General features: G+C 68.2%; 58 protein-coding genes and 1 tRNA gene (1 of these 59 running past the window's edge). 25 read left to right on the plus strand and 34 right to left on the minus strand.

All coding sequences use genetic code 11. The features are described 5' to 3' along the window. Both ACFY2X_RS36695 and ACFY2X_RS36700 read left to right on the plus strand, forming a co-directional pair. Positions 1-535: sigma factor-like helix-turn-helix DNA-binding protein (locus ACFY2X_RS36695; RefSeq protein ID WP_389947678.1), on the plus strand; the 535-nt coding region annotated here is incomplete at its 5' end. A 115-nt stretch (positions 536-650) separates the two neighbouring features. Further along, on the plus strand, positions 651-956 hold the full coding sequence (locus ACFY2X_RS36700; protein WP_389947679.1) for a hypothetical protein: 306 nt from the start codon (positions 651-653) through the stop codon (positions 954-956). Between the two features lie 207 nt (positions 957-1163). Here ACFY2X_RS36700 and ACFY2X_RS36705 read toward each other — a convergent pair whose 3' ends face one another. Then, positions 1164-2255, minus strand: coding sequence for an RCC1 domain-containing protein (locus tag ACFY2X_RS36705; RefSeq protein ID WP_389947680.1), 1092 nt, complete (start codon positions 2253-2255; stop codon positions 1164-1166). Here ACFY2X_RS36705 and ACFY2X_RS36710 point away from each other — a divergent pair. From ACFY2X_RS36710 to ACFY2X_RS36720, 3 genes are all read left to right on the plus strand, one after another. Then, complete coding sequence (locus tag ACFY2X_RS36710; RefSeq protein ID WP_389947681.1) at positions 2254-2622, plus strand: hypothetical protein; 369 nt, start codon at positions 2254-2256, stop codon at positions 2620-2622. The genes ACFY2X_RS36705 and ACFY2X_RS36710 overlap by 2 nt on opposite strands. A gap of 702 nt (positions 2623-3324) precedes the next feature. Continuing rightward, the gene (locus tag ACFY2X_RS36715; protein WP_389947682.1) at positions 3325-4098 is read left to right on the plus strand and encodes an IPT/TIG domain-containing protein; all 774 of its coding nucleotides are present in this window, start codon (positions 3325-3327) and stop codon (positions 4096-4098) included. A 174-nt stretch (positions 4099-4272) separates the two neighbouring features. Next, entirely contained in the window at positions 4273-5292 is a 1020-nt protein-coding gene (locus ACFY2X_RS36720) for an IPT/TIG domain-containing protein (RefSeq protein ID WP_389947683.1), read from the plus strand. A gap of 39 nt (positions 5293-5331) precedes the next feature. Here ACFY2X_RS36720 and ACFY2X_RS36725 read toward each other — a convergent pair whose 3' ends face one another. Next, positions 5332-6243, minus strand: coding sequence for a class F sortase (locus tag ACFY2X_RS36725; protein WP_389947684.1), 912 nt, complete (start codon positions 6241-6243; stop codon positions 5332-5334). Positions 6244-6253: 10 nt separating this feature from the next. Then, positions 6254-7612: a hypothetical protein gene (locus ACFY2X_RS36730; RefSeq protein ID WP_389947685.1), complete on the minus strand. Its 1359-nt coding sequence runs from the start codon at positions 7610-7612 to the stop codon at positions 6254-6256. 236 nt (positions 7613-7848) lie between these two features. On the opposite strand from ACFY2X_RS36730, the gene ACFY2X_RS36735 reads away from it, so the two are divergent. Then, entirely contained in the window at positions 7849-8994 is a 1146-nt protein-coding gene (locus ACFY2X_RS36735) for an acyl-CoA dehydrogenase family protein (RefSeq protein WP_389947686.1), read from the plus strand. 254 nt (positions 8995-9248) lie between these two features. Here ACFY2X_RS36735 and ACFY2X_RS36740 read toward each other — a convergent pair whose 3' ends face one another. Further along, entirely contained in the window at positions 9249-9833 is a 585-nt protein-coding gene (locus ACFY2X_RS36740) for a TetR/AcrR family transcriptional regulator (RefSeq protein ID WP_389947687.1), read from the minus strand. A 104-nt stretch (positions 9834-9937) separates the two neighbouring features. Between ACFY2X_RS36740 and ACFY2X_RS36745 the strand changes: the two genes are divergently transcribed. Continuing rightward, the gene (locus ACFY2X_RS36745; protein WP_389947688.1) at positions 9938-10780 is read left to right on the plus strand and encodes an alpha/beta fold hydrolase; all 843 of its coding nucleotides are present in this window, start codon (positions 9938-9940) and stop codon (positions 10778-10780) included. 77 nt (positions 10781-10857) lie between these two features. Here the strand turns inward: ACFY2X_RS36745 and ACFY2X_RS36750 are convergent, their stop codons facing one another. Further along, complete coding sequence (locus tag ACFY2X_RS36750) at positions 10858-11379, minus strand: hypothetical protein (RefSeq protein ID WP_389947689.1); 522 nt, start codon at positions 11377-11379, stop codon at positions 10858-10860. Between the two features lie 175 nt (positions 11380-11554). Then, entirely contained in the window at positions 11555-12451 is an 897-nt protein-coding gene (locus ACFY2X_RS36755) for a helix-turn-helix transcriptional regulator (protein ID WP_389947690.1), read from the minus strand. A gap of 103 nt (positions 12452-12554) precedes the next feature. Here ACFY2X_RS36755 and ACFY2X_RS36760 point away from each other — a divergent pair, with 103 nt between their 5' ends. After that, positions 12555-13277, plus strand: a complete 723-nt coding sequence (locus ACFY2X_RS36760) for an aldo/keto reductase (protein WP_389947691.1) — start codon at positions 12555-12557, stop codon at positions 13275-13277. 48 nt (positions 13278-13325) lie between these two features. Here the strand turns inward: ACFY2X_RS36760 and ACFY2X_RS36765 are convergent, their stop codons facing one another. The 6 genes from ACFY2X_RS36765 to pdxH all read right to left on the minus strand — a co-directional run bounded on the left by ACFY2X_RS36765 (position 13326) and on the right by pdxH (position 20365). Next, complete coding sequence (locus ACFY2X_RS36765; RefSeq protein ID WP_389947692.1) at positions 13326-14102, minus strand: alpha/beta fold hydrolase; 777 nt, start codon at positions 14100-14102, stop codon at positions 13326-13328. Between the two features lie 188 nt (positions 14103-14290). Further along, positions 14291-14881 carry a TetR/AcrR family transcriptional regulator gene (locus ACFY2X_RS36770; RefSeq protein WP_389947693.1) on the minus strand — a complete coding sequence of 197 codons (591 nt, stop codon included), beginning with the start codon at positions 14879-14881 and terminating at the stop codon, positions 14291-14293. A gap of 318 nt (positions 14882-15199) precedes the next feature. Continuing rightward, entirely contained in the window at positions 15200-17422 is a 2223-nt protein-coding gene (locus ACFY2X_RS36775) for a SpoIIE family protein phosphatase (protein ID WP_389947694.1), read from the minus strand. A 120-nt stretch (positions 17423-17542) separates the two neighbouring features. Next, a complete protein-coding gene (locus ACFY2X_RS36780) occupies positions 17543-18247 on the minus strand; it encodes a metal-dependent transcriptional regulator (protein ID WP_389947695.1) in 705 nt (234 codons plus the stop codon). Positions 18248-18407: 160 nt separating this feature from the next. Continuing rightward, positions 18408-19655: an MFS transporter gene (locus ACFY2X_RS36785; RefSeq protein ID WP_389947696.1), complete on the minus strand. Its 1248-nt coding sequence runs from the start codon at positions 19653-19655 to the stop codon at positions 18408-18410. A gap of 56 nt (positions 19656-19711) precedes the next feature. Continuing rightward, positions 19712-20365, minus strand: coding sequence for a pyridoxamine 5'-phosphate oxidase (pdxH, locus tag ACFY2X_RS36790; protein ID WP_389947697.1), 654 nt, complete (start codon positions 20363-20365; stop codon positions 19712-19714). 169 nt (positions 20366-20534) lie between these two features. On the opposite strand from pdxH, the gene ACFY2X_RS36795 reads away from it, so the two are divergent. From ACFY2X_RS36795 to ACFY2X_RS36805, 3 genes are all read left to right on the plus strand, one after another. Then, complete coding sequence (locus ACFY2X_RS36795) at positions 20535-21641, plus strand: citrate synthase 2 (protein ID WP_389947698.1); 1107 nt, start codon at positions 20535-20537, stop codon at positions 21639-21641. A gap of 123 nt (positions 21642-21764) precedes the next feature. Further along, positions 21765-22874, plus strand: coding sequence for a phosphoserine transaminase (gene serC, locus ACFY2X_RS36800; protein ID WP_389947699.1), 1110 nt, complete (start codon positions 21765-21767; stop codon positions 22872-22874). Positions 22875-23094: 220 nt separating this feature from the next. Next, positions 23095-23658: a TIGR00645 family protein gene (locus ACFY2X_RS36805; RefSeq protein WP_389947700.1), complete on the plus strand. Its 564-nt coding sequence runs from the start codon at positions 23095-23097 to the stop codon at positions 23656-23658. 65 nt (positions 23659-23723) lie between these two features. On the opposite strand, the gene ACFY2X_RS36810 is transcribed toward ACFY2X_RS36805, so the two are convergent. The 11 genes from ACFY2X_RS36810 to ACFY2X_RS36860 all read right to left on the minus strand — a co-directional run bounded on the left by ACFY2X_RS36810 (position 23724) and on the right by ACFY2X_RS36860 (position 37253). After that, the gene (locus tag ACFY2X_RS36810) at positions 23724-24536 is read right to left on the minus strand and encodes a UTRA domain-containing protein (protein ID WP_389947701.1); all 813 of its coding nucleotides are present in this window, start codon (positions 24534-24536) and stop codon (positions 23724-23726) included. A 144-nt stretch (positions 24537-24680) separates the two neighbouring features. Beyond that, entirely contained in the window at positions 24681-25325 is a 645-nt protein-coding gene (locus tag ACFY2X_RS36815) for a rhomboid family intramembrane serine protease (protein WP_389947702.1), read from the minus strand. Between the two features lie 269 nt (positions 25326-25594). Continuing rightward, on the minus strand, positions 25595-26359 hold the full coding sequence (locus ACFY2X_RS36820) for a crotonase/enoyl-CoA hydratase family protein (protein WP_389947703.1): 765 nt from the start codon (positions 26357-26359) through the stop codon (positions 25595-25597). Positions 26360-26368: 9 nt separating this feature from the next. After that, positions 26369-27142 (minus strand): SDR family oxidoreductase, encoded by a 774-nt coding sequence (locus tag ACFY2X_RS36825; RefSeq protein ID WP_389947704.1) that lies wholly within the window; start codon positions 27140-27142, stop codon positions 26369-26371. A gap of 47 nt (positions 27143-27189) precedes the next feature. After that, positions 27190-27528, minus strand: coding sequence for an STAS domain-containing protein (locus ACFY2X_RS36830; RefSeq protein WP_389947705.1), 339 nt, complete (start codon positions 27526-27528; stop codon positions 27190-27192). Positions 27529-27709: 181 nt separating this feature from the next. Beyond that, positions 27710-28441 (minus strand): energy-coupling factor ABC transporter ATP-binding protein, encoded by a 732-nt coding sequence (locus ACFY2X_RS36835; protein ID WP_389947706.1) that lies wholly within the window; start codon positions 28439-28441, stop codon positions 27710-27712. After that, a complete protein-coding gene (gene cbiQ, locus ACFY2X_RS36840) occupies positions 28438-29202 on the minus strand; it encodes a cobalt ECF transporter T component CbiQ (RefSeq protein ID WP_389947707.1) in 765 nt (254 codons plus the stop codon). Before cbiQ ends, ACFY2X_RS36835 begins: the two co-directional genes overlap by 4 nt. After that, entirely contained in the window at positions 29202-30215 is a 1014-nt protein-coding gene (locus ACFY2X_RS36845; RefSeq protein WP_389947708.1) for an energy-coupling factor ABC transporter permease, read from the minus strand. Before ACFY2X_RS36845 ends, cbiQ begins: the two co-directional genes overlap by 1 nt. Before the next feature lie 69 nt (positions 30216-30284). Continuing rightward, positions 30285-32180, minus strand: coding sequence for a glycosyltransferase family 2 protein (locus ACFY2X_RS36850; RefSeq protein WP_389947709.1), 1896 nt, complete (start codon positions 32178-32180; stop codon positions 30285-30287). An 18-nt stretch (positions 32181-32198) separates the two neighbouring features. Then, a complete protein-coding gene (locus ACFY2X_RS36855) occupies positions 32199-33761 on the minus strand; it encodes a glycosyltransferase (protein ID WP_389947710.1) in 1563 nt (520 codons plus the stop codon). A 138-nt stretch (positions 33762-33899) separates the two neighbouring features. Next, positions 33900-37253 (minus strand): S8 family serine peptidase, encoded by a 3354-nt coding sequence (locus ACFY2X_RS36860; RefSeq protein ID WP_389947711.1) that lies wholly within the window; start codon positions 37251-37253, stop codon positions 33900-33902. Positions 37254-37554: 301 nt separating this feature from the next. On the opposite strand from ACFY2X_RS36860, the gene ACFY2X_RS36865 reads away from it, so the two are divergent. Together ACFY2X_RS36865 and ACFY2X_RS36870 are read left to right on the plus strand one after the other, a co-directional pair. Beyond that, positions 37555-38160 (plus strand): RNA polymerase sigma factor, encoded by a 606-nt coding sequence (locus ACFY2X_RS36865; protein ID WP_389947712.1) that lies wholly within the window; start codon positions 37555-37557, stop codon positions 38158-38160. Beyond that, on the plus strand, positions 38153-39403 hold the full coding sequence (locus ACFY2X_RS36870) for a CU044_5270 family protein (protein WP_389947713.1): 1251 nt from the start codon (positions 38153-38155) through the stop codon (positions 39401-39403). The genes ACFY2X_RS36865 and ACFY2X_RS36870 overlap by 8 nt, the downstream gene beginning before the upstream one ends. 104 nt (positions 39404-39507) lie before the next feature. Here ACFY2X_RS36870 and ACFY2X_RS36875 read toward each other — a convergent pair whose 3' ends face one another. Beyond that, positions 39508-39666: a hypothetical protein gene (locus ACFY2X_RS36875; RefSeq protein WP_389947714.1), complete on the minus strand. Its 159-nt coding sequence runs from the start codon at positions 39664-39666 to the stop codon at positions 39508-39510. Positions 39667-39741: 75 nt separating this feature from the next. Between ACFY2X_RS36875 and ACFY2X_RS36880 the strand changes: the two genes are divergently transcribed. Continuing rightward, the gene (locus ACFY2X_RS36880; RefSeq protein WP_389947715.1) at positions 39742-40803 is read left to right on the plus strand and encodes a leucine-rich repeat domain-containing protein; all 1062 of its coding nucleotides are present in this window, start codon (positions 39742-39744) and stop codon (positions 40801-40803) included. A 261-nt stretch (positions 40804-41064) separates the two neighbouring features. Next, positions 41065-41604: an NUDIX hydrolase gene (locus ACFY2X_RS36885; protein WP_389947716.1), complete on the plus strand. Its 540-nt coding sequence runs from the start codon at positions 41065-41067 to the stop codon at positions 41602-41604. A 24-nt stretch (positions 41605-41628) separates the two neighbouring features. Here the strand turns inward: ACFY2X_RS36885 and ACFY2X_RS36890 are convergent, their stop codons facing one another. Then, positions 41629-41967 carry a glyoxalase superfamily protein gene (locus ACFY2X_RS36890; RefSeq protein ID WP_389947717.1) on the minus strand — a complete coding sequence of 113 codons (339 nt, stop codon included), beginning with the start codon at positions 41965-41967 and terminating at the stop codon, positions 41629-41631. A gap of 213 nt (positions 41968-42180) precedes the next feature. Between ACFY2X_RS36890 and ACFY2X_RS36895 the strand changes: the two genes are divergently transcribed. Then, the gene (locus ACFY2X_RS36895; RefSeq protein WP_389947718.1) at positions 42181-42663 is read left to right on the plus strand and encodes a Clp protease N-terminal domain-containing protein; all 483 of its coding nucleotides are present in this window, start codon (positions 42181-42183) and stop codon (positions 42661-42663) included. A gap of 384 nt (positions 42664-43047) precedes the next feature. Next, positions 43048-44982: a sensor histidine kinase gene (locus ACFY2X_RS36900; protein WP_389947719.1), complete on the plus strand. Its 1935-nt coding sequence runs from the start codon at positions 43048-43050 to the stop codon at positions 44980-44982. Between the two features lie 66 nt (positions 44983-45048). Here the strand turns inward: ACFY2X_RS36900 and ACFY2X_RS36905 are convergent, their stop codons facing one another. After that, a complete protein-coding gene (locus ACFY2X_RS36905; protein ID WP_389947720.1) occupies positions 45049-45645 on the minus strand; it encodes an RDD family protein in 597 nt (198 codons plus the stop codon). A 313-nt stretch (positions 45646-45958) separates the two neighbouring features. Here ACFY2X_RS36905 and ACFY2X_RS36910 point away from each other — a divergent pair, with 313 nt between their 5' ends. The 3 genes from ACFY2X_RS36910 (at position 45959) to ACFY2X_RS36920 (ending at position 47340) form a co-directional block, all read left to right on the plus strand. Next, a complete protein-coding gene (locus ACFY2X_RS36910; protein ID WP_389947721.1) occupies positions 45959-46267 on the plus strand; it encodes a hypothetical protein in 309 nt (102 codons plus the stop codon). A 329-nt stretch (positions 46268-46596) separates the two neighbouring features. Further along, positions 46597-46932 (plus strand): PadR family transcriptional regulator, encoded by a 336-nt coding sequence (locus ACFY2X_RS36915; RefSeq protein WP_344933091.1) that lies wholly within the window; start codon positions 46597-46599, stop codon positions 46930-46932. A 30-nt stretch (positions 46933-46962) separates the two neighbouring features. Next, positions 46963-47340, plus strand: a complete 378-nt coding sequence (locus ACFY2X_RS36920) for an HAAS signaling domain-containing protein (RefSeq protein ID WP_389947722.1) — start codon at positions 46963-46965, stop codon at positions 47338-47340. A 144-nt stretch (positions 47341-47484) separates the two neighbouring features. Here ACFY2X_RS36920 and ACFY2X_RS36925 read toward each other — a convergent pair whose 3' ends face one another. Together ACFY2X_RS36925 and ACFY2X_RS36930 are read right to left on the minus strand one after the other, a co-directional pair. Next, positions 47485-48300 (minus strand): inositol monophosphatase family protein, encoded by an 816-nt coding sequence (locus ACFY2X_RS36925; protein WP_389947723.1) that lies wholly within the window; start codon positions 48298-48300, stop codon positions 47485-47487. After that, a complete protein-coding gene (locus ACFY2X_RS36930) occupies positions 48297-48824 on the minus strand; it encodes a DUF5919 domain-containing protein (RefSeq protein ID WP_389947724.1) in 528 nt (175 codons plus the stop codon). The genes ACFY2X_RS36925 and ACFY2X_RS36930 overlap by 4 nt, the downstream gene beginning before the upstream one ends. A gap of 735 nt (positions 48825-49559) precedes the next feature. Here ACFY2X_RS36930 and ACFY2X_RS36935 point away from each other — a divergent pair. Together ACFY2X_RS36935 and ACFY2X_RS36940 are read left to right on the plus strand one after the other, a co-directional pair. Next, on the plus strand, positions 49560-49961 hold the full coding sequence (locus ACFY2X_RS36935) for a YkvA family protein (protein ID WP_389947725.1): 402 nt from the start codon (positions 49560-49562) through the stop codon (positions 49959-49961). 152 nt (positions 49962-50113) lie between these two features. Beyond that, positions 50114-50464, plus strand: a complete 351-nt coding sequence (locus ACFY2X_RS36940; RefSeq protein WP_389947803.1) for a tyrosine-type recombinase/integrase — start codon at positions 50114-50116, stop codon at positions 50462-50464. An 84-nt stretch (positions 50465-50548) separates the two neighbouring features. Here ACFY2X_RS36940 and ACFY2X_RS36945 read toward each other — a convergent pair. The 3 genes from ACFY2X_RS36945 to ACFY2X_RS36955 form a co-directional block, all read right to left on the minus strand. After that, a tRNA-Thr gene (locus ACFY2X_RS36945) sits at positions 50549-50621 on the minus strand. 189 nt (positions 50622-50810) lie between these two features. Next, entirely contained in the window at positions 50811-50921 is a 111-nt protein-coding gene (locus ACFY2X_RS36950; RefSeq protein ID WP_389947726.1) for a BBE domain-containing protein, read from the minus strand. Positions 50922-50986: 65 nt separating this feature from the next. Next, positions 50987-51439, minus strand: coding sequence for a hypothetical protein (locus ACFY2X_RS36955; RefSeq protein WP_389947727.1), 453 nt, complete (start codon positions 51437-51439; stop codon positions 50987-50989). Between ACFY2X_RS36955 and ACFY2X_RS36960 the strand changes: the two genes are divergently transcribed. Beyond that, on the plus strand, positions 51426-51638 hold the full coding sequence (locus ACFY2X_RS36960; RefSeq protein WP_389947728.1) for a hypothetical protein: 213 nt from the start codon (positions 51426-51428) through the stop codon (positions 51636-51638). The genes ACFY2X_RS36955 and ACFY2X_RS36960 overlap by 14 nt on opposite strands. Here the strand turns inward: ACFY2X_RS36960 and rlmB are convergent. From rlmB to ACFY2X_RS36975, 3 genes are all read right to left on the minus strand, one after another. Next, positions 51611-52576, minus strand: coding sequence for a 23S rRNA (guanosine(2251)-2'-O)-methyltransferase RlmB (gene rlmB / locus ACFY2X_RS36965; RefSeq protein WP_389947729.1), 966 nt, complete (start codon positions 52574-52576; stop codon positions 51611-51613). The two genes, ACFY2X_RS36960 and rlmB, sit on opposite strands and share 28 nt — an antisense overlap. 23 nt (positions 52577-52599) lie before the next feature. Beyond that, positions 52600-53997, minus strand: coding sequence for a cysteine--tRNA ligase (gene cysS, locus ACFY2X_RS36970; RefSeq protein ID WP_389947730.1), 1398 nt, complete (start codon positions 53995-53997; stop codon positions 52600-52602). Between the two features lie 115 nt (positions 53998-54112). Further along, positions 54113-54502: a PPOX class F420-dependent oxidoreductase gene (locus ACFY2X_RS36975; RefSeq protein WP_389947731.1), complete on the minus strand. Its 390-nt coding sequence runs from the start codon at positions 54500-54502 to the stop codon at positions 54113-54115. A 75-nt stretch (positions 54503-54577) separates the two neighbouring features. Between ACFY2X_RS36975 and ACFY2X_RS36980 the strand changes: the two genes are divergently transcribed. After that, positions 54578-55879 (plus strand): hypothetical protein, encoded by a 1302-nt coding sequence (locus ACFY2X_RS36980; RefSeq protein ID WP_389947732.1) that lies wholly within the window; start codon positions 54578-54580, stop codon positions 55877-55879. A 53-nt stretch (positions 55880-55932) separates the two neighbouring features. Further along, on the plus strand, positions 55933-56060 hold the 5' end (the start) of the coding sequence (gene fahA, locus ACFY2X_RS36985; protein WP_389947733.1) for a fumarylacetoacetase. 1081 nt of this gene lie beyond the right edge of the window; 128 of the gene's 1209 nt are visible here — the first part of the coding sequence; its start codon is at positions 55933-55935; the stop codon falls past the right edge of the window.

Below are 56060 nucleotides of genomic sequence, written 5' to 3' on the forward strand. Positions count from 1 at the left end.
ATCGATGACCCCGGCCGAGCGCGTCGCCTTCATCCTGCACGACGTCTTCCGGTATTCCTTCGCCGAGGTCGCCGAGATCGTCGGCCGGACCCCGGTGGCCTGCCGCCAGCTGGCCTCCTCGGCCCGCCGCCGCATCGACGCGTCGCGGGCTCCCGCGGCCCCGGCGGCCCGGCAGGCCGGCCTCGTCAGGGACTTCAAGCAGGCCTGGGAGGCCAAGGACATCGCCGCCCTCATCGGCCTCCTCGACCCCGACGCCACGGGGATCGCCGACGGCGGCGGCGTGGTCAGCGCGGCGCTCCACCCCATCGAAGGCGGCGAGCAGATCGCCCGCTACATCATCGCCATCGCCGACAGGGCACCCGACCTGACGATCCTGGAGCGTATGGTCAACGGTCAGCCCGGCCTGGTGGCCCAGCAAGATGGCGTCACCGTGGTGGTGGCGGCGTTCGACGTCGCAGACGACCGGATCAAGCGCATTTGGGCGGTACGCAACCCCGAGAAGCTCCGGCCCTGGGCGGTGGGGCCACAGCGCTAGGACCAGCCCAGACGTGCAGCCGTCGAGGCCCCCCCCCGCCCGCGATCAGTCTGCCCAGCCCTGCTCCCTTCCGGGCCGAGGGTGCCGGGCACCGTCCTTCGCCCGCGTGGGCCGCATGACCGTCGAACCCTTCAGCCGCCGGGCGGTCCAGTCTCCGGACCGCCGGATCGCCGGGTTCCTGTGCTGCCTGGCAGCGAGGTTTCCAGGCCGTCCGGACGTCCAGCTCTTGTGCCGTTTGGCGGCCCACCTCGGCCGCACGATCGACCGGCTGTCGGATTGTCTGAAGGCCGAGCCCCCGCCAGGCCGCTTGACCGCCCAGCTCGCGGATTTGCCGGCGGTCGGCTTCGAGTGCTGGATCGCGCCGATCGCCGCCATCCCTATGAGCACGGCCACCGCACCGGCCCGCACAATGCTCACCTGAGTACACCCCCCGTTCTCTGATCTTTCGGGGGGCACTCCTGTTACAGATAGCTCCTTACCCGAATCGAGCAGGCGACTAACGGTCCGACGGCAAGCATCCGCCCAGGTCACGGTGTACGGCGTGGCGCGAACGGCCTCGCCGGGCGGGCGGGCCGCAGCCGGGAGGATCGCCCGGTCGCGGAGAACCGCCCGGCCCCGGGGAAGAGTCTCAAGCCGCGATGCTGTGGTTGCTGCCCGCGGAGATGGACACGAGTCCGCTGACCCCGGTCCGTATAGAGACGGGGGTGTCGCTGTCGTTGGGCGCGTTGCCATCACCGAGCTGACCCGCACCGTTTTCCCCCCAGGCCTTGACGGGCTGGTTGGACGCCAAGGCCAAACTGTGGAGGCCGCCCGCGGCGATGGCGAAGACACCGTTCAGGCCGACGACGGTGACGGGGGTGTCGCTGTCGTTGGGCTTGTCGCCGTTGCCGAGCTGACCCGAGGAGTTGTCTCCCCAGGCCCTGACCGTGCCGTCGGACAGCAACGCCAGACTGTGGAGGCCGCCCGCGGCGATACGCCGAACACCGCCCAGGACACCGGCACCACCCGGACCGACGACAGTGACGGGAGTGAGAGCGTCGTTGACCGTGCCGTCGCCGAGCTGACCGTCGAAGTTCTCTCCCCAGGCCCTGACCGTGCCGTCGGACAGCAACGCCAGACTGTGGAAGCTGCCCGCGGCGATACGCCGAACACCGCCCAGGACACCGGCACCACCCGGACCGACGACAGTGACGGGAGTGCCACTGACGTTGACCGTGCCGTCGCCGAGCTCACCGTCGTTGTTGAACCCCCAGGCCCTGACCGTGCCGTCGGACAGCAACGCCAGGCTGTGCAGGTCACCCGCGACGATGGCCCGCACGCCGGTCAGGCCGGGCACCGGGACGGGGCGTGGCTCGACCCCGCCGACGGTGCCGATGCCGAGTTGGCCGACGGTGTTGTCTCCCCACGCCATGACCGTGCCGTCGGACAGCAACGCCAGGCTGTGGGCGAGACCGGTGGAGACGGCCTCGACGCCGGCCAGATCGGCCACGGTGCCCGGTGTGAGGTTGTCGGTGCCGATCTCACCGTCACCGAGTTGGCCTCGGGTGTTGTCGCCCCAGGCCTCGACGGTGCCGTTGGACAGCAATGCCAGATTGTGAGCGCTACCCGCGGCGACGGAGGCGACTCCGGCAGTGGTCACCCCAGCCGCCGTCACCGGAGTGTGCCGTTCGACTGTCGTGCCGTCGCCGAGCTGGCCGTCACTGTTGAACCCCCAGGTCATGACCCGTTCCGTGGCCGATGCCGACGCGGGCGCCCCCGCCGCCGTCAGCACCGCCAGCACCACCCCCAGCGTGGCGGCCGCCACGCTTCTCGTCCGTCTCGCGAAAGAACCGGAAACTGATTCCACAACAATTCCCCCGAACAGGGTCAATAAGATGCCGCCTGCGGCTTATTTCCCGCCGCGCACGCCGAATTCAACAACAATCCGGACGCTATCACTGCACGCCCGCCAGACCGGCGAACCGATCACTTCCCGGACGGTCGAGCCGCACAGCCGGAAGAAATACCGACATATCACCCTCGCCCGGATCGCCGTAAAACACAAGATCATCTCAAGAAAAACACGCCTTGACCAAGGCGGAAATTAAAGCAAATAGCGAGATAGGTGAAATATCGGCAATTAGTCTCTCAATACGGCCGCCCGCCCGGACCGGACGACCGCACGGCCCCGACCACCAGGGCCATCTTCCACAATGAGCGGCCCAGCCATCCCGAAAGCATCTCCCGACCGCTCCGGCACAGCGGCGGACACGGCAGATCAATGAGCGCCCGATCGCAACTTCCGGCCATTCACCTGCCCCACACCAGATGTGATCTTTTTCCTTACCAGATGATTATTTAAGCGAACTCATCTCGAATAAACCCTTTACATTTCCCAGTCGATCAGATTCAATCGATCCAGATGGCAAGACGTCTTTGATCAGATTTAAGGCCAAGACGTCTCGGTCTTTTCGAGGCGATATGCCCTAACTTGAGCGGACGGTCGGCCACCTTCAGCGAGCCGTCAGGGCGACACGATCTTCTTCGCCCCACGGGCCGAATATTTCCGCTTATAACCGGAGACATCATGAGTCTCATCCACCATGCACCGAAAAAAGCCGCCGCGGCCAAACCCACCGTCATGGTTCCCACGGGAATCTCCTGGACGGCCGCGGTCAAACAGCGGTGACCGCCGCGCCGTACGGCCCAGCACGACCGGCCGGAGGCACCGGAATCACGCGCACCTCGGCACCACCGCTCGATCACCCCCGAGAGAGCGTTCCAAGAAACTCCAGAAAAGGAGAATCACGATGGCCCCCGTCATCACCTCGCTCAGCGCGGCTCCGCAGGGAACCAACCAAGGGAGCTACGGTCAGACCCTCACCATCAACGGCACCGGCCTGACGGGCACCACCAGCGCCAAGATCGGCTCCAGAACGGTCAGCGCCACCGTCAACGGCGCCGGAACGGTCGTGACCTGCACCGTTCCGTCCGGCTGCGGGGTGGCGAGCGTCACCGTCACCACCGCCGGAGTCACCAGCAACGCGCTGTCGTTCTACTACATCGACTCCCCGTTCGTCTCCAGCCTCAACCCGGCCGACGGGTCGGCGGCGACGCCTCCCTCGGTCACGATCGCCGGCGAGATCCTGCTGACCACCAACCGGGTGCAGGTCGGCGGCGTCACCGCGACCCTGACCACTCCCACCAGTGACGCCCAGGTCTCGGCGACACCCGCCAGCGTCACCCCGGTCGGAGCCAGCCCCTGGACCCAAACCCAGAGTGTCGCCGTCCGCACCGCCGGCGGCACCGCCACCCTCGCCAACTCCTTCACCTTCTACGACACACCGACCATCACCACCTTGAGCCCCGACAACGGCGCCGCGGACACCGAGGTGATCATCACGGGCACCGCCTTCGTGGGTTCGGCCATCAGCGTCACCTTCGACGGAGTCGATGCCGACTTCTCCGTCAACTCCGACACGCAGATCCTCGCCATCGCTCCCGCCGGCCCGACCGGTGCGATCGACGTCGTCGTCACCACGCGCGGCGGGAGCAGCGCCGCGGCCACCTTCACCTACCCCTGAGCCCTCGTGAAACGCGGGTCGGGGGCGACGATCCGGCCTCTCCGGACCGGCCGGTGGACCAACCCCATGTCAACCCCGTGGCCGCGCTCGTGCCCACTCCCGTGAAACCCGTGCCCTGGCCGAGCCGGAGCCGGCCGGGGCACCCGGCGAGGAAAGAGAGAGGAGTGAGGGCTCATGCCCCCAGTGGTCAGCGGTGTGTCGCCCCAGCAGGGGTCCAACGCGGGTGGCACCCCGGTGACCATCACCGGCAGCGGATTCACCGGGGTCACCTCGGCGAAGTTCGGCACCAACATGGCCACCAACATGGGGGTGGTCTCCGACACGCAGATCAACGCGACCACCCCTCCGGGACAGGGATCGGTCAACGTGACGGTCTCCGGCCCCAGCGGCACCAGCAGCCAATTCGTCTTCTACACCTACGTGGCCGTCGCCGCTCCGGTGATCTCCAGCCTGAATCCGAACGGGGGTCCGGTGGCGGGTGGCACCCCGGTGACCATCACCGGCACCGGATTCACCGGGGCCACCTCGGTGAAGTTCGGATCCACCTCGGCGGCGTTCTCCGTTGTCTCCAGCACGCAGATCACCGCCACGTCCCCTCCGTCACCCGGCCCCGGCCCCTGCGCCAACGTCACGGTCAGCGGGCCCGGAGGCGTCAGCAACGCGGTGCCGTACTCCTACTCGACCTCGGCCCTGACTCCCATCGTCACGAGCCTGGCGCCCGACCAGGGCCCCGTCACGGGCGGAAACACCGTCGCCGTCAACGGCGCGCACCTGAGCCTGGCGAGCTCCGTGCTCTTCGGGGGAGTCCCGGCCACGCCCATCTCGGTCGTCAACGACAACCAGCTCCTCGTCCCGGCACCGGGCGGCTCGGGATCCGTCCAGGTCACCGTCACCACACCAGGAGGGACCAGCGCGCCGAACGCGGGCAGCGTCTACACCTACGTCGCCGTTCCGATCGTCACGGGCCTGAATCCGAACCAGGGGCCGTCCGCGGGCGGCAGCCGCGTCACCATCAGCGGATCCCGCTTCACCTACGCCATCGACGTGCTCTTCGGCACCGTCCCGGCTTCCTTCTCGGTCGTCTCCGACAACCACATCGTCGCCGTGGCACCCGCGGGCACGGGTTCGGTCAACGTCACCGTCGCCTCAGTCGCCGGAACCAGCTCTCCCGGTCTCCCCTACACCTATCTGTGAGACTCCACGGGCGGACCGCTCACACGGGAGCGTCCCCGATCAGGCGCGACGGGTTTTCGACAGGGTCGCGTAGATGATGATGTTGTCGGTGTAGTGGTGGGTCTGGCGGTTGTAGACACCGCCACAGGTGATCAGCCGCAGGGTGGCCTCACCGGTGTTGCCGTAGACCCGCTTCGACGGGAACGCCTTCTTGCTGACCTGCTCCACACCGTCGACCGTGAACTCCACGATCGTCCGGTCCGACCGGGACACCTTGATCTTGTCCCCGCGTCTGACCTCCTTCAGGCGGTTGAAGACGGCGGGACCGCTGCGGGTGTTCACATGCCCGAGCACCACCGAGGGCCCCTGCTGGCCGGGAACCGGCCCGTGCCTGTACCACCCCGCCTGGTTCGGCTTGCTCAGCGGAGGAGTCTGGACCTCCTTCTTGGCGTCCACGCCGAGCGCCATCAGCGGAGCCAGTAGACCGATCTTCGGAATGGCGATCCTGTACGGCTTCACGCCCACACTCTTGAGCGGCTCCGGAGGCTTGACCACCGGCAACGGCGGCGGCGCCGTGGCGGCGGCGGCCGTCAGCGGCGCGTCCGGCCCGCCCGGCCCCACCGACGTGGGCGACACTCCCCCGGTGTCCTGCTGCCCTGGTTGTTGCTGCCCTGGCTGTTGCTGCTCCGGCGGCTGCTGTTGCTGCGGCTGCTGCTCCGATGCTCCCTGCTCGCCCGGCTGCGGGACGTCCTGCACCTCGATGGTGCTCCCGGCCTGCGGCGCCGGAGGTCCGTAGATCTCCTCCTCAGCCGTGGGCGACAGATAGGTGAGCAGTCCCGCCATGATCGCGCCGATCCCGCCCAGCGACCCGGCCACGAGAAGCGCGGGCAGCAGCATGCCCCCCTTGCTCCTGGGAGCACGGCCACCGCCGTAGTGGGGATCGGGACCGCCCTGCGAAGGCTCTGGATGCATCGGGCGCCCCCTACTTGTCCCGACCACGCGCATGCGTCGCCCGCCGCCGCTTCAGGGCTACCCCACCCAGCGCGCTCCCCAGCACCATGGCGGTTCCAGCCCCGATCAGCCCCGCCCCCGAAGGCCCGTTCTCCTCGGGAGCCTCACCGGTCTGGGCGCCACCCGTGGGAGTCACGGTGACCTGCGGCCTGGTGGGCGTGGCCCGGGTGGGCGTGACGGTCGTCGTCACGGTCAGGGTCGGCCTGGGCGTCGAGGTGGTCGCCCGGGTCGGGGTGGCGGTGACCGTCACGGTGCGACTCGGCGTCGGAGTGGGAGTCGGCGTCGTGGTAGTGGGAGTAGGCGTCGGCGTCCTGTCGACCTTGACTGTCACTATCTCCGCGTTCTGAGGAGGGGTGCAGGTCGTATCAAACTCCGCTGGAGGCGTTGCAGGCTTTTTAGCAATCAAGTTGAAGGCATCCACAATCATGTATGCACCATCAACTTTCCGGAGCCTGACCGTATGCTCACCAGCCGTCAGATCCTTACGCGACCAAAGCACCTGCTGTCCAAGCTTGTCTTTCTGCGTGCCAGGGGGCATTGAAGTACCGTCGGACTTTTTCGAGGCATCCACGACAGTTTTAGTCGCCTCACTGTCCACTGAGATTTCCACTCTGCCCATGTCATCGTCACGTTCAGTGATGTATTCGATGCCCGTGCCAGTGAATTTTATCTCTGCGAAGTCATCATTCGTTGTCGTGTAGTGGACGTCATCCAAGTAGTCGCCTGGATCGTTAGGCGCAAACATGTCGGGATTCTGCACCTTGCGCCTGTCAGAGTACCCCCAGCCGCTCGAATAATTGATTCGATGCCGATCGGAGGTGTCGTTGACTTTTACAACCGACTCAGGTGGAGTGAAGGAGAACCTCAGGACTCCCGGTTTAACTTTGACATCACCCAACTTGGCGGTGGCGGCAGACCCAACCGCTATGGCAGGAAATTCCAGCTTGTCATCTTTTTTAAGGGCGGCAAGATCTTTGACCCCTGAGGAGTTCAGCGTGCCATCCCAAAGGCCGGAGATTCCCACCGTTCCCGTAGCAGCAAGAGTGGCCCCTGCCCCATAATCGCCAGGCGACACCAGAGGCGACTCAGAAAGCGCCCAGCCAACCTCAAGCGGATTACCAAGCTGAATGCTCTGCGGGATGGACAGTTTAACCTTGACAACCTTGTTGGTACCGGAAGCAAGCCCGCCAGTGCAGGTGTAGTCGTAATAGTAGTTGTTAGTCGTTTCAGCAAAGCCTTGCGAGCTGGACAGGACGACCAGGGAGCCGACGGTCAGGCTCAGGGCCGAGGCAGCGACTGTTCTCCGGAGGCCAGCTCCCCACCGAAACACCGCAACACTCCGATCATCGGAATCTGGTCGCAAAACTGGTCATCTAATCACAACTCGGTCCGGATCGTACTGCCCAACGACGGCACCCCGCAGGAGGTTGACAAGACCCCCGGACGACTGTGGCGGACTTGTGATCTGGCCGGCTCTCGGGCGAGAGCCGTACAAGGCTCGCCAACTGGGTGTACCTAAAAGTAACAGAATCGTATTCTGTTCCCCGGAACCCTAGGAGGCAGTCAATGCAGCGAGACCTCTTCGAAGAGGAGCACCAGCTCTTCCGTGAGACCGTGCGTGAGTTCCTGGCCCGCGAGGTCGCACCCCACCATGCCCAGTGGGAGAAGGACGGCATCGTTCCCCGCGACGTGTGGAAGAAGGCCGGAGAGATCGGGATGTTCGGTTTCGGGGTGCCGGAGGAGTACGGCGGGGCGGGGATCACGGACTTCCGCTACAACGCCGTGATCGTCGAGGAGGTCATCAGGATCGGCGCGTCCGGCCTGGGATACTCGCTGCACAACGACGTGATGGCACCGTACTTCGTGGACCTCACCAACGACGAGCAGAAGACCCGGTGGCTGCCCGGGTTCGCCAGTGGCGAGCTGATCACGGCCGTCGCGATGACCGAACCCGGAGCGGGCAGCGACCTGCAGGGCATCCGGACGACCGCCGTGCGCGAAGGCGACCACTACGTCGTCAACGGCCAGAAGACCTTCATCACCAACGGCATCAACTCCGACCTGGTCGTCGTGGTCGCCAAGACCGACCCGGACGCGGGCGCCCGCGGCACCTCGCTGCTCGTCGTCGAGCGGGGCATGGAGGGCTTCAACCGGGGGCGCAACCTCGAAAAGATCGGCATGCACGCCCAGGACACCGCGGAGCTGTTCTTCGAGAACGTCCGGGTTCCCGCGGCCAACCTGCTGGGTGCGGAGGAGGGCCAGGGCTTCTTCCAGCTCATGGGCAATCTGCCGCAGGAACGGCTGTCGATCGCCGTGATGGCCGTGGCCGCCGCCGAAACCGTCCTGCAGGCGACCATCGAATACTGCAAGACCCGCAAGGCCTTCGGCCGCACCATCGGCAGCTTCCAGAACACCCGGTTCGTCCTGGCCGAGCTGGACACCGAGGTCGAGATCGCCCGTCACTACGTGGACAAGTGCATCCTGGCCCTCAACGCCAAGCAGCTCAGTGCCATCGACGCCGCCAAGGCCAAGTGGTGGACCACCGAGTTGCAGACCAAGGTCATCGACCGCTGCCTCCAATTGCACGGCGGCTACGGCTACATGATGGAGTATCCCGTCGCCAAGGCCTGGATCGACAGCCGCGTCCAGACCATCTACGGCGGCACGACCGAGATCATGAAGGAGATCATCGGTCGCTCCTTCGGCTTCTGAGACTCCCCCGGAGCACACCGGCGGAACCGCTGCACCAATCGTGGGCCGCGGCGGTTCCGCTTTCCGTCCGCCACTCGAACAATCGCGCCACCACCTCACCGCCTCCGCCGGTGCCCTCGGAAACTTCACAACCGGCGAGCCCTGGGGCGACGGGTGCCTGAATCAGGCCGGCCCGGCGCGAGCCGTATCCAGAGGCACGCGCCAGTGCACCGTTGTCCCTCAACCCCGGATCGGCTCTCCGCGGCCGTGGGATGTCACCCGGCGGGCGTTTTCTCGGGGTCTCCGAGCGCGCACCGGATGAGGGTGTCGGCCGCGGCGCGGGCATGCGCCGCCGTGTCGGGGTCCCGCGAGATGGCGGCCGTGGTCTGGGCGCCTTCGGAGAGAAGGACCAGTTGCGGGGCGAGGTGGCCGGGGCAACCGGCCTCGCGGACCAGTTCGGCGACGCGGCGCTGGAAGGACGCCTTCTGCTCGCGTACGGCCTCGGCGACCCTGTCGCTGCCGCCTCCCAACTCGCCGAAGACGTTGATGAAGGCGCAGCCGCGGAAGCCGTCTTCGCGGAACCAGTCAGCCAGGAAGTCGAAGATGGCCAACACCTTGTCGCGTGGCGTTCGGGCGACGGCGACGGCGCCGGCGATGCCGGTGTTCCACTGATTCGTCCGGTGCCGGAGCACGGCGAGGACCAGGTCGTCCTTGGAGGGGAACAGCGCGTAGATGCGCTTCAGCGAGACGCCGGACTCGGTGCGGACGGTGTCCATGCCGACGGCCTGGACCCCATAGGCGTAGAACAGCCGGTCGGCGGTAGACACGACCTGTTCATGCGCCGTCTTCTCATCGATCACGAGAACTCCTCTTGCACAGAGAACTTGCACAGAGAACCAGCGTTCTCTATTGTAGGGGACACAGCCGGAGAACGATCGTTCTCCGACTTGGAAAGGGGAATTTCATGGGCCACATCACGGTCGGTACCGAAAACAGCACCAGCATCGAGCTGTACTACGAGGACCAGGGATCCGGTCAGCCGGTCGTCCTCATCCACGGCTATCCCTTGAACGGGCACAGCTGGGAGCTCCAGACCCGCGAGCTCCTCACCGCCGGCTACCGGGTCATCACCTACGACCGCCGCGGCTTCGGCCAGTCCAGCAAGGTCGGCAGCGGCTATGACTACGACACCTTCGCCGCCGACCTGAACACCCTCCTGGAGACGCTGGATCTGCGCGACGTCATCCTCGTCGGGTTCTCCATGGGCACCGGCGAACTCGCCCGCTACGTCAAGAACCACGGCCACGAGCGGGTCGCCAAGCTGGCGTTCCTGGCGTCGCTGGAGCCGTTCCTGCTGGCGGCCGACGACAACCCCACCGGAGTGCCGCAGTCGGTGTTCGACGGCATCGTCGACGCGGCCCGGGCCGACCGCTATGCCTGGTTCACCCAGTTCTACAAGAACTTCTACAACCTGGATGAGAACCTCGGCAGCAGGATCAGCCAGGAAGTCGTCACCGCCAACTGGAACACCGCCACCACCTCCGCTCCGGTCGCCGCCTACGCGGTGGTGCCCGCTTGGATCGAGGACTTCCGCGAGGACGTCGCCGCGGTGCGTGCCGCCGGCAAGCCGTCACTGATCCTGCACGGGACCAAGGACAACATCCTCCCGGTCGACTCCACCGGACGCCCCTTCCACAAGGCGTTCCCGGAGGCGGACTACGTCGAGATCGAGGGCGCGCCGCACGGCCTGCTGTGGACGCACGCCGCCGAGGTCAACGAAGCGCTGCTGGCCTTCGTCGGCAAGTGACCTGGACGGGCCTCAAGCGCCGCCCCCGCTGAACAGGTGAGCGAACAGCGTCCTGGGGCAGGGGCGCGCCGGGGTCGTCACTCCGGGACGATCTCTTCGATCCGCGTGGCGCCCCCGTCCTTCACCGTCACCTTGGCGTAGAGGGACGCACCCCCCTTGAGCGCCTTCACCAGCTGCTCCACGGTGCACTTGTGCGGGAGCTTGCCCTGGTCGCAGATGGCTCCCTGCACGTCGAGCACCACCGTGAACGGCGTGAGCTGTACCTTCCGCGCCTTCTCGCCGCTGGGTGCCACCGTGATCGAGTCCGCACCCTGTAGCTGGACGTCTCCCAGCAGTACGGCGTCGGTCCCCCTGATCCCAAGCCCGTTGCCCTCACTCGGCGAGTCGGAGGGCGAGGGTGAGGCTGAGGGCGGCGGCGAGACCGAGGCCAGGGCCTCGGGCGTCCCGGACGCGGCGACGGACACGGACGGAGACGCGGAGGTCGCGGTGACGGGCGGTTCCGAGGGGACGGGCGCCTTGTCCTCCCCCGAGCAGGCGGAAAGACCGGCGACGAAGGCGGCCACCAGCAGAACGCGCGTTACCTTCAAGGATCTGTTCACAAACCGCAACGATGCCACGAAGTTCGGCATCGTGTTACTCGTCGCAAGATCGGCGCAGCGGACGCATACTGGTCAGCGACGGCTTCCCGAGGCGGTGGTGATGAACAGCGGACTGATCCTGTTGATCTTCCTGGCGCTCCTGTTCGCCTGGGGTCTCAACCGGATACGCCGAGCCCTACGGCTCGGCCCGGTCGCCTACGCGGGCGTCATGATCGTGTTCATCCTCGTGATGCTCGCCATGTGGGGACAGACGTTCCGATAAGGTCCAGCTCGCCAGCAGCCGCAGCGCGGCCTCCGACTCCGACCCCGGTTCGGCGGCATAGGCGACCAGTGCCTGGTCGGGCGCGTCGACCACCCTGAGCGTCTGGAAGTGCAGGGTCAGCTCGCCCACGAGCGGGTGGCGGAACCGTTTGGTCCCGTGGGTCTTCTCCCGCACGTTGTGATCGGCCCACCAGCAACGGAACAGCTCGCTCTTGACCGACAGCTCGCCGACCAGCGCCGTGAGCACGGGGTCGTCGGAGTGCCTGGCCGCGTTGAGCCGCAGGTAGGCGACCGTCGCTCTGGCCTTCTGCTCCCAGTCGGGGAAGATCTCCCTGGTCCGCTCGTCCAGGAAGCACAGGCGCCCCCAGTCGCGCCGCTCTTCGGGAACGGCTCCGAAGTCGAGCATCAGCGCCGAGGCCAGCCGGTTCCAGGCCAGCACACGCGTCCGGTGATCGATCACGTAGGCGGGGGCGCCCTCCATCGCCTCCAGCAGGAATCGCAGCTGCGGCCCCACCTGGAGCCTGGCCCGCCCCCTCCGCTGGGTGGGGCGGGCCAGGCTGGACAGGTAGGCCCGCTCGTCGTCGTCCAGCCGCAGAACCCTGGCGATCGAGGCGAGCACCTCCTCGGACACCCCTCTGCCCCGCCCCTGTTCCAGGCGCATGTAGTAGTCGGCGCTCATGCCCGCGAGCTGGGCGAGTTCCTCTCTGCGCAGTCCGGGAACCCGGCGGCGCCCGCCGTACGTCCGCAGACCCACGTCCTCGGGCCGCATCCGGGCCCGTCGGGATTTCAGAAAGTCACCCAGTTCGTTCACCTCTTGACTATCCGCCCCCCGGCACCGCCCAACCTGGTCCTGCCGGTCCTAGGGAACGGCACGGCACTGGGTACGGCTCGCGCCCGCTTCCAGACTCGACGCCATGAACACCACGAACACGAACGACACGACCATGACCATCGCCGACATGAGCGTCAGCAGGCTCGGTTTCGGAGCCTGGGTCATCGGCGGCGCCGGCTGGCGTTTCACCTGGGGCGCCACCGACGACGGCGGACCCTCGCTCAACGCCACCCCGCTGGAGGAATACTGGCAGGTCATGGCCGACCTCAAGCGCGAGGGCAAGATCCGGGCGATCGGCCTGTCCAACCACGACACCGCTCAGCTGGAGATCGCCGAGAGCGTGGCGCACGTCGACGCGATCCAGCCCCCGTTCTCGGCGATCAGCCGCTCAGCGGCACCCGAGATCGCCTGGGCCAGGGCGAACGGCACCGCGGTGATCGTCTACTCGCCCATGCAGTCCGGTCTGCTGACCGGGACGTTCTCCCAGGAGCGGATGGCCTCGCTGCCCGAGGACGACTGGCGTCGCGGCCACCCTGACTTCACCACAAACCTGGACGCCAACCTGGCGGTCGCCGACACCTTGAAGACCGTGGCGAAGCGTCACGGCGTCACGGCGGCCTCAGTGGCGATCGCCTGGACCCTCGCCTGGCCGGGCGTCACCGGCGCCATCGTGGGTGCCCGCATGCCGGCCCAGGTCGACGGGTGGGCCGACGCGGACAGCCTTCGCCTCACCTCGGAGGATCTCGCCGACATCGCCGCCTCGCTCATCCGCACCGGAGCGGGCGAAGGCCCCGTCGAGCCTTAGGACGCCTCAGGACGCCTCAGGGCGCCTCAAGGCGACGGGCCGGCGGGCTCAGCCGGCCGAGGCCTCAAGAAGCACCCGGGCGACCAACTCGGGGTCGTCGCTCATCGGCAGGTGCCCGCAGCCCCTGAGCAGCTTCACCCGCTGGCCCGACCACCTGGCCGCCCGTACGGCCTGCCGCCGGAGCAGCAGCCGGTCGTGCTCGCCCCAGGCGATCGTGACCGGTGCCTTCGGCGGCGCCGGAGGCATCATCCACACGAACGATTCGAGGGTGTCGTCGAACCCAGGAGCGTTGCCGAGCGCCTGGGCGCCCGCGACCATCGCCTCGGCGGAGATCCTGGACGGGTGGGCCACCATCACCCCCGCCGAGATCATCCGGCCCAGCCGTTTCTCCGCGGTGGCCAGGGCTCGCTCCGGCGACGTGGCGCGGGCCGAAGCCCTGGCGACCCGGAGCACGGTCCTCGCGTAGAGGAGCTCGCTCCTGCTCCAGAATCCGGCCGGGGAGAGCGCGACAGCCGTACGGACCGCACCTCGCGAGGCCAGCTCAAGCGCGACATAACCCCCCAGAGAGCTACCCGCCACATGGGGTTCGCGCAGCCCGAGCATCGCGCAGAACGACTCGATCGCATCGGCGAGGCTCTCCGCCGTGTACGGCGTGCCGGGCGGCAGCGGCGGGGAGACCCCGAAGCCCGGGAAGTCCACGGCGATCACGTCTCGCTCGGCGGCGAGCCGGTCGAGCACCGGCAGCCATGCCTGCCAGTGATGCCCGATGCCGTGCAGCAGGATCAGAGGCGGTCCAGCGCCACGCCGTTCGAAGGCCAGCTCCATGCCCCCGAGTCAAGCACCGATCGGCGTCACCTCATAGCGACACTTCGAAACCGCGAGCCATCAAGACCGGCGCCCAATCCCTATCGGCCGGTCCAGGGCCGGGAACGCGATCGCCACGCCTCCGATCCTGTCAGCGTCGGTGCGGCGGGTCCCAGGACGTGTGATCGGTGCGGGTCACGGCGCGATGGTCAGGTGTCATCGGCGGGCCGGCGCGAGAAGCGGCTGATCAGGAGGCTCAGCCGCCGGTCGTGGCCCTCCCGCGGGAGCCTGCCGCCACGCATGAGCGTCACCAGTCCGTGCAGGCCGCTCCAGAAGGTCTCGGTGAGCAGGCCCAGGTCGTCGTCACCGGCCTGTGGCCGTACGGCCTCGCTCAGCTCGCCGAAGGCCGCGTGCAGGGCGGTCGGCGCTTCGGGGGTGGCGAACGGCAGGTCGACGGTCTGGCCGAACATGGCGTCGTACAGCGCGGGCCTTTGCTCGGCGAACGCGGCGTAGGCGGCGCTGACGTCGGCGAGGGCCTGTTGAGGGTCGGCCGCCGACGTACGGGCCGCGCGCAGATCGGCGGCGAGATCGGCGAAGCCCTCCACCGCGACCGCCGCCATGATGGCGTCCTTGCCCTTGAAGTGGCTGTAGAGCACCGGCTGGCTGTATTCGACCCGTTCGGCGAGGCGCCGGGTCGTCACCGCCTCCCAGCCTTCGGCCTCGGCCAGTTCCCGGGCGGCTGTGATGATCAACCGCTCTCGCTCTGCCCGCTCGCGCTCCCGGCGCGCCTGAATCGACATGTTCGCAACTCTAGCATCGCTAGTGCTTCTATCGAAGCTATGTTAATGTCGCTCTTGTTTCTAGCACCGCTAGCCGAAGAGAAAAATCATGATCACCCCCATCGCCTACGGTCTCGCCATCGTGCTCAGTCGAACGATTCGAGTACTTCCGCCACCTGGAGCGCATCGCCTACGGCAAGGTGCCGCCGGAGAGCCTGCTGGAGGTCCAGGAGCTCTACGACACCTACTTCCGCACCAGCACGACCTGGAACCACGCCAGATCCTGAGGCCGCCGCCGAACGAATTCGGCCGCTCCCGCCATGCCCGGCCGCACCGCGCTCAGCGGGCCTTGGTGGGGATCTCGAACCAGACGGCCTTGCCCTCCTTGGTCGGGCGCGAACCCCAGCGCTTGGCGAGCTGGTCGACGAGATAGAGGCCTCGTCCGCCCTCGTCGTTCTCCCCGGCGCTGCGGATGCGGGGAAGCCGCAGGTCCTGGTCGAAGACCTCCACCCAGACGGATTCGCCACCCCTGCGGAGGCGGAGGGTGAACTCCTTCTCGTTGACGATCTCGTCTTCGAAGCCCGGGAAGTCCCAGGACTCGTCGAACGGCGCCGCCGAGGCGTCGACCACCAGCTCCCGGCGCGGGATGCTGGCGCTGGCGGCATGCAGCACGACGTTCGTCACCACTTCGGAGACCAGCAGGCAGGCGAGTTCGGCGCGCTCCTCGGGGACGTTCCAGCCGGTGAACGCCTCCGCCGCCATCCGGCGGGCCTCGCCGACCATGATCGGCTGGGCCGGGAAGGTGCGCTCCTCGACCTCAAGGTCGTCGGGAGCGGCTCTGACCACCAGGATGGCCATGTCGTCGTCGATCTCACCGGGCACCGCCACCGTCGCGACGTCCGCGATGCGCTCCACCGGGGCGTCGGAGACCTCGACGAGCTTCTCGCTGAGCACCCCGAGGGTCTCCTCGTCGCTGGGCGGCTTGCCGTCGGCGCGCCCGGGACGGCGATCCACGAGACCGTCGGTGTAGAGCAGCAGCACGGCCCCGGGGGGCAGCGTCCGCGTCTCCTCCTTGTAGACCAGGTCGGCGTGAAGGCCCTTGGCCCGGACGCCGAGCGGCTGGCCGACCTCCTGGATGTCGAGCTCGGTGCAGATCCCGTCGTGCAGCAGCAGCGGCGGCGCGTGGCCGGCGTTGGCGAACGACAGCTGCCGCGACCAGGCGTCGTAGACGAGGTACTGGCACGTGACGATGGGAGGGATGCTGACGTCGGTGCCGCTGTCGTCCTGCTCGGGGGTGGCGATGATGCGCGTCCACTCGTCGAGCCGGGCGAGGATCTCCGCGGGCGGCTTGTCGTCCTGGGCGAAGGCCCGCAGCGCGGCCCGCAGCTGGCCCATGATGGCGGCGGCCTTGGCGCCCCGGCCCTCGACATCGCCGATGACGATGCCGACCCGGCCCGCCGACAGCGGGATGACGTCGTACCAGTCACCGCCGACCTGGGTCTGGATGCCCTGCCCGTGGCTGGCCAGGGGCGCGGCCGGGTAGTAGCGGACCGCGATCTCCAGCCCGTCGAGCTGGGGCAGCGCGCGGGGCAGCAGGTGCTTCTGGAAGGACTCGGCGGTGTGCCGCTCCTCCTCGAACAGCAGCGCGTTGTCCACGGCCAGGGCGACCCGGGTGGCGATGGCCCCGACGAAGTCGCGGTCGAAGGCGTCGTAGTGCGGGCTGCGCCGGTCGGTCAGGTTCGACAGTCCCAGATACATCAGCCCGAGGGTCTCGCCGCGCACGCACAGCGGCGCCACGATGGCCGAGGTCATCCCGATCTCGGCCGCCAGGCGGGTGTTGGCCTCGCCGGGGCTCGGATAGTTGGTCTGGGAGAAGTCTTCGACCAGGATCGTCTCCTGGCGACGCAGCGCGATGTCCGCATAGTGCCCCGCGGGGTAGCGGATCTCGGCGCCGAGCGGCGCCCAGGTGTTGGGCGGCGGGCTCCAGCCCTGGACGTGGGTGGAGACCCTGCGGGTCAGCCGCTCGCCCTCCATCAGCTCGATGAAGCAGTGGTCGGCGAACTGCGGGACGAGCATCTCGGCGACGCGCTTGAGCGTCTCCTCGACGTAGAGCGAGCCGGCGAGCCGCTCGCCTATCCGCTCCAGCAGGCCGAAGCGGTCTTTCTCCCGCTCGTTGCTGCGCATCGCCTCGCGGGCGGTGATGACGATGCCCGTCACCGCGCCCGACGAGTGCCGCAGCGGCACGGCCTGCGCGCGGACGTAGATCATCGTCCCGTCTCCGCGCCTGACGTCGAACGTGCCTTCCCAGACGCCGCCCTTGAGCACGTGTTTGGCGAGCTCGACGGCGAGTGGGTGGTCCTTCTCCATGATGCCCAGAGAGAGCGACTGGTCTCGGATCCCCTGGGTTCCGGGACGCCCGAACAGTTTCTCGGCGAACGGGTTCCAGTAGAGAAGGTTGCTGAAACGGTCGGTGACGACCACCGCCATCTCAGCATGATCAAGGACAGAACCAGCCGAAAGGTGGTCGGCGGTGTCTTGCGAAAGATCCCCCCACCGCTTCATCCAGTGACCACCCCTCGGGGACGGGTATGCGCAAAGCGAACCACGGTTGCTCCTGCTGCAGTCTCGGCCGGGGAGTGGAGGGTCTCCCGAGGGGGATTCAACCAAGCAGAGGGGCCCTGGTCAGCGTGTGGAGACGAAAACGTGCGCGGCAACGTCTCGCGGAAGGTCCGCTGGAGAGTTTTCCGCCTCGTTGTCACCTGTCACCCGCACACCGTCGTCGCTCGCCGCGAGCGTTACCTCGCGTCCGGGTTGTATCCCAACTTGCTTGAGTTTAAGCATCACAGCCGGATCGCTTTGCACTTGTTCGCTAATTCGGCGGACGACAACGGGTATATCTCTGGGTCCGGCCACGGCCGCCATGGACGGCAGAGACTCCCCCTCGCCCTTCGAGGCGCCCTCGACCCCGAGCTCGTCGAGACCGGGGATGGGGTTGCCGTGCGGATCTTCGGTGGGGTTGTTCAGCAGGCTGACCAGCCGGGTCTCCACCGACTCGGACATGACGTGCTCCCAGCGGCACGCCTCGATGTGCACCTCTTCCCAGGGAAGACCGATCACCTGGGTGAGCAGGCATTCGGCCAGGCGGTGCTTACGCATGACCCGCGTCGCGAGCGTGCGGCCCAGGTCGGTCATGGTCAGGTGCCGGTCACCCTCGACCCTGACCAGGCCGTCCCGCTCCATGCGGGCGACCGTCTGACTGACGGTCGGACCACTCTGCTGCAGCCGCTCGGCGATTCGCGCACGCAGAGGGACGATCCCCTCTTCTTCCAACTCGAAGATCGTACGGAGATACATCTCCGTGGTGTCGATCAGGCCGTGTGCGGTCAAGGCTCCTCCCGTCCTATCTCGTTCCGTGTCCATCGCGCGACGTCCTCCTTGAAGGGCTTGCGCGGGACTGGAAGCCTCAGACACCGAACCCTATTGGGAGATCTGCCCATGATGACAAAGGACGGCAACACCCGGCCGCGCTGAAACCTTCCCGACCGGCTCAAACAGCCGGTACGGCGGGCCGATACCTCCTGAACGCGGGTACGGCGAGCCCCACCGCCAGCACCGTGACCGCGCACGCGATCCCGCCGCCGACCCACGCCCCGGTGGCACCGAACCAGCTCGCCGTGGCCCCGGCCCGCAGGTCCCCCAGCCGGGGACCGCCGGCGACCACCACCATGAACACGCCCTGCATCCGCCCGCGCATGTCGTCGGGTGCGTGGGTCTGCAGGATCGTCTGCCGCCACACGGCGGAGACCAGGTCGGCGGCTCCGCCGAGCGCGATCAGCGCGACCATCGGCCACAGCTGGTCCACGAGCCCGGCCCCGGCGACGCTGAGCCCCCAGACCGCGATCACGAACGTCAGCGCCAGGCCCTGGCGCTGGACCCGGCCCACCCAGCCCGACAGCAGCCCGGCGAGCACCGAGCCTAGGGCGATGCTCGCCGACAGCCAGCCGAACGCAACCGGGGAGCCGCCGAACCGCTCGGCCACGATCTCCGGGAACAGCGCCCTGGGCAGGGCGAACGCCATGGCGATGATGTCCACGACGAACGACATCATCACGACCGGATGCCCGCTCACGTAGCGCAGGCCGTCCACGACCGACCGGAGGCCGGGGCGGGCCACCTCGCCGACCGGCTTGAGCTGCGGCAGCCGTACCGCGGCGTAGAAACCCGCGCCGAACAGCAGCGCGTCGATCAGGTAGGCGGCGGCGAACCCGGCCTGGGCGAGCACGACGCCGCCGATCAGCGGGCCGATGACGGTGCCGAGGCCGCTCACCAGGAAGTTGAGCGTGTTGGCCGCCGGGACCAGCTCGGCCGGGACCAGCCTGGGGATGATCGCGCCCCTGGTCGGCCCGGTGATGGCGAACCCGGTGGCGTGCACGGCCACGGTCGCCAGCATCAGGCCGATGTTCCTGGTCCCCAGGACGGCCTGGAGCAGCAGCGCGAGGGTCGCGGTCCAGGCGACCAGCGCACCGATCATGAGCAGCCTGCGCCGGTCCACCGCGTCGGCGACCGCCCCGCCCCACAGCCCGAAGACCACCAGGGGGATCAGGTTGGCCGGGCCGAGCATGCCGACCCAGAACGAGGATTGGGTGATGTCGTAGATCTGGGCGCTGACCGCCACCGACGTGAGCTGGAACCCGATGAACGACACACCCTGGCCTATCCAGAGCCGCCGGTAGGCCGGAACACCCAGAGGACGCGTGTCCATCGCGAGCCGCCGAACGAAGTCCCCGAATGCCACGCCGCCCCCTAGATCACTGACATATGTGGATATATCAGTAAATGACGGGTGACCGGTCAGGGAGCCAGGCGTTCGATGGCCCAGGAGTCGCCCGAACGGCGGTAGCGGAGGCGGTCGTGCATTCGGTCGAGCTGGCCCTGCCAGAACTCCACCTCCGCGGGCACGACCCGGAACCCGCCCCAGAAGTCGGGCACCGGCGGATCCTCCGGCCAGCGCGCCGACAGCTCCGCGTAGCGGGCGTCCAGCTCCTCCCTGGAGTGCACGACGGCGGATTGCCGCGACGCCCAGGCTCCGATCCGTGAACCGTACGGGCGGGACCTGAAGTAGGCGGCCGAGTCCTCGCGCGACAGCCGTACCACCGAACCCTCCACCCGCACCTGCCGGCGGATGGAGTGCCAGGGGAACAGCAGGCTGGCCCGCGGGTTCTCGGCGAGGTCGCGGCCCTTGCGCGACTCGTAGTTCGTGTAGAACACGAACCCGTTCTCGTCGTACCCCTTGAGCAGCACGATTCTGGCCGTCGGCAGGCCGCCCGCGGAGCTGGTCGCGACCACCATCGCGTTCGGCTCCGGAAGCTCGGCCTCGACGGCGTCGCCGAACCAGACGGCGAACTGCGAAATGGGATCGGGAGCGAGGTCGGCCTCCATCAACGGCAGGCCCTCATACGTACGGCGAAGCCCCGCGAGCGACGGCGGGCGCGATGTGGCATCCACGGGAAGGTATTCTCCCGTGCTTGACGGAGAGCATACGCGCCGCCCCCCACCTGGGACGATCGCGTTCCGGCGGGTCCGGCGGCACACCGCCGCCCTACGCAGGGTTGAATATGACCCGCCGGTATCTCGACATCAAGGCTTTGACTTCAAGAAAGGGAGGCGGCCGAGAATGTCCGACTTCAAACCCGGGCTCGAAGGCGTAGTAGCTTTCGAGACGGAGATCGCGGAACCGGACAAAGAAGGGGGCGCCCTTCGGTATCGGGGCGTAGACATCGAAGAGCTGGTCGGCCGCGTTTCCTTCGGAAACGTGTGGGGCCTGCTCGTCGACAACAAGTTCCAGCCGGGCCTGCCTCCGGCCGAGCCGTACCCCATTCCTGTCCATTCCGGTGACATCCGCGTCGACGTGCAGAGCGCGCTGGCCATGCTGGCCCCCGCGTACGGCTTCCGCCAGCTGCTCGACATCGACGAGGACCAGGCGCGTTCCGATCTCGCGCGCGCGAGTGTGACCGCCCTCAGCTTCGTCGCCCAGTCCGCGCGCGGCCTCGGTCTGCCGATGGTCCCGCAGAGCCAGGTCGACAAGGCCGAGACCATCGTCGAGCGGTTCATGATCCGCTGGCGGGGCGAGCCCGACCCCAAGCACGTCAAGGCCATCGACGCCTACTGGACGTCCGCGGCCGAGCACGGCATGAACGCCTCCACCTTCACCGCCCGGGTCATCGCCTCCACCGGCGCCGACGTCGCCGCGGCGCTGAGCGGTGCGATCGGCGCCATGTCCGGACCGCTGCACGGGGGTGCCCCCGCGCGCGTGCTGCACATGATCGAGGGCGTCGAGAAGCTGGGTGACGCCAAGAAGTACGTCCAGCAGGAGCTGGATCGGGGCCAGCGCCTCATGGGCTTCGGTCACCGCGTCTACCGTGCCGAGGACCCCCGGGCACGCGTGCTTCGCCGTACCGCCAAGGAGCTCGACGCGCCGCGTTACGAGGTCGCCGCGGCGCTGGAGCAGGCCGCCCTGGAAGAGCTGCACGCCCGCAAGCCCGACCGGGTGCTCGCCACCAACGTCGAGTACTGGGCCGCGGTCATCCTGGACTTCGCCCAGGTTCCCTCGCACATGTTCACCTCCATGTTCACCTGCGCCCGCACCGCGGGCTGGGCCGCCCACATCCTGGAGCAGAAGCGCACGGGCAGGCTGGTCCGCCCCAGCGCCAACTATGTGGGCCCGCCGCAGCGCTCGGTCAACGACGTTCCCGGCGCCGCCGAGGTTCTCGGTTCCTTCTGATCGATGTCCTGTACGGCTGTCGCGCGACCTTCTCGCGCGGCAGCCGTGTCGCGTTCCGGACATCTTCATCTCAAGATACGGACTTCGGCCTGGGTCGGGCGGCGGGCTCAGTAGGCTGGTCAGGTGGCTGACATCGTGATTCCTTCTGACCTCAAGCCCGCCGACGGCCGTTTCGGCTGCGGGCCCTCAAAGGTGCGCCCCGAGCAGCTCTCGGCTCTCGCCTCCTCAGGAGCCGCCGTCCTGGGCACCTCCCACCGCCAGAAGCCGGTCAAGTCGCTCGTCGGGCGGGTCCGCGCGGGTCTGTCGGAGCTGTTCTCCCTTCCCGAGGGCTACGAGGTCGTCCTCGGCAACGGAGGCACCACCGCGTTCTGGGACATCGCCGCCTTCGGGCTCGTCCGCGAGAAGTCGCAGCACTTGAGCTTCGGCGAGTTCTCCTCCAAGTTCGCCTCCGTCGTGGCGAAGGCCCCGTGGCTGGGCGACCCGAGCGTGATCAAGTCCGAGGTCGGCACGCACCCCCAGGCCCAGCTGGAAGAGGGCGTCGACGTCTACGCGCTCACCCACAACGAGACCTCGACCGGTGTCGCGATGCCGATCAGGCGCGTGGGCGAGGACGGCTCGCTCGTGCTCGTGGACGCCACGTCCGGCGCCGGCGGCCTGCCCGTCGACATCAGCGAGACCGACGTCTACTACTTCGCCCCGCAGAAGAGCTTCGCCTCCGACGGAGGCCTGTGGATCGCCCTGATGTCCCCGGCCGCGCTGGCCAGGGTCGAGGAGATCGCCGGGAGCGGCCGATACGTCCCCGAGTTCTTCAGCCTGCCGGTGGCGATCGACAACTCCTCCAAGGACCAGACCTACAACACGCCGTCGGTCTCCACGCTGTTCCTGCTCGCCGACCAGATCGAGTGGATGAACGCCAACGGCGGCCTGGCCTGGACCACCGCCCGCACCGCCGACTCGGCCCGGCGGCTCTACACGTGGGCGGAGAAGACCTCCTACACCACGCCGTTCGCCGCCCCCGAGTTCCGCTCCAACGTGGTCGGCACCATCGACTTCAGCGACGACGTGGACGCCGCACAGGTCGCCAAGGTCCTGCGCGCCAACGGCATCGTGGACACCGAGCCCTACCGCAAGCTCGGCCGCAACCAGCTCCGCATCGCGATGTTCCCGGCCATCGACCCGGACGACGTCGAGGCCCTGACGAACTGCATCGACCACGTGGTCGAGCGGCTCTGACCTTTCCTTCCGAGCTTTCGTCCGGGCTTTCGTTCGAGCTTTCCGTTCGGGCTTCCGTCGAGCCCGGGGGTGCGGCGTCCGGCCGTGCCCCCGGGCATCGGGACGGGAGGCGGCAGGGGTGACGGGCGGGCAATACGGTCTTCCGAATATCCCGATTCGGCCCTAAGTGTTCCCGTCCGTAGAGTTGTCCCCCACACGATCGTCAAGGGGAGTTCTACGCGTGAGTTCGACCTCGGAGGCCACCTCGCCCCGGGCCGGGGGCCTGGGCTATCTGATGTTCGCCAGCCGGTGGCTGCAGGTCCCGCTGTATCTGGGCCTGATCGTGGCGCAGGGCGTCTACGTCTACCAGTTCATGGTGGAGCTCTGGCACCTGATCTCCGACGTTGTGCACGGGCCGTTTCCCACCGGCTACAAGCCCGAGGTCGCCGTGATGCTGGCCATACTCGGGCTCATCGACGTGGTGATGATCTCCAACCTGCTGATCATGGTGATCATCGGCGGTTACGAGACCTTCGTCTCCCGCATCAACCTCAACGACCACCCCGACGAGCCCGAGTGGCTCTCCCACGTCAACGCGAACGTGCTCAAGGTCAAGCTGGCCACCGCGATCGTCGGCATCTCCTCGGTCCACCTGCTGCAGACCTTCATCAAGGTCAGGGAGACCCCCAACGACAAGATCCTCTGGCAGACCCTGATCCACCTGGCCTTCGTCGCCTCCGCCATCGGCCTGGCCTTCATCGACCGCCTGCTGCGGACCTCCCCCGCCGAGCGCACCCACGCCTGACGCCGTCCCGGCCCGATCTTCGCTTCCGTACGGTTTCCGTTCCCGTACGGAAGCCGTACGGCCGGTCAGAACTCGTCCGCGCCGGCGACCTGGCCGATGGGGAAGACATGACGGGAGGCCGCGCAGACCGTCTCCAGGACGTGAACCGGCGTGCCGTCGTCGCCATAGCTGGCACGCAGGATCCGCACGATCCACTCACCGGGTTCGAGCCGCAGGTTCTCCGCCTCGAACCCGGTGGGCGGGCGGGCGACGAGATGCTCCTCCGCGTGGCCGAAACGGTGGCCGAGGGCCTCGATCCCGGCCTGCAGGCTCGGCCTGACGAAGCCCGGAGCGCAGATCGGGGTACCGCCGAAGACGTCGAGGCGGAAATAGCTGGTGGCGATCCGCACGGGCACGTCGTCGGCGAGCAGCATCTTCCGGCGGGCCAGGATCTCGGTCCCGGGCTCGACGCACAGGGCGGCGGCGACGTCGTCACCGGCCGGCTCGGGACCGACGTAGAGCATGCGGCGATCCGCGCGGATGCCCTGCTCACAGGCCTCCGTCACGAAGAGCGACGCCGAACCGCGTACGGCGGGCGCGGTGGGGAGCGCACGCCGGACCACCACTCGGGACCCCCGGCGTGGTTCCGAGGATGCGCCTGCGGCGCCCCTGACGCCCGCTGGTGGCATTTGGGACGCCTGGCCGGGGATGACGCCGAGCTGCCGCGCGATCGCCTCCTGGCTCGCCCCAGCGGCCTCGGCCTCGGCGAAGGCCTCGCGGCGGAGCCGGGCGAACTCGGCGATCAGAGCCTGCTGCTCGGCCATGGCGCGGCTGAGCGCCCGGGCTCGCTCGATCGGGTCGCCGATCGCGGCGAAGTCGGCTGGGGTCCTGTCGTCCACAAGCGTCTCTGATTTTCCTGGCGGGCGGGTGGTCCAGGCCGACTTTAGCTCCCCGGAGCCCATCAGCCGAGGTCAGGTCCCGGCGAAGGCGCCGCAGGAGATGGACGAGGAGCCTCGCGGGGCGGCGGGGAAGCCTCGGGGCGATCAGTAGGCCGGGACGGCCTGGCGCCTGCGGCGCAGGACCCACGCCGCCACGATCCCGCCGGCCAGCCCGAACAGGTGCCCCTGCCAGGAGATGCCGGGATCGCCCGGGAGCACGCCCCAGATGATCGAGTAGTAGGCCGCCGCGACGCCGAGGCCGATGACGATGTCCAGGACGCGGCGGTCGAACAGGCCCCGGGCGACGACGAAGCCGAAGTAACCGAAGACCAGGCCGCTCGCGCCGACCGTGACGATGGCGGGTGAGCTGGTGAACCAGACGCCCAGACCGCTGACGACGATGATGATCAGGCTGGCCGCCAGGAAACGGCCGAGCCCGCGCAGCGCGGCGAGGAAGCCGAGGACCAGCAGGGGCAGGGAGTTGGCCATCAGATGGCCGAAGCCCGCGTGCAGGAACGGGGCGAGGAAGATGCCCGTCAGGCCATCCGGGCTCCAGGACCTGATGCCGTAGGCGTCGAGGTTGACGGGCAGCACATAGTCGATCACCTCGATCGCCCACATACCCGCGACCAGGACGATGACGAGCATCGCGGCACCGGCGGCGCCCGCGGCCAGGGTGCCTGCCTTTCGCTTGAGGCGCTCCCCTGAGGACGAGCCGGTCGGGGTGATCCCGGACACGTGATCGTTCATGCACTCTCCTGGCCTTCGGAGCGGTCGCGTGGATGTCAAGTGCCCCCGCCGCACTCGACCACACCTTTACCGTACGCACTGCCGACCACGAACGCGCCGGGATACCGTACGCACTTTCGACCGCGAGCGCGCCGGGCGTGACCGCGTGGACCACGCCCGGCTCCGATCACGCCAGGCTTCGACCGCCCGGCCGCCGGACCATCTGGCCGCTGACGACCACTGACGACCGCCGCCGGCCGTTCGTCAGCCGGCGGCGGCCGGCGGGAAGGCTATTCGCCCTTCCACTGGGGGGCACGCTTCTCGGCGAAGGCCGCCGCGCCCTCCATCGCGTCCTTGGAACCGAACACCGGGTTGATGATCGCGCCCTGCTTCTCGAACATCTCGTCGATGCTCCAGTCGGCGGACTCGACGATCACCCGCTTGGTCGCGGCGAGCGCCAGCGGGGCGTTCGCCGCGATCTTCTTGGCCAGTTCGAGCGCCCTGGCCAGCGCCTCGCCCGCGGGCGTGACGTGGTTGACCAGGCCGACCTCGTGCAGCCGGGAGGCCGGGAAGTGCTCGCCCGTCAGGGCGATCTCCATCGCGATGTGGTACGGAATGCGCCGCGGCAGCCGCATGATGCCGCCCGCGCCCGCGACCAGGCCACGCTTGGGCTCCGGCAGCCCGAACTTGGCCTCCTCGGAGGCGATGATGATGTCGCAGGCCAGCGCCAGCTCACAACCACCGGCCAGAGCGTAGCCCTCGATCGCGGCGATGATCGGCTTCTTCGGCGGCGCCTCGACGATCCCGCCGAAGCCCCGGCCCTCCACCACCGGGAAGTCACCGGTCAGGAAGCCCTTCAGGTCCATGCCCGCGCAGAACGTGCCACCCGCGCCGGTCAGGACGTAGACGGCGACGTCTTTGCGCTCCTCCAGCGCGTCCAGCGCCGCGGCGATCCCCCGGGCCACCGCGCCGTTGACGGCGTTCCTGGCCTGGGGGCGGTTGATCGTGATGACGGCGACGCCGGCGTCGACTTCGACCAGAACCTCGTCAGACACCGATGCCTCCTACTTGGGCTGGAAGCGGATGCCGCCGTCGAACCGGACGACCTCGGCGTTCATGTAGTCGTTCTCGATCAGCGCGCGCACCAGGTGCGCGAACTCCGAAGGCCGGCCCATGCGCTTGGGGAAGACCACCGGCGCCACGAGCTTGGCCTTGAACTCCTCGGCGTTGGCCGCGAAGCCGTAGATCGGGGTGTCGATGATGCCCGGGCAGACCGTGTTGACGCGGACGCCGATGGCGGCCAGGTCACGTGCGGCCGGAACGGTCATGCCGACGATGCCGCCCTTGGACGCCGAGTAGGCCACCTGGCCCGTCTGGCCCTCCAGCGCCGCCACCGAGGCGGTGTTGATCACCACGCCGCGCTGGCCGTCCTCGTCGACCGGCTCGGTCTTGGCGATGGCCGCGGCGCCGATGCGCATGAGGTTGAAGGTGCCGATCAGGTTGACGTCGATGACCTTGCGGTAGGAGGCCAGGTCGTGCGGCGAACCGTCACGGTTCACCGTCCGGGTGGCCCAGCCGATGCCCGCGCTGTTGACCACGACACGCAGCGGCTTGCCCGTCGCCACGGCCGCGTCCACCGCCGCCTGCACCTGCTCCTCGTCGGACACGTCGGTCTTGACGAAGACCCCGCCGAGCTCGTCGGCGAGTGACTTGCCACGCTCCTCGTTGAGGTCGGCGATGACCACGGTGGCACCGTGCGCGGCGAGGTCGCGGGCCGTGGCCTCGCCAAGACCGCTGGCACCGCCCGAGATGATTGCTGCTGCTCCGTTCAGGTCCATGAGCGGACTTTAACGCGGAGACCGAATGAAGTTCTACTCGGGGTGGGCTAAATCTCTCCGACGGCGCTGCCGACGTCGGGATAGACCTTTATCCGCCGGTCGAGCCCCGTCGTTCGCAGGATCCGCGCCACCGGCGCCTGGGGTGCGGCCAGGCAGACCCCGCCGCCCTCTCCCGTGGCCAGCCGCCATGCCTCGATCAGCACGGACAGGCCGCTGGAGTCCATGAACGACAGCGCGGTGAGATCGAGGACCAGCCGGGGGCTGTCGAGCTTGATGGCGTCACGGACCTCATCCCGTAGGAAGGGGGCGGTGAACAGATCGAGTTCGCCCTCGACGGCCACCACCACGGCGTCGCCAACGGCGCGGCGGGCCAACCGCAACTTCATCAGTCCTCCTCGCGCCCATGAGGCAGACCCACTTTACTTTGCCATCACCGCGTGGGAGGTCTTGCGACTCCACGATCATTCAACTGGATCAGGAGATAGCGACACAAACATCACATATCACCGGCATCCATTTCAAGATCGAACGTGCGCCCACGCGCGCGCACTCCTAACAGCTGCCCAATTAAGGGGGCGCGAAGCCGTACGGCAGCTCAAGCCGGTGGGCGGCGAGCAGCTCCGCGTCGGCGAGGATCTCCCGGGTCGGCCCGTCGGCGGCGATGACGCCTCCGGAGAGGATCAGTGCCCGGTCACACAGCTCCAGCGCGTAGGGCAGATCGTGGGTGACCATCAACACGGTCACGTCGAGGCTCCTCAGGATCTCGGCGAGCTCACGGCGGGAGGCCGGGTCCAGGTTCGACGACGGTTCGTCCAGCACCAGGATCTCCGGCTCCATGGCCAGCACTGTCGCCACCGCGACCCGGCGGCGCTGGCCGAAGGACAGGTGGTGCGGCGGCCGGTCGATCGCCTCCAGCATGCCCACGCGGTCCAGCGCGTCCTTGACCCGGCGCTCCAGCTCCTCGCCCCGGATCCCGAGGTTGGCCGGGCCGAAGGCCACGTCCTCCCGGACCGTCGGCATGAAGAGCTGGTCGTCGGGGTCCTGGAAGACGAGCCCGACCCGCCGCCGGATCTCCTTGAGCGAGTCTTTCGCCACCGGCAGTCCGGCCACGGTCACCGTGCCGTGCCCGGCGGTCAGGATGCCGTTGAGATGCATCACCAGCGTGGTCTTGCCCGCGCCGTTCGGCCCGAGCAGCGCGACCCGCTCCCCGCGCCCGATTTCGAAGTTCACGCCGAACAGCGCCTGCGTGCCGTCCGGATAGGCGTACGCGAGACGGCTCACCTCAAGCGACGGCGTCATGCCAACCCCCATGTCCCGAGCAGCGCCACCAGCGCCGCGCCCGGCAGCACACTCGCGACCAGCCATTGCCGCGACGACGCGGACAGGTCCTGGATGATCGGCATCGAGCCGGTGTATCCGCGGCTGAGCATCGCCAGATGCACCCGTTCTCCTCTCTCGTAGGAGCGAATGAACAGCGCTCCCGCCGACCGGGCGATCACCGGGATGTGCCGCACGTCCTTGGCCACGAAGCCCCGTGACTCCCTGGCCACGCGCATCCGGCGCATCTCGTCCAGGATCACGTCCATGTAGCGGAGCATGAACGTGGCGATCTGCACCAGCAGCGGGGGAAGCCTGAGCCGCTGCGCGCCCAGCAGCATCAGCCGGGGCTCGGTCGTGGCCGCCAGCAGGATGCTCGCGACCACTCCGAGGGTGGCCTTGGCCAGGATGTTCCACCCGGCCCACAGACCCGCCACGCTGAGCGACACCCCCATGAAGGACACCCGCTCGCCGAACCCGATGAACGGGATCACCAGCGCGAACAGCACGAACGGCAGCTCGATCACCATCCGCCGCAGCACGAAGGCGAGCGGGAGCCGCGCGGCCAGAGCCACGGCGACCAGGATCAGGGCGTAGAGGGCGAACGCCGCGAACCATTCGCGCGGGGTGGCCACCACCACCAGGGCGAAGCAGGCCACCGCCACCAGCTTGCACTGGGGAGGCAGCCGGTGGACGGGCGTGTCGCCCGGCCGGTAGAGCTGATGGTGATGACCCGCTCCCATCAGGCCGGGACTTCCCGCCTGGTACGGCGGCGCACGGCGAAGAACAGGCCGCCGCCGACCGTGAGGGTCACGCCGACGCCGACCAGACCCGCCACTCCGACCGGGATGCCGCCCGCGTCACCGTAGTCGGCCAGCGGCTGCCCGCCCAGCGCGTGGTCGGTGGCCTGGCCGATGAAGCCCTTGTCCTCGGCGACCCGCTCCAGGCCGTCGGGCGAGGAGGAGGCGTAGAAGCTGACGAACCCCGCCAGCAGCGCCGCCACCGCGATGCCCGTCGGCAGGAACCAGCCCAGGCGCCTCGGGGCGGCCGGGGCCGGCACCTCCTGCGGGACGAGGGAGTCACCGGCGGCGTCGCGCAGGATCAGCGGGGCGGCCAGCCCCCGCGCGCCGTACACCAGGTCGGGCCGGACCGCCAGCACGGTGCTGACCGTGACCGCGGTGATCAGTCCCTCGCCGATGCCGATGAGCGTGTGCACGCCACCCATGGCCGCGGCGACCGTGCCGACCTCGATGGGCGCGGTGCCTCCGATCCAGAACAGCAGGGCGAAGGCCAGCGCCGCGGCGGGCACCGAGACCAGCGCGGCGACGAACGAGGCCGCGGCGACGGCGGCCCTGTTCCGCACGCTCCGGGTGATCAGGCGGAAGACCGTCCAGCCGATCACGACGGCGACGATGCCCATGAGCGTGATGTTGATGCCCAGCGCGGTCAGGCCGCCGTCGGCGAAGAAGAACCCCTGCACGAGCAGGACCACGGCCATGCACAACACGGCCGTATAGGGTCCGACGAGGACCGCCGCCAGAGTGCCACCGAGAAGGTGGCCGCTCGTGCCCGCGGCGACCGGGAAGTTGAGCATCTGGACGGCGAATATGAAGGCTGCCACCAGACCCGCCATGGGGGCGGCCCGGTCGTCGAGCTCGCGGCGGGCGCCGCGCAGGCAGACCGCCACCCCTGAGGCCGCGACGACCCCGGCTGAGAGCGACACGGCTACGTTGAAAAAGCCATCGGGTACGTGCACGACAAGCCTCCGGAATGCGGAATCGCCCTTTACTTTAGGCCATGGGCTTGTAGTTGCAAATAAGTGGCATTAACGCAGGAGCCGCTGGAGGAAGGCCCGGGGAGTGAAGGTGCGCACGACCGCGCTGAGCCGCCCCTTCCCCGCCGTGGCGTAGGGCCGAACGCTCCGCCGGACCAGGCCCCGCCACCACGTGCGCGGCGGCACGATGCTCTCCGCCGACGCCTCGATCCGGAAACGCGTGGGCGGGCCTCCCAGGTCCAGCTCCAGGTAGGCGTCCCAGGTGCCCGGTCCCAGCCGTCCCACCGCCTGCCGGGAGGCGAACGCGCCGCCGTCCCTGACCGCGACCGGTTCACGCCGCTCCCGCCCCGACCACCGTTCTCGCCACACCAGATGCCGTACGGCATGCCTGCCCGGCGTGGCCGTGCCCACGACGACCTCGCCGTCGAGCGCCAGCCGGTGCCCGAGCATCCAGCGGGTCCGCGTCAGCCGCACGCTGCCGGGCACGCTGACCACGTGCCCGCCGATGTCGAGGCTGAGGTTGCCGTGCGGCCGGGTGAAGTAGGGCAGGACGACGACGCCGTCGACCACGCGGGGCACCGGCTGGGCTATCCGCTCGTCCCGGTCGGAACCGAGCCGCGCGAGACGCGTGACCCCCTCACACTCGACGTTCACGTAGACGTCCCAGACGCCCGAGGGCAGACCGGCGACGTCGATCAGAGCGGTGAACCCCTCGCCGTCGCCGGTCACGGGGAGCGCGAGCTCGGCGGGCGGCTCGGGGGCGTCGCTCCGCAGCCGCAGCACCAGTCCGACGCGGCCCACGGCGAGCTCCGGGCGGTCGCCCCGCTCCAGCGCGCTCAGCGAGACCCGGCCGGAGACGAGCAGCCGCCCCTCCTGGCCCCAGCGGAGTTCGGTGAGCTCCCGGCGGACCACGGCTGATTCGACGTGCGCCAGCCGTACCAGGCGGTCGATGTCCTGGAGCGCGGCGATCCGGCTCCGGTCGATGGCGGGCAGCCGGTCACGGACCCCTTCGGTCAGCCACCGCTCGCACATGTCGGCCACCTCGGCGGCGATCTCCTTGCGCTGCGCCTCCCCCGCCTCCAGAAAAGGCCTGCCCAGGTTGCTGAAGGCGTCCATCCGGAAGTGACGCCGGAGGAGGTGGTCACGGAGCGAGCCGGGCCGTACATGGCAGACCATCAGCTCGATCGGCCGCTTGATCATCCGCAGCCAGGAGACCGGGTCACGGCTCCCCGGCTGCTGCATGATGCTGGTGCCGTCGGAACGGGCCACCAGGTGGTAGCAGTCGTAGTCGGCGACCACCGAGATCACGTCGGCATGACAGTAGGCGTGGGTGGTGAAGATCACATCCTCCCCCACCAGCAGGGTCTCGTCGAAGCGGATGGTGTGCCGCTCCAGCATCTCCCGGCGGAACAGCTTGAAGCAGCTCAGGCTGTTGTAGACGGCGCTGTCCCCGAGCGGCGCCCGATCGGCGTTCTCATGGAACATCGAGGCCGGCGCCCTGCGGTCGTGCCCGACGATCTTCCCGAGGACCACGTCCGAGTTGTTGCGGTCCGCCATCGCGAGCATCCGCTCCAGCGCTTCGGGACCGAGATAGTCGTCCGCGTCGCAGAAGAACACGTATCTGCCGCGGGCGTGGGAGAGCCCGACGTTACGGGGACGGCCCGCGCCGCCGGAATGCTCCTGCCGGACGACCCGTATGACGCCGCGGTGATGGGAGGCGTAGAGGTCGAGCAGCTCGGCGCTGCCGTCGGTGGAACCGTCGTCCACGACGACGATCTCCCTGCTGACCCGCTGGACCAGCAGGGAGGTCAGACACCTGTCCAGATAGGGGCGGCAGTTGTGAACGGGAACGATCACACTGACGTCTACGTCGGAACGGCTCGCGTCCTGCGCCGTGGCCACACCGTCATATCCCGTGCGGACTCGCTCAAGGATCGTCCCCGCCACCGCCGCGCCCCTCACCGGTCACTTTCCGATTGCATGGCGCTTCAGTATGTGACGAAGAGCCGTCCGTGCGCGGCCGATCCACGGTGTTGGTTCCCCCACCTGCACGCTGAGGTTGCCGTACCTGGTGAAAAGCAACTGGTTCGTCCTGCTTGCGCCCTTGAACCTCGGCGCTCCGTGCTGTTCGGCGTTGAGCCGTATCTCGCGTACCAGCCCCTGGTTCCACACCCGCACGTGCACGTCCCATATGCCCAGCGGCACCTTGTCCGCCACGCATTCGAACCTTCCGCTCTCCTCACCCTGAGGGCCGGTCTCCTCCTGAGAGCCGGCCTCGCCCTGGGATCCGGCCTCGCCCCGGGATCCGGGCGGGAGCACGAGCTCTATGAGGTCGTCACGCCGTCGCAGGACCAGTTCCGCGCTGCTCGGCAGCCCGGCCGGCTCCAGGCACGCCACCCCACCGAACGTGACGGTCCCGCGGTCGAGACGGGCCTCCTCCAGCCGGACCACCGGCCTGACCCTGTCGGTGATCTCAAACAGCTCGTCGGGGATGGCGGCCTCGTCGCGGAAATGCGGATACCCGGCGAACACCCGGTCTCCGTCGAACACGGCCTCGCGGTGCGCCCGCACGGCCGTGTAAGTCGCGATGTCGTCCAGTTCCCGGCGCAGGCCGTGCCGGAGGCAGTAGGCGCGCAGGGCCTCCCATGGCGGCAGCCGCTTCATGATCCATTCGGTCATCCAGCGATCGACCAGCGGCTTCGCCAGGTCGAAGACTTGGTCGCGGGTCTTCTGGTCGAACCCACGCCATCGCGGGCCGAACCGGCTGAGCACCTCGTTCTTGAAGTGCCTGATCATCAGCCGGTCCCGGTTCAGTCCGTGCGGGGCATGCCATCCGACGAGCTCCATCATCTCCCCGACCTGCGGCAGCCTCTCCAAAGGATGCACGCCCGACCTGGTCACGTTGTTCACGCCCTCGCGCCAGGTCAGGTAATAGCAGTTGTAGTCGGCGACCACCGAGATCACGTCGGCGTTGAAGTAGGCGCGCGCGGTGAACGGCTGATCCTCACCCGACCGGATGTGCTCCGGGAACCGGAGCGCGTGTTTCTCGATCAGCGCGCGGCGGAACAGCTTCTGCGCCGAGAGCGTGTAGTAGATGTGGTCCCGGTAGAGGTCGGCCCGATCCCGGTTCTGGGTGAACATCGACCGCGGCACCACGCGCCCGTCGACCCCGACCATCTTCCCGAGCACGATGTCCGAACCGTTCCGGTCGCCCATGGTCACCAAACGCTCCAGCGCCTCCGGGCCCAGGTAGTCGTCGGAGTCGAGGAAGAAGACGTATCGCCCGGTCGCCAGATCGAGGCCGGTGTTCCGCGGCTTGCCCGGCCCGCCGGAGTGCGCCTGGTGCACCACCTTTATCTCCGGATATTTCATGGCATATTCGTCGAGTATCCTCCCGCTCTGATCCGTCGACCCGTCGTCGACCGCGATCACCTCCAGTGCATCCATCTCGATGCTCTGCCACACCACCGAGTCGAGACACTCAGCCAGATACGCCTCGACGTTATAGACAGCGATGATCACTGACACCGCAGGAACTTTCACGGCAACCCCCCTCATGTGGGGATTCCCCTCTATCAGGCCGCCACTCCCAGGAACACCTGCGGTAACGCACGCCCCATGAATTGACGGCTCCCCCCTGTGACGGCCCGACATGAGGGAAAAGGTTCAGCGGGCGATCCGGTAGGCGCGGATGATCATCTGGTCGACGGTGTTGCCCGAGATGTCGGTGGATCTGGCGCGCAGCGACACGAACCCGTCCGCCGCCGGATGCCGCAGGATGAGCGTGCCCTTCCCGCCGAACCGCAGCACCTTCGCCGCCTGCCAGGTCGCGCCGTCGTCGTAGGAGACGTCGACGGACAGGTTCCGGACCGCGCCTGCCGAAGAGCCCGGCTGTGTCCGCACGGTCAGCGGTACGTTGAACACCTTTCCGGCCGGTGCGATGTTGTGCTGGTCCAGCTGCGGGGAGAATCCGATCACGGACAGCGGCAGCGCCACCCTCGTGCCGTCCTGGCCCATGGCGGAGCGGAACGTCCAGACGACAGACATGCGGGTGGACAGTGCGGACGCGGGTCCTCGCTCGGCCTCGGCCACGAGGCGGTAGCCCGCGTCGCCGGACGGCACTTCGAACCGCGCGAACGAGTTCGGCTCATCGGCCACGAGCCGCCCGTCACGGTAGAGGGCGATGTGCTGCTTCGTCGTCTGCGAGTATCCGCTGCGCCCGGCTCCATCGCCGAAAAGCGGCGGCTGAGTGGTGATCACGTTGTCGGTGCGGGTGACGACAGGCTCGTCGATGCCATTGATGAGGGATGGCCCGAAAACACCGCGGTTCCACTTCTCGGTGTAGACACGCCTCGCGTCGTACCGGATCGGAGGCGAGGTCATGTCCCCGCCATCGGTGTAGTCGGATGCGAACTCCACGAAAAGGTGCTTCCAGCGGATCCCGCCGTCGGTGTTGACGTACTCCGTGTGAGTGAAGGGCGTGGAAAACTCCGTCACGAACAGGATGTTGAAGAACTGGCCCTCGGCAGGCCAGGCGCCGCTCCCGGCCTGGGCGAGCGCGCCGGTCCGCTGCACGCCGTAGTCCCTGCGGATCGTCGCCAGGTCCTTCTGCTCGACCTGCCTGCTGAAGCCCGTGGGCACCTTGCCTCGCAGGAACCACGCCAGCCGGTAGACGGAAGGGCTGTTCTCCGTGCCACCGCCGGGATCCGGCGTGGCCCAGGACCCGGCGACTTTGGTGAGCAGGTCGTACGTGCGGTCGGGGCCGAGCTGCGCGGTGAACATCCGGTCGAACGAACCACCGGTGAAGCCCATGTAGTACGGCCTGCCGTCGAGGGTCTCACCGGAGTACGTCACCTCGCCGAGCAGGGGGGTGGCCGCCGTGTCCGGCACGCCGACGGAGATCGGGCGGCCGAGGCGCTGGTCCAGCACCAGAGTCTGCGCGGCGTCCACTCGCAGGCCCGGATGGACGAGCATGGTGACGCCCTTGTCGTCGACGGTCCTGCTGTCGACGATGTAGGTGCCCTTGGGAAGCCTGAGGGTGATCGTGTCGTCTCCTTGCCCGATCTGCACGGGAGTCCAGTCCTCTGTCTTGACGTCGGTCCTGTAGACGGACGTCAGGGCGTTCCCGGAGGGCCGGCCCTCGCGGTCGAGGCGCCGCAGTGTCAGGTCGTAGCTCTCGACCTCCTTGACGACGGCGACAGGCGTGCTGACCGATATCCCACTCTCCGCGGTCGCCTCGAGATAGCCACCGAGGAATCCGTCCGCCACGTCGCCGCGCGTGTCCGCGGTGACGGACGCCTCCGCCTCACCTCCCGCCGGCACGGTGACCGTGCCGGGACTCACCGTGAAGAGCGACGCGGGCAGGGGCTTGCCGCTCTTGTCGATCGCGCGCGTCGCGAGCCGCAGCGTCACCGGTGCGGAGCCGGTGTTGCGGTAGGTCACCTTCCTGGTGACCGGCTGGTCGTCTCCGTGCGGCCACGCCTGCAGGCCGAAGCTCAGAGAGCCGGGTGCGGCCGTCACCGACTGGGACGTCACACGGGCCACGTCGACTCGTCCGGCGCCCTGGGAGAAGACTCCGGTGTCCGGCTGCGGGCGGGCGCTCGCCATCAGTGCCGCCTTCAGCGTCTCCGGCGTCCAGTCGGGATGCCGGCCCGCCAGGATCGCGACCGACCCGGCGACGTGCGGGGTGGCCATCGAGGTACCGGACATGACCGTGTACGAGCCCTCGCCCGGGGAGTCCTTGCTCCGCGCCGCCTGGATGGAGACCCCCGGCGCGGTGATGTCGGGTTTCAGCGCCGAGTCCCCGGCGCGGGGGCCCCGGCTGGAGAACCTCGCGAGCCGGTCGGACTTGTCGACCGCCCCGACGGTGAGCGCCGCGTCGGCGCTGCCCGGGGAGGTGACGGTGCCGTCCCCGCCGAAGTTGCCGGCCGCCATCACGAAGAGGATGCCGTACCGCTCGGTCAGCGTCTGGACGGCCTCCTCCAGCGGGTCGAGCCCTGGAGCGTCCGGGAGGCCGAGGCTGACGTTCGCGACCCTGGCACCCTGCTCCGCGGCCCACTGCATGCCCGCCAGAATCGCCGACTCGTCGCAGAACTCCGTGGCGCACACTTTGGCGTCCAGCAGCGTGGCGCCGGGTGCGACCCCGCGATACACCCCGCCGGAGGCCGCGCCGCTACCGGCGATCGTCGAGGCGACGTGGGTGCCGTGCCCGATGAGATCGCGATCGTCGGAGTCTCCGGAGAAGTTCTCCCGCGCCGCCACCTTGCCGGCCAGGTCGGGATGGGCGGCGTCGATGCCGGTGTCCAGGACCGCGACCTTCACCCCGATTCCGGTGTATCCCTTCTCCCAGGCGGCGGGTGCGCCGATCTGCTTGACGCTGACGTCCAGCGGCAGTCTCGCCTTGCCGTCCAGCCAGATCTTGGCCGTCGGCGCGGACAAGGCGCGGGAGGCGGAGCCGCCGGTCAGGTCCTTCCAGAAGCGGGCGCCATCCGCCTTGCTCTGCCGTACGGCGATGCCGTTCACGGCGGGCAGGTCGCGCGTCACCGTGGCGCCCTGCGCGGCCAGGTGCGGTCGCAGACCGCTCTTCGCCGCCGTACCGGAGCCCGCGACGATGAGCGGCAGGTCGGCTCTGCGGTCGTCGTAGCCGAACTCCAGCAGCGTCGTCACGTCGAAGAGCCGGGGGTCGAGACGGTCCTCGCGCAGCAGGGCGAAGGCGTCGCTCGGGACGACCCGAAGCCGCCCGCCGATCTCCTGCGTGGCGAACGTGACGGCCTCGCGGCCCTTGCCGGGAGTCACCTGGACGCCGTCTCCCGCGACCGTCACACGATCCCCTGTGATCAGCGTCACCGTGCGGATCGGCCCCGCCGTGATGCCGGTGGGGGGAACCGCCGCGGTGGGACGCGCACCGTTCGTCCCCATGCTCCCGGCGGCTCCCGCCGTGGCAGGTGCGGTTCCCATACCCGCGATCAGCAACGCGGCGGTGAGCGAAACGGCGGCCCGGCTCCCACGTGCGGCCCTCACGCCGGATTCTCCGTCGCCTCAACGGCCCGGCGGGCATCCGCTTCCAAGGGGGGTGTCATTGATTGTCCTTTCTGCGAGTCACACTCCTTCTTGGCGGGACGCGCGTCGCTTCTTCACGGAACCCCGGCCGGGCTCCTCGGCCGTTCCCGCCTTCGGACGAAGACCGTGCGAGGCGTGAAGAAGAATCTGATGTTTCGCGAAGTAGGGGTGTGACCCAACGAAAATCGCCGTTGACGGCCGCTCCGATCGCATGGTGGTGGCCCCGCGTGGCGTTCCTGCGGGAAGAAGCGAAGGAAATCGCATGAGTGCGCTATGGGACGTGAGCGATCCCCCGCAGGAAGCCGAGGACGCACACGTGCTCAAGGAGTCCCTGCGCGTCCCCGAGCGGTTCGGGGTGCTCTACGACCGCTACTTCACCAAGATTCACCGGTACGTCGCCGGGAGGCTGGGCACGCAGACCGCCGACGACCTGACGGCGGAGATCTTTCTCGCGGCCTTCCACAGCCGGACCGGCTTCGACACGCGCCGTGGAGTCGTCCGCGGCTGGCTGTACGGCATCGCCACCAACGTCGTCGCCCAGCACCGCAGACACGAGTCGCGCCAGTTACGGATCCTGCAACGGGCGTCAGCGGACGACGAGGTCGATGCCGGGCACGAGGACCTGGTGGCCAGCCGCCTGACGGCCGCGGGCGTGCAGGGGCAGCTCGCGTCCGCTCTGAGCGCGATACCGGACGCCGACCGCGACGTACTGCTGCTCCTTGCGCTGGCTGAGCTCAGCTACGAGGAGATCGCCCAGGCTCTCGACATACCGGCGGGCACCGTTGGTTCCCGGCTCAACCGTGCCCGCAGGAAGTTGCGAATGGCCCTGGGCGGCGTCAACCCCATGTTTGGAGATTCAGATGGATGACCTGACCGCGCTCCGGGAGCTGTTCTCGGTACCGCCGCCATCACCGGAGGTGATCGCCGACGGCAAAGCCCGGCTCGCCGCCGCCTTCACCACCCAGTCCGACTCCCCCCGCACACCCCGGCAGACCCTCCCGAGGAGCGTCCAGATGGCCGTCGTGCCCCCTCTCCAAGACAGTGACGACACCACGGCAAAGACCGCCCGGACCCGGAGAGCGGCGCGGACAGCCCGGTGGACCGCCCTTGGCATGGGCCTGCTCGGCGCCGCGGCCGCCGTGACCTTTGTGGTCGCCTCGGGAGTCCCGGCGCAAGGTCCGCGACCCGCACCTCTGGCGTCGTCCTCGCACTCGCCCGGGCAGCCCGTCACGAAGCTGTCGGCCAAGGAGATCCTTCTGGCCGCCGCAGACTCGGTCGCCAAGACGCCTGTGGACGGGGCGTACTGGGTGCGCAGCGGTGTCAGCGGCCATCAAAGACGCGACCCCAGTGGCCGCTACACCCTCCAGCTGGCCACTTCGGTGGAGATATGGGTCCCGCAGGTGCCGGGCAAGCGCACGTGGGTGATCAGGCAGGACCTGGGGACCAAGCCGGCGACGCCGCAGGACGAGGAAGCATGGCGGGCAGCCGGCTCTCCGCAGAGCTGGACGATTCCCGGGAAGAGCATCACCGAGGGCGGCAAATCCATCCGGACGCCGGATGTGACGCTGCGGGCCAAGCCGGGCGAGCGCGAGGCCATACGAGATGACAGCGGCAAGACGTTGACCTTGCTGGGCACGCCCATGACGCCGGCCGCGCTGAGAGGGTTGCCGACAACCCCCGAAGGACTGCGGGACCATCTGGAACGGCTCATCACCAAGGGGTACGGCGCGGAACGCGTGGACATGAACGCCGAGCTCTACGAGACCGGCGTGCAGCTCATCATGAGATTCCCGGTCTCTCCGGAGGTGCGGGTCGCGGCGTACCGCATGCTCGCCTCGCTGCCCGGTGTGACGGCGCAGGGCGAGGTCACCGACCCGCTCGGCCGCACCGGCCAGGCGGTCAGCCGGCAGGGGGGCCCCAACGAGCAGTCCCGGTTCGTGGTGGACACCGCCACGGGGCAGCCACTCGTGTTCGAGTCGACCTTCACCACCGAGGGCGAGCAGCACACCACCTATGAGGTGATCAAGAAGACCGGCTGGACCGATGAGGAGCCCGAGCTTCCCGCCCGCCGGTACAGCACCGACTCACTGCCCGGCCCGACGTCCGGCTGACGCCGCCAGACCCCGGCTGGAGCCGGATGACCATTCCCGCAGTTGGTGTTTCGCGGTTCGGAACCGTACTCCGAACCGCGAAACACCAGCTGGAGAAGGTCGTATCACTCCACGGGGCAGCCCTTCGGCAACCGCTGCTCCAGCTCTGTGGCAACCTTGTTCAGCCGCACCGGTTCCGAGCCCACCCGCACCAGAATCTTGTCGAGGAAGGCCTCCGCGATCATGACGAACCGGGGATGGCCACACCGCGCGTTTTCGAACAATCAGGAGAAGCAGGCTCCGCCCGCTCCGCTTCACCCCGCCTCGCATTCACACCGGCGAACGAGGAGACCAGTCCCATGCCGCACGAACTGAACGCCCCCGGCACGGGACTCACCGAATTTCCCGCCCCCACCGGTGACCCGGCTCAACTGCGCCGCATCGACCTGGCCTGGAACGAGCTGACCAGTCTGCCGCCATGGATCGGACGGCTGTCACAACTGGTGGACCTCCAGCTGGACGGCAACCGGCTGTGCGACCTGCCGGATCTCCACGGTCTCACCGCCCTGCGCACCCTCCACCTCGACGGCAACGCGCTGATCCGTTTCCCTGACGGCGTCCTGAAGCTGCCCGAGCTGCGGACGCTTTTCCTGTACGGCAATGCGATCGGCGAGCTTCCCGAGAACATCGGGCGGCTGCGGAACCTGCGGCACCTGGCCGTCGGCGGAAACGCCCTGAGCTCCGTACCGGAGTCGCTCTGGCGACTGACCGGCCTCGTCTCCCTGAACCTCGCGGAGAACGCGATCGCCGAGATCCCGGAGGCCATCGGCGGGCTCACCGAGCTGCGCATGCTGGACCTGGGCCACAACGCGCTGACCCGCATCCCCGAGGCCGTCGGCGACCTCCACAACCTCACCGACTACCTCTACCTGAGCGACAACCACTTCGCCTCGGTCCCCGCGTCCCTGGGAAAGCTCACCCGGCTCACCTACCTGAACCTGACCGACAACCGCCTCACCGGCCTGCCCTCGGCCATCGGCGGCCTCACCGCCCTGCGCGAGCTCCGGCTCTACGGCAACCGGCTACGCGAGATTCCCGAGACCGTCGGCCGGCTCCGCGACCTGCGCGAACTTCACCTGATGAACAACGCCCTCACCGGTCTTCCGGCCTCCGTCGGCGACCTGTCCCAGCTCCGCCTGCTGGACCTGCGCAACAACCGGTTGACGTCACTGCCCGCCTCCCTGGGCCGCCTGACCAGGCTCACCCACCTGGACCTGCGCAACAACCGGCTCCGCGAGATTCCCGACAGCCTGGCCGACCTGCCGGCCCTCGAGAAACTCGATCTGCGCTGGAACAAACTCGACGGCGACCCGGAGGTCCTCCACCGCCTGGTCCAGCGCGGCTGCGCCGTACTCCGCTGAGATCGGTCCGGCGCCGGCGAGGCCGCCCCTGAGGCGAGTCACGACTACCTCGGCTACGCGGAACTGGAGAAGCTGCACGCCGCGTGGCGGAAGACGTGTCCCAGGGCCGTTGTCGAAGGCACCGTACGTTCATGGCCGTTGCCTTCGGGCAACTACGACTGATTCCTGCCGTGAGCGCCTCACGCCGATCGAGCACTGCCGTGAACACGTCGCAGTACCCGGCGCAGCCAATGCTGGAAAACTACGGGAATGAACCATCAAATGATCGCAAGCAAGGTTGTGCCGTGGATCCCCATCCCTCACCGGCTGGAGGTCTTCCTCTCCGATCGGCTTCCTCCCGTTGAGCAGATCACGACCGCCTTCGTCTTCGCCGTCGACAGGTCAGGCCGGACCCTCCTGACCTACGTCGAGCGAGACAAGCGAGGATGGGACCTGCCGGGCGGTCATCTCGAAGCCGGGGAAGCGCCCGTCGACGCCGCCGTCCGCGAGCTGGAAGAAGAGACCGGCCTGCGGCTGAAGTCTGATCAGCTCTCCGTCTTCGCCTGGAACCGGATTCAACTGACAGGGCCGGTTCCGGACGACTACCCCTATCCCCCGCTGGCGTTCATGGTCATGTTCGTGGCGCGGCTTGCCGGGGACGGCCCCGAGACCGTGCCTGCCCCGGGCTCGGAATGCAGCCGCGCGGCGTGGCTGACTCCCGCGGAAGTGGAGCAGGCGTGCTCCCAGAAGACCTGGCTGGCCGTCCACCGCGCCCTGACGACACAGAACACACCACCCGCACCTCCTCTGCCCGCTCAATAACCAACCGGCCAGACCTGACAGGTGTCAGTCGATGCCGTTGGGCGTTCCCAGGCGAAGCCGGTTTCCGTCAGGGTCCTGGAGTTCGATCTCGCGTGCCCACGAGGCGTCCTCCACCTGGACGCCGAACTCGGCGGCGACAGCGTCGACGTCACGGACCCGGAGATAGATCAACGTGCCGACACGGGCGTCGCCCTCGTGCTCGGACAGAAAAAGCCGCACGTGGCCCCGTGCGACTTCGACGAACGCCGGGAAATCCGGCTGGAAGCGATGTTCCCACTGCTTGGCGAAGCCCAGACGTTCGTACCAGTCGACCGCTTTCCCGGCGTCCCTGACGCGAAGGATGGGGATGACCTCTTCGTCCACGAGGTCATCATCCCAGTCCCCAGAGCAGGGAAGCACTGCCGAAAAACGCCGGGCCGCCGCCCGCATAGAAGACGCCGCCGCCGAGCAGGCGATGCGAGCAGGCTGGAGCCGGCCGCAGGTCGCCGAGACGCTCGGCGTGACGCGCCAAGCGGTCCACAAAAAGCACGCCAGGCGGCTTGTCTCCGCCGGTGTGACGCTGAGGAGACGATGACGATGGCCGCCATCGACGAATACATCAACGCGATCATCGAGCTGGGAGGGCACGATGCGCACCACGACAGGTCGGCGACGATCGAGGCACACCATCTCCTGCTGGCGATCGCCACCAAGGAGGAAAGCACCACCCGCCAGGTCCTGACCTCAGCCGGGCTCGATCACCGAGCGATCCGCGAAGCGCTGGATCGCGAGTTCGAGCACAGCCTGAACGCGGCCGGGGTGTCTCTGGCCGCCTTCGACCTCCCACGGCCGAGCAACATCGGCAAGCCTCCGACACAGCTGGGAGCCTCGGCCAAGCTCGCGCTCGAACGAGGCTTCGCGTCCGTTGACCGCAAGAGGGATCTGCGACCGGCGCATCTGCTGCTCGGGATCCTGCAGGCACAGGTCGGCACCGTGCCGCGCGCGCTCGCCCTGGCCGGTGTCGACCGGACGGAACTGGTCGCGCACCTCCTGCAGACGCTCACCCCTGAGAGCGAATAACGACCAAGCGCGGCCCACGCCGTACCCCTTTCCCCTCGGCGGGCGTGGCCGACACCGCGTACGGCCTCGGCGTCTCCTCGGTGAAGCCACCGTGCGGCACGACGGTCTGGGGCATGGGCGGCCCCGGCGCGACATGGGGCCGCACAGCACCCGAGGTATATCATCGACGTCCCCCGTCCCAGCGACTCCGTTCTCAACCCATGCACATCCCCTCCAGTTCTGGTCCATGCGTCGCGGGGAGCAGCGGTCCGGGCACAACGGCAATCGGTGAAGTGGATTTCCGCGGGCCCATCACAAGTGACGGCGCCGATATCGGCGCGCCCATATATCGATCATCCTCACGGGCACACCTTGGAAATCCCTCATGAATCAAGGAAGGGCCGGATGCGCCGGTTAGCGGTCGCCCTGGCTGCGTTGGCCGTGGCCATGGTCGTGACGGCCGCGGCGACCCGGTTCGCGATACCCGCCGAGGCGCGAGTGCGACCCGGCGTGCTGACGGGCGACGACGTGGTCGGGCTCACCTACCCGGTGCTCGGCGCCCTGCTGGTGCTGAGGCGTCCGGAACTCCGCGTGGGGTGGCTGATGCTCCTCGGTGGCTTCCTGATGGCGGTGCTGGGCCCCGCCCAGGCCGTCTACGAGTGGATCTCCTACCAGGGCGACCGCCCCGACCTGCACTACGTCATCTACGTGACGAACAGTGTGGGAGCGCTCGCGATCCTGCTGGTGGATCTGCTGCTGCCACTGCTCTACCCCGACGGACGGCCGCCCTCACGCCGATGGTGGCCCGTGGCAGCCCTCCTGACGGGCTTCATGGTGATCCAATCTGTGGCGTTCATCGGCCGCCGCATGCCGCCGGGCTCAAAGCTTGGCCCCAATCCCCTGGAGATGGCCTGGACCGGTCCAATACTCGACTGGATCATCTCCGCGCCGGTGAACCCGTTCTACATCACCGAGGCCATCAGCCTGTCGTCGCTCGTGGTCCGGTTCGTCTTCGCGGACGCCGTACGGCGGCGCCAGATCAGCTGGCTGCTTTACGCGATCGCGGCCAACTGGCTCGTCGAGCAGTGGATGCCCTTCTCCCTCCTGGCGATGGTGACGACCGCGGCCATCCCTGCCGCCATCGTCCTGGCGGTCACGCGCTATCGCCTCTACGGCATCGACACCGTGGTCAGCCGCACGCTGATCGCGGCCGGGATCCTCGGCGTGCTGAGCGCGGCCTACTTCGGCGCCGTCGCCCTGTCCAGCCTGTTCGCCTTCGAGCACCATCAGATCGCCGGGGTGGGGGCCGCGCTGATGGCCGGCGCGTTCTTCCAGCGGCTCCACCGTCACCTGCGGCACCTGCTGGACCGGCTGTTCTACGGCACGGCCGGCGACCTGCGGCTGCTGGCAGGACGCCTCGAACGCGAGGTGCGCTCCGCCGATCCCGCCAGCGCGCTGCCGGTCGCGGTGGAGATCCTCCGTGACGGCCTGGTGGTCACCGGGGCCGCCGTCCTGATACCCGGCGGGCGACCGGAGCGGGTCGAGAGCGGCCACATCGGCGAGGCGTTTCGGGAGATGCCGCTCGTCTGGCACGGCGAGGAGGTGGGCCGTCTGCTGATCGGCCCACCCGGGGCCAGACGGTTTCCCGCCGCGCACAACGAACGGGTGATCGCCGCTCTCAAGCCCGCCATCGCGGACATCGCCCACGGCGTCCGGCTCACCTCGGATCTCCAGCACTCGCGGGAGCGCATCCTGTCCGCTCGCGAGGAGGAACGCCGCCGCCTGCGCCGCGACCTGCACGACGGCTTGGGTCAGTCCCTCAGCGGCATGGCCATGTCCATCAACGCCGTCCGCCTGTCGCTGCGCGCCTCCCCCGAGGCCGCCGAAAGCCTGCTCGCCGAACTGGGCACCGGCATGGCCGACGTCACCGACAACATCAGGACCCTGGTGTACGGCCTGCGCCCGCCCGCCCTGGATGACCTCGGCCTGGCGGGGGCCGTAAGGGCCCTGGCCGGCCAGTCCGACACCCCGGCGGTCACCGTGACGATCGAGGGCGATCTGTACGGCCTGCCCGCCGCCGTGGAGGTGGCCGCCTACCGGATCACACAGGAAGCTCTTACCAACGCCCGCAAGCATGCGAACGCCGAGAACGTGCGGATCACCTTGAAGCGGGACGAGCGGCTGCACCTCATGGTGGCCGACGACGGAGTGGGCCTGCCCGTAGACGTCCGGGCCGGAGTCGGGCTGGGATCGATGCGCGAGCGTGCCGCCGAACTCGGCGGCACGTGTACGATCAGCTCCCCGCCCGGGGGCGGCACCGTGATCAAAGCGGTGATCTGATCCAGGGCGTGTCCTGAGTCACCTCACGTCCGATTCTGAGGGGCCCGGACAAGGGCCGGTGGTCGGCTACCAGGCCATCAGCACGGAGACGAGCACGAAGACGGCGAAGAGGGCGATGATGATGCCCAGACCGAGCAGGAAGCCGGACCCTCCGAACCCTTTCTTTTCAGGGCCGCCGAGGTCGACCACGATGGTTTCGGCAATCACGTCGTGTAGGCATCGGCGTTTCGAATCGCCGAACATCCACAACAGGTCGACTAGATTCAGCAGCACCCCGATATACGGCACTGATGTCATGGCGGGGTGGACAAGAGCACGAATTCCCGCACGACGGAGGCCCGGTGGTTCTCCGGTTACGCTGGACACCACCTTCAATCGACAGAGCCGCTTGCCGAGCGTCTGACCCCACAGCGCGTGCTGTAACCAGAAGTAGGCGGCGAAGAGGACGGCGAGTGCGACATCGATCGGCCAATCAGGATTCCCTGCGTAAGGGTTGAGATAACTGATGAGGACCGATTCATCGGGCACCTCGACATCTTCAAGCAGCGGATGGATCGGCGAGGTTGCCACGTAACAGATCAGGCTGTCGATAAGGAAGGCCGCAAAACGGTGACGCCGCGCAGCGAGAGTTCGTGTTGTCAGAGCTGGGGGGGCGGTTTTCATGCCGTTCAGTGTGCTGGATGAATTTGACGTGTGAAACCAGAATGGCGGGAGATTACGAGGGCGGCGCAACGCCAAGGCCGGCGAGTGTGCCGGGTACGGCGAGTGTGCCGGGTACGGCGAGTGTGCCGGGTACGGCGGGTGCACGGTGCGGCAACGGCCCGGGCCGTTGCCGTCCGGGATCGGCCCCCAGACCGCACGGCGGGCGGCCGGGTACGGCGGCGCGGCGCGCTGCCGCCTTGATCTCTATAAGAACAATCTGGCAAGCTTTCTTCAGGAGAGCGATTTGCCCCGGACAGCGAAGGAGCTGACCCTAATGGGTCTTGAAGCGGTTCAGTGGATCGTGTTGGGGGTCGGATGCTTCAACGTTGCACTGGGCATCTACTCGTTGGCGACCGACCGGCTCCCCCGTCTGCCCTTCGTCTGGCGTGGTGGCTTCAATCCTCGCCGCTACGGGTGGGCACAACTGCTGATGGCGGTCTTCGTGTTCACCGTTGCGCTGGGCCCGGTGATGATGGAAGCGCCGTACGAACTGTCCATCGCAGTGATCTTCTTGGGGTTCGGGGCTTTCATAGCGGGGATATGCCTGATGCACTCGGGGAAGCCGACTCAGCGGTCTTCCTGATCCCCTGAAACATCATGGACTGACTCTTCCCCGGTCTCCTGCCAACACAATTCGGCGGTGATCCGCGTAGAGCACAGTCATCATGCGATGGCCAGCGGAATGCGCCAGTGCGGGCTGAACACCGCATGTCGATCTTGCCCCACCTGCGAAAATAAAGCTCAGTAGCCTGATCGCTTTCCTTGTGACCCTCCGCTGCTCCCCCTTGTTGCCCGTCTCATCGGACACGTAACGGGCACGGCACCGACAACCTTTACCCGGCATCCCGCTTGATTGAGCATGCTATACCCAGTACCTTGCATTGCATGGAACTCGGCAACACCGAGAAAGCGATGAGTCAACTGCGGCGCGGTGTCCTGGAGTACTGCGTGCTGGCCTTACTTCGAGGCGGCAGCCGCTACGGCGTCGAGCTGCTCCGCGAGCTTGGAGAGGTGGACACCATGGTCACCAGCGAGGGGACCATCTATCCACTGCTATCCAGGTTGCGCCGAGAAGGTCTCGTCGAGACCACGTGGCAGGAGTCGACCAGCGGCCCGCCGCGCAAGTACTACGAACTCACGCCGTCCGGTGCGCGGGCGCTCGAGGAGTTCACAGCGGAATGGTCCAGGTTCCACGCCGCTGTCCTGCATTTCCTCTCCAAGAACGAGTCCGGGAACGAGGCACCCTGAGCCATGACCGAAGATCTGCGGCTTGACGCGATGGCCGAGGAATACCTATCCGAGATCGAAAGGGCTGCCGCCGCCCTCCCCGTGAACCGCCGAGCCGAGTTGCTCGCCGACGTCCGTTCACACATCGTGATCGCTCAGGCCGAGGCCGCCTCCGGCTCGCCTGCCGGTATCGAGGATCCCGCCGTCATAAGCCAGATCCTCAGCAAGCTAGGTGATCCTGAGGCCATCGTCGCGGCGGCCGTCGCCGACCTTCCCTCGGAGGCCCCGGCCAACTCCACTGCTCGAACCGATTTCAGATGGCTGGTGAAGACCGTCGTCATCCTGCTAGTCATCGGCGGCCTCCTCGGAATCGGATGGTTCGTCGCATATATCCTGTTCTGGACCGGTGATCCTGTTCCGGCCCGGTGAGCCAGGGCGAGGAACGAGCCCCGAATCTTCGATCGCCCCTGACCACGACGTACCTCGGACTACCCGTGGCGATCGTCGTGCTGCCTCTGGGCGGCGACGCGCAGCGCCGCCGCCCCTTGATACCCATAAGAACAATTCAGCAAGCTACTCGCTACGTCCGGTGTCCTTGCCTGCTTCGGCGATGAGCTCGACGAGATCAGCAAGGATTTTAGGGTTGGCGGCGATGGTGGCGCGGGCGTTCATGGTGTGCGGGCTGCCGTCCAGGTCGACGACGGTGGCTCCGGCCTCGCGGGCGATGAGGACTCCTGCGGCGGTGTCCCAAGGGTTGTTGCTGAGCATGATGTTGGCGTCGATCTTGCCTTCGGCAACCCAAGCGAGGTCCACTGCGGCTGATCCGAACATCCTCACCCGTTGCACGCGGGCGGCAAGCTCGTGGCTGAGGGCCAGACGCAGACGGTTCTTCGTCTCCGCGTCGCTGCCGACGGCGTAGTCACCGATGGCGACCACGGCCGACCCAAGGTCACCGGTCTCGCTCGCGCGGATCTTCTGTCCGTTGGCTCGTGCTCCGTGGCCTTCTGCCGCGCTGTAGCGGGAGCCGAGGCAGGGCAGGTCGATCACACCGAGAGTCGGCATGTCCTTGTCGACGAGGCCGAGGGAGATCCCGCACAGCGGGATGCCGTGCAGGAAGTTGGCAGTTCCGTCCACCGGGTCGAGCATCCACACCAGACCGTTTCTGGCGCCCCTCGTGGCCCCTTCCTCTTCGCCGAAGAAACCGATCTCAGGTGTCTCGCGGCCGAGGAAGTCACGGACCGCGTGCTCTACGGCGTAGTCCGCTTCGGTGGCCATGTCGCGGTCGCCCTTGGCGGTGACGACTCCGGGAAGCCGGGTCTTCACGATCTCGCTGGCGATGGTGATGGCTTGCTCGGCGATCGGCAGGAGTATGCGGGCGTCGACGGTCATACGGGGCTGCTCCGCTCCCACATCGAGGTGAACACCTGGTCGAAGACGGGGAACAACCCGTCGGCGGCGGTGTTGTCGTTGATCACGATGGTAGGCGAGTCGACTCCGCGCGCCTGGGGGAGGTACGGCTGGACCACGCATGTGGCCCCGTCCACGATGAGGATATTGAAACGGATCGTCTCGTCGTAGACGCGCAATTCCAGCAACTCGGCCGCCTCCGGGGTGAGCCTCGCCTTGAGACGGGTCAGCATGCTGATATTGAGCGCGGTCAGCGTGGTGAGCGTGCCGTCTTCGTAGCCTTCTTCATCCTCGCGGGCACGGATCGCGCTCCCCTGAGGGTCGAGGAACAGGCACCGGATCCTGGTGCCGCTTTCGAGAAGTCGCTTGAGCTGGTGGTCGGGGTAACTCTGGCAGAGCAGGTTGGGCGACAGGCCAGCGGCGTTGATCTCTCTGGCGGTGTCGAACAGAGCTGAAGGTGGGTAGGCAGAAGCGAACGCCGACCGGCTGCTGAACACGGCCGTCACATCGGCACCATGCGCCGAGGTCTCGTGGCCTCGGGCAGTGATGAAACCACGGCCCCCTATCGCCGAGTGCGCGACAACTGCTCAACATGCTGGAGAGCTTCGATTTCGGGAACTGCGCATGGGCGGTCGTCATGAACGCGGCATTCACAGCGAGAGGTGTCTCGTCCCTTGATGCGGCCGCATCGCTGCGAGCCGAGCTTGAGCGAGAGGGAATCTCCACTGATGTTCACGATGGGTACGATCTGGCACTGGTGTCAGTCTGGGTCGGCTTGGTGGTCTGGCGCGACGGAGATTGGTTCTGGTGGCGCGTCGGATGAGATGACCGACGCAGGCGCTCCATCTACGCCCGGCATTCGACCATGGAACCCGCTCGGGCCGCTCGTCGGATCGCGTTCCGCTACAGGGATCTTCGTAATGCACAGGCGGCCTCGGCCATGCCGAAGACGGAGGGTCAAGGTCGTCTTCGTGTGTCCGTCAGCCGGTAGACGTTCCTCGGCCATTGGATGCCAACGGTCACAGACGGCCTTGATCCGGAGGAGTCGAGCTGTTGGGCTTGCCTGGGACGCGGCAGACGGGAAGATCCGACTCACCCCAGCCGGCTACGGCTCTCCTGTCAGCAATCGCGATCATCCCGGAGCCGACTCCCCCGCCGGAGGCGTTGGTCTTCAGCTCGGGACTTGCCAGACGCTCTAAGCTTCGAGGTAGATCAGCATGGCTTCAGGACGGACCCAGCTCATGCGTAACTGGCTCATCGGACTTGGTATCGCCGTTGGCTGCTTGCTCGTGAGCTGGGCTTTGCTCGTGCTTCTTGCTCGCCGCTTGCCATCTGGCATTCTGCGCGATCTGGCTGCGTTCATCCCCGACTGCGTAACCACAGTGCGGCGGCTACGAAAAGATCCTCGGGTGCCACGGAAGGCGAAGATCGCTATTGTGTTCGCCGGCTTGTGGGTCGCAAGCCCTATTGATCTGATCCCCGAGTTTCTGCCGGTGATCGGGCCTCTCGACGACATCGTCGTGGTTGCGTTGGCCTTGCGCTATGCCGGGCGGCAGGTCCCGCGTGAGGTACTCATTGAGGCTTGGCCCGGCGAGACTCGTCTCCTGGAACGGCTCCTCGGTCCGGCCAGGCCGGCGTCATGACGGTGGTCGAAGCGCCTGGCGGCGACGTGCCGGTGGCCGCCGCTTGAGCTGCTGACCTGCAACGAGGCGCGCAAGGTTCTGGAAGCCGCCAAGGCCAGGCGCAATGCGGCGAGGTGGTCGCCATCCCTCCGGAGATCATCTCTGACTTGCGGGTGCACCTGGAGAAGTTCGCGGAGCCGGGAGAGAACGGGCGAGTGTTCACCGACCCCAAAGGTGGACCGCTGAAGCACTCGGGATTCCGCCGGACGTGGAACAAGACTCGTAAGGCCGTCGGGCTTCCCGACCTTCACTTTCATGATCTCCGCCACGTCGGCAACACCCTGGCGGCCTCCACCGGGGCAAGCCTCAAGGAGCTGATGTCCCGCACGGGGCGCTCCTCCACGCGGGCCGCGCTGATCTATCAGCATGCCAGTCAGGATAGGGACAGAGCCATCGCTCAGGCGCTCGGCAGCGCTCTCACGATGGCACGGGAAACAAAGTTCAAGAACGTTAGTGGCACGTAGGTGGCACGCGGCTCCCCGGAGCCTTGAGAACGACGAAGGCCCAGGCCAAGGAATCATGCCCCTGACCTGGGCCTTCGTGATACGAGCCGACGAGGGGAATCGAACCCCTGACCTACAGTTTACAAGACTGTTGCTCTGCCGATTGAGCTACGTCGGCATGGTTGCCTGATGAGTGTAGTCGCCTTGCGCCCCGGACGTCACCGCGGCGTACGAGAGAGCCGGAAAGATCCAGGAAGATCTCGCGAACTCTACCGAGGAAAACGGTGGTCCGGCGCGAGGCGGTTGTCACCTGAGGTGTGCGGCTTGGCCGTACCCAGATCTTCCCGGTACGGCCAAGCCGCGCCTTTCACCCGGCCGGGGGGATGTTGTGGTTGAGCCGGAACAGGTTGGCCGGGTCGTAGGCGGCCTTGAGCCGGGTGAGTTCGCGGTAGGTGTCAGGGTCGTAGGCGGCGCGCACCTGCTCGGCGGTGGCCGGGCCGTAAAGGAAGTTCAGGAATGTGCCCGAGCTCTTCAGCGCCCCGATCAGATTCCGGTGGGTTTCCTTGAGGTCGCGGGGACGAGGCCGTCGAGGCCGTCGAGGCCGGAGACCACGTGCAGGGCGTACCGCGCGTCCCTGTGCCCGATCACGGCCGCCGACGGCCGGGTCAGCGCGCCGCCGAGGTGGCGCACCTGCAGCACGCACGGCACGGCGGCGCCGGGCCCGGCCAGGTCGAACGCGGTGGCCACGTCCAGCTCGTCCAGCATGGCGCTGGTGCCGGTGTAAGCGTGGGCGAACGGCGGGTCGTTGCTGATGGACCCTGATTCGGTGTAGGACAGGTCGCCCAGGGTGTCCATGAGGACGGGGCCGGCCGCCCGCAGCGGCGCGACGAGCCGTTCCCCCGACAGGATGGACAGGATCGCCGACCCCAGGCCCACCCGCTGGGGGTTCACCCCGTGCGAGCTGCCCGGCAGGGTCGAGGCCGTGGACGAGCACACGTGCGTGGTCCGTTTCGGCGCCGACTCCCTGGACAGGATCGCGCTGGAGCTGGTCGCGCTCGGCACCGACTTCACCCTCGACGGGCCACCCGAGTTGCTCGACCACCTTCGCGTGGTGGCGGAGCGGCTCCTGCGACCGGCCGGTCAGAACCCGGTGCCCGAGGGGCGCGGTCAGCGGCGGTGGCGTGCCACCTCGTAGAGGGCGACTCCGGCGGCGACGCCCGCGTTCAGGGACTCCGCCGCGGCGTTCATCGGAATGCGGACGACCAGGTCGCAGGACTCGCGGACCAGACGGGACAGGCCCTTGCCCTCCGAACCCACGACGATGACCAGCGGGCTGTCGAGAAGGTTGGCATCGCCGATGTCGACCGTGCCCTCGCCGTCCAGGCCGATCACGAACAGGCCGGCCTCACGGTATTCGCGCAGGGCCGCGGTCAGGTTGGCCGCGCGGGCGACCGGCAGGGTGGCCAGCGTGCCGGCGGAGGTCTTCCAGGCGCCGCCCGTCACTCCGGCCGAACGGCGGGAGGGGATGATCAGGCCGTGGGCGCCGAAGGCGGTGGCCGAGCGGGCGATGGCGCCGAGGTTGCGCGGGTCGGTGACGCCGTCGAGGGCCACGATCAGCGGCACCTCCGCGGCGTCCTGGGCGATGCCGACCAGGTCCTCGGGGTGGGCGTAGTCGTATGCCGGGATCTGCAGGGCCACGCCCTGGTGGATCGTCCCCTCGGTGAGGCGGTCCAGTTTCTCCCTGCCGACCTCCAGCAGCGCGATGCCGCGGTCGGCGGCGATCCGGACGGCCTCGCTGACCCGGTCGTCGTTGTCGATGCGCAGGGCGATGTACATCGCGCTCGCGGGCACACCGGCCCGCAGCGCCTCAAGCACGGGGTTGCGGCCACCGATGTATTCGGGGGCGTCCTCGCTCCGCCTGGCACGGACCGGGGTGCGCGGGGAGGAGGACCGGCCGGTCCTCTCCTCGCGCTCGATCCGCTCGGCGCGTGCCTTGTCCTTGTGCCAGTGCCGCATGTGCGCCGGCGGGGTCGCCCCCTTGCCCTCCAGGCCACGGCGCACGTTACCGCCCGTGCCCTTGGTCGGACTTTTCTTCTTCGCGGGTCGCCCGGACCCCTTACCCCCACCAGCCATGCTGTATAGGGTACGGCCTGCTTTTACCGCGCCAGTTCCCAACGGGGACCCTGGGGGGTGTCCTCCACGACGATTCCGGCGTCGGCGAGCCGGTCGCGGATGCTGTCGGCCGCCGCGAAGTCCTTGCGGGCCCGGGCCGCCTGACGCTGCTCCAGGGCCACGCTGACCAGCGCGTCCACGGTCGAGCGCAGGCCGGAGTCATCGCCCGAGGAACGCCACTGCTCCGAGCGCGGGTCCAGGCCGAGCACGTCCAGCATGTTCTGCGTCTCGGCCAGCAACCTGGCGACCTGCTCCTTGTTGCCCTGTGCCAGCGCGACGTTGCCCTCGCGGACCACCTCGTGCACCACGGCGAGCGCCTGCGGGGTGCCCAGGTCGTCGTTGAGCGCGTCGACGAACGCCTGGGGCAGCGGCGCGTGCGCGTCCACGTCGTGGATGACCTCGGCCGCCCGGGTGACGAAGCCCTCGATGCGCTGGTAGGCCGCGGCGGCCTCGTGCAGCGCCTCCTCGGAGTAGTCGATCGCGGAGCGGTAGTGCGGGGCGGCCAGGTAGTAGCGAAGCTCGACGGGGCGGACCTTCTTGGTCACCTCGGGGATCAGCAGGGAGTTGCCGAGCGACTTGCTCATCTTCTCCGCGCCGATCTTGAGCATGCCGTTGTGCATCCAGTAACGGGCGAAACCGTCACCGGCCGCCTGCGACTGGGTCAGCTCGTTCTCGTGGTGCGGGAAGATCAGGTCGACGCCGCCGCCGTGGATGTCGAAGGTCGGCCCGAGGTATTTCGTCGCCATGGCGGAGCACTCCAGGTGCCAGCCGGGACGGCCACGGCCCCACGGGGTCGGCCAGGTCGGCTCGCCGGGCTTCTCGCCCTTCCACAGCGCGAAGTCACGCGGGTCTCGCTTGCACGAGTCGTTGTCGGTGTCGCCGGCCGCCCGGAGGTTCTCCAGCCTCTGGTTGGAGAGCGAGCCGTACCGCTCGGCGTAGGAGACGACGTCGAAGTAGACGTCCCCTCCGGAGGCGTAGGCGTGACCGGCCTCGATCAGCCGCTCCATCAGCTCGATCATCTCGGGCACGTGACCGGTGGCCCGAGGCTCGACGGTCGGGGGGAGGCAGCCGAGCACCTGGTAGGCCCAGGTGAAGGCGCGCTGGTTGCGCTCGGCGACGACGAACCACGGCACGCCCTCGGCCGCCGCGACTCGAATGATCTTGTCGTCGATGTCCGTGACGTTCCGGCAGAAGGTCACCTCGTAGCCCGACCGGGTCATCCAGCGGCGGAGCACGTCGAAGTTGACGCCGGAACGGATGTGCCCGATGTGCGGCGGGGCCTGCACGGTGGCACCACACAGGTAGATCGACGCCCGGCCGGGTTCGACCGGAACGAATTCGCGGACCGTACGTGCGCTGGTGTCGTATAGGTGCAGGCTCACGAGGAAAGGCTAACGCCTTACATCACCTCACAAGCCGGGTTACCAGACGTTGAAGTTGTTCAACGGTGTCTTTTGGGGGTCATTAGCGGCTAATGACACCAATGCCCTTTTACGATCAGCCGCGCAAGTAGACCCGCTCGGGGGTGACGCGCACGATCAATCGCTGCGCGCCCGGGGTCGCCTCGACCCACGCCTTGCCCATGTATTTGTGCGAGAGCTCGTTGATGAGCTCCCCCGACGGGTCCTCGGTCACCGTAACGCTTCCCCGCACCTCCGCGTAGCGATAGGGGTTGGCGTGGTCGACCACCACGATGGCCGTCCGCGGGTCGCGTGCGAAGTTACGGTCCTTGCGCCGCCCCCTGAGGGTGGAGAACACGATGTCGTCACCGTCGGTCTTCGTCCAGACCACGCTGGCCTGCGGGCTGCCGTCCGCGTTCAGGCTCGTCACCGTGGCGAAGTTGACCCCGTCGAACAGCTCGCGCACCCCGTCGGGCAGCTGTGCCATGTCTCCCCCTGCTCGTCTCGTCCCGTCCAACTCCACCGATCATGCCAGGTGTCGATTCTGTAGGCTCAAGACGCCATGGACGTCAAATCCCCCGTGGCGGCAGGCTCGCCCTCCCGCCCGTCCTCAGCCCTGCCCGCGCCCCCCGAACCGAGCCGGGTGGCCGTCGCCCTGCGCCGTGCCGGGATAGCCCTCACCGGAGTCGGCGTGGCCGGGCTCACCGCCGCCGCGTGCGTGCTCTCCTTCGAAGACCTGCGTGGCCTCGCCGTCACCGGTGAGGCCGCACCGGGCCTCGCCTATCTCTACCCGGCCGCCTTCGACGCGCTGTTCACCGTCGCGCTGGTCGGCGTGATGCTGCTGCGGGGCGGGCGCTGGCCGGCCCGCCTGCAGGCGGGGGTGATCCTGGCGCTGCTGTTCGTCGCCGCGGCCGCGGCCGAGGTGGCCACGGCCGTGCGGGCCACGGTGGACGTACGGCAGGCAGCCGTCGTCGTGGCCGTCGCGCCCTGGGTGATGCTGGCCGTGGCCCTGTGGCTCTGGCTCCTGCTGATCAAGCATGCCGCCACCCGGCGGGCCGCCGCCGACGCGAGGCAGGCCGGCCGTGACCACGACATCGTGCCCTTCCCGGACGCCGAGCCCCCGACCGCGGAACCCCTGGCCGCGGAACCCCTGGCCGCGGAACCCCCGGCCCAGCCGACCCGGTCAGCCCAGCCGGTCCAGCCGCCCCGGCCGGTCGAGCCGGTTCACCACTCCCCCGTCGAGGTCGTGCTCGATCCGCAGGCCGCCCCTCCTCTGGAGTCCGTCCCGCATCACGACCTCCCGGCCCCCACCCCCGTGACCGGCCCCACCCCGGCCCCGGAGACGCCCCAGGTCTCCGAGCTTCCCGGCACCCCCGACACCGCCGAACCGGTGAAGCCCGTGCGCTGGGGAGATCTACTCCGGCCTCCTCAGGGGGACGTGCTCGTCCATCCGCCCCGCGGCGCCATACGGGACAAGCCCCGCGGCGCCGTACGGGACAAGGAGCCCGGGAGCCGGACCGGCGAGCGGGCTCGCCCCCAGGACACGGACGGGGACGGCCAGGAGGCTCAGGAGGAGCAGCCGCAGGCCGGCACCGACGACCGTGACGCCGACACCCAGCCGATGCACGTCGTGTCCGGCGGGTCGTCTCCCGACCCGGCCCACGGCGCCGAGGCCGCCGACCCTGAGGAGAGCGCGGCGGAGGCTGCCGACCCTGAGGAGAATGCGGCGGAGGCCGCCGATCCCGGAAAGAGCGCGGCGGAGGCGGTCGCCCCGCCCGAGCCGCATGAGGAGGATCGAGAAGAGGAGCTCCTGGCCCCGCCTTCCGGGCGCGTGCGCAGCACCCCCACGCCCCCGGAAGAATGAATCTTGACTTCTCCGGGATCACCGCCTGACCCGATCCCGGGAACGAAGCGGGCGTGATCACGTCTTGGGTACAGGCCGCCGACAAGAGCGGCTTTTCTGTGGACAACCTGCCCTACGGTGTCTTCTCCCGCCGCGGAGAACTCCCGCGCGTGGGGGTGGCGATCGGCGACCAGGTGCTCGA

The sequence above is a fragment of the Streptosporangium sp. NPDC000396 genome (assembly GCF_042898655.1).
Lineage (GTDB): Bacteria > Actinomycetota > Actinomycetes > Streptosporangiales > Streptosporangiaceae > Streptosporangium.

Excerpts from the sequence above, each read along its gene's own strand:
- ACFY2X_RS36700 (WP_389947679.1), top strand. The coding sequence starts at position 651 with ATGACCGTCGAACCCTTCAGCCGCCGGGCGGTCCAGTCTCCGGACCGC.
- ACFY2X_RS36710 (WP_389947681.1), top strand. The coding sequence starts at position 2,254 with ATGACCCGTTCCGTGGCCGATGCCGACGCGGGCGCCCCCGCCGCCGTC.
- ACFY2X_RS36705 (WP_389947680.1), bottom strand. The coding sequence starts at position 2,255 with ATGACCTGGGGGTTCAACAGTGACGGCCAGCTCGGCGACGGCACGACA.
- ACFY2X_RS36715 (WP_389947682.1), top strand. The coding sequence starts at position 3,325 with ATGGCCCCCGTCATCACCTCGCTCAGCGCGGCTCCGCAGGGAACCAAC.
- ACFY2X_RS36720 (WP_389947683.1), top strand. The coding sequence starts at position 4,273 with ATGCCCCCAGTGGTCAGCGGTGTGTCGCCCCAGCAGGGGTCCAACGCG.
- ACFY2X_RS36725 (WP_389947684.1), bottom strand. The coding sequence starts at position 6,243 with ATGCATCCAGAGCCTTCGCAGGGCGGTCCCGATCCCCACTACGGCGGT.
- ACFY2X_RS36735 (WP_389947686.1), top strand. The coding sequence starts at position 7,849 with ATGCAGCGAGACCTCTTCGAAGAGGAGCACCAGCTCTTCCGTGAGACC.
- ACFY2X_RS36745 (WP_389947688.1), top strand. The coding sequence starts at position 9,938 with ATGGGCCACATCACGGTCGGTACCGAAAACAGCACCAGCATCGAGCTG.
- ACFY2X_RS36760 (WP_389947691.1), top strand. The coding sequence starts at position 12,555 with ATGAACACCACGAACACGAACGACACGACCATGACCATCGCCGACATG.
- ACFY2X_RS36765 (WP_389947692.1), bottom strand. The coding sequence starts at position 14,102 with ATGGAGCTGGCCTTCGAACGGCGTGGCGCTGGACCGCCTCTGATCCTG.
- ACFY2X_RS36770 (WP_389947693.1), bottom strand. The coding sequence starts at position 14,881 with ATGTCGATTCAGGCGCGCCGGGAGCGCGAGCGGGCAGAGCGAGAGCGG.
- ACFY2X_RS36775 (WP_389947694.1), bottom strand. The coding sequence starts at position 17,422 with ATGAAGCGGTGGGGGGATCTTTCGCAAGACACCGCCGACCACCTTTCG.
- ACFY2X_RS36795 (WP_389947698.1), top strand. The coding sequence starts at position 20,535 with ATGTCCGACTTCAAACCCGGGCTCGAAGGCGTAGTAGCTTTCGAGACG.
- ACFY2X_RS36815 (WP_389947702.1), bottom strand. The coding sequence starts at position 25,325 with ATGAACGATCACGTGTCCGGGATCACCCCGACCGGCTCGTCCTCAGGG.
- ACFY2X_RS36825 (WP_389947704.1), bottom strand. The coding sequence starts at position 27,142 with ATGGACCTGAACGGAGCAGCAGCAATCATCTCGGGCGGTGCCAGCGGT.
- ACFY2X_RS36830 (WP_389947705.1), bottom strand. The coding sequence starts at position 27,528 with ATGAAGTTGCGGTTGGCCCGCCGCGCCGTTGGCGACGCCGTGGTGGTG.
- ACFY2X_RS36835 (WP_389947706.1), bottom strand. The coding sequence starts at position 28,441 with ATGACGCCGTCGCTTGAGGTGAGCCGTCTCGCGTACGCCTATCCGGAC.
- cbiQ (WP_389947707.1), bottom strand. The coding sequence starts at position 29,202 with ATGGGAGCGGGTCATCACCATCAGCTCTACCGGCCGGGCGACACGCCC.
- ACFY2X_RS36865 (WP_389947712.1), top strand. The coding sequence starts at position 37,555 with ATGAGTGCGCTATGGGACGTGAGCGATCCCCCGCAGGAAGCCGAGGAC.
- ACFY2X_RS36870 (WP_389947713.1), top strand. The coding sequence starts at position 38,153 with ATGGATGACCTGACCGCGCTCCGGGAGCTGTTCTCGGTACCGCCGCCA.
- ACFY2X_RS36880 (WP_389947715.1), top strand. The coding sequence starts at position 39,742 with ATGCCGCACGAACTGAACGCCCCCGGCACGGGACTCACCGAATTTCCC.
- ACFY2X_RS36885 (WP_389947716.1), top strand. The coding sequence starts at position 41,065 with ATGATCGCAAGCAAGGTTGTGCCGTGGATCCCCATCCCTCACCGGCTG.
- ACFY2X_RS36895 (WP_389947718.1), top strand. The coding sequence starts at position 42,181 with ATGGCCGCCATCGACGAATACATCAACGCGATCATCGAGCTGGGAGGG.
- ACFY2X_RS36900 (WP_389947719.1), top strand. The coding sequence starts at position 43,048 with ATGCGCCGGTTAGCGGTCGCCCTGGCTGCGTTGGCCGTGGCCATGGTC.
- ACFY2X_RS36905 (WP_389947720.1), bottom strand. The coding sequence starts at position 45,645 with ATGAAAACCGCCCCCCCAGCTCTGACAACACGAACTCTCGCTGCGCGG.
- ACFY2X_RS36910 (WP_389947721.1), top strand. The coding sequence starts at position 45,959 with ATGGGTCTTGAAGCGGTTCAGTGGATCGTGTTGGGGGTCGGATGCTTC.
- ACFY2X_RS36915 (WP_344933091.1), top strand. The coding sequence starts at position 46,597 with ATGAGTCAACTGCGGCGCGGTGTCCTGGAGTACTGCGTGCTGGCCTTA.
- ACFY2X_RS36920 (WP_389947722.1), top strand. The coding sequence starts at position 46,963 with ATGGCCGAGGAATACCTATCCGAGATCGAAAGGGCTGCCGCCGCCCTC.
- ACFY2X_RS36925 (WP_389947723.1), bottom strand. The coding sequence starts at position 48,300 with ATGACCGTCGACGCCCGCATACTCCTGCCGATCGCCGAGCAAGCCATC.
- ACFY2X_RS36935 (WP_389947725.1), top strand. The coding sequence starts at position 49,560 with ATGCGTAACTGGCTCATCGGACTTGGTATCGCCGTTGGCTGCTTGCTC.
- rlmB (WP_389947729.1), bottom strand. The coding sequence starts at position 52,576 with ATGGCTGGTGGGGGTAAGGGGTCCGGGCGACCCGCGAAGAAGAAAAGT.
- ACFY2X_RS36975 (WP_389947731.1), bottom strand. The coding sequence starts at position 54,502 with ATGGCACAGCTGCCCGACGGGGTGCGCGAGCTGTTCGACGGGGTCAAC.
- ACFY2X_RS36980 (WP_389947732.1), top strand. The coding sequence starts at position 54,578 with ATGGACGTCAAATCCCCCGTGGCGGCAGGCTCGCCCTCCCGCCCGTCC.